This window comes from Agromyces sp. CCNWLW203 (genome assembly GCF_036576125.1).
In the GTDB taxonomy this organism is placed as follows: Bacteria; Actinomycetota; Actinomycetes; order Actinomycetales; family Microbacteriaceae; genus Agromyces.
Genome location: NZ_JAZHYX010000006.1, coordinates 1 through 57671 on the forward strand (window position 1 = coordinate 1; position 57671 = coordinate 57671).

General features: G+C 68.9%; 49 protein-coding genes, 1 tRNA gene, 1 other RNA gene and 1 pseudogene (1 of these 52 running past the window's edge). 27 read left to right on the plus strand and 25 right to left on the minus strand.

The features are described from left to right. Positions 1–1097 (plus strand): FGGY family carbohydrate kinase (locus VPH61_RS13930; protein WP_332064114.1); only part of this gene is annotated, 1097 nt, incomplete at its 5' end. Between the two features lie 52 nt (positions 1098–1149). On the opposite strand, the gene trpD is transcribed toward VPH61_RS13930, so the two are convergent. Beyond that, the gene (gene trpD / locus VPH61_RS13935) at positions 1150–2202 is read right to left on the minus strand and encodes an anthranilate phosphoribosyltransferase (RefSeq protein WP_332064115.1); all 1053 of its coding nucleotides are present in this window, start codon (positions 2200–2202) and stop codon (positions 1150–1152) included. Between the two features lie 135 nt (positions 2203–2337). Between trpD and ctaE the strand changes: the two genes are divergently transcribed. From ctaE to VPH61_RS13965, 6 genes are read left to right on the plus strand one after another with little or no spacing between them, the layout of a single operon-like run. Next, positions 2338–2970: an aa3-type cytochrome oxidase subunit III gene (gene ctaE / locus VPH61_RS13940; protein WP_332064116.1), complete on the plus strand. Its 633-nt coding sequence runs from the start codon at positions 2338–2340 to the stop codon at positions 2968–2970. Between the two features lie 49 nt (positions 2971–3019). Beyond that, entirely contained in the window at positions 3020–3814 is a 795-nt protein-coding gene (gene qcrC, locus VPH61_RS13945) for a cytochrome bc1 complex diheme cytochrome c subunit (RefSeq protein WP_332064117.1), read from the plus strand. Between the two features lie 39 nt (positions 3815–3853). Further along, complete coding sequence (gene qcrA / locus VPH61_RS13950; protein ID WP_332064118.1) at positions 3854–4930, plus strand: cytochrome bc1 complex Rieske iron-sulfur subunit; 1077 nt, start codon at positions 3854–3856, stop codon at positions 4928–4930. Further along, positions 4927–6534, plus strand: coding sequence for a cytochrome bc1 complex cytochrome b subunit (gene qcrB, locus VPH61_RS13955; RefSeq protein WP_332064119.1), 1608 nt, complete (start codon positions 4927–4929; stop codon positions 6532–6534). The genes qcrA and qcrB overlap by 4 nt, the downstream gene beginning before the upstream one ends. A gap of 32 nt (positions 6535–6566) precedes the next feature. Next, positions 6567–7454 (plus strand): methyltransferase domain-containing protein, encoded by an 888-nt coding sequence (locus VPH61_RS13960; protein WP_332064120.1) that lies wholly within the window; start codon positions 6567–6569, stop codon positions 7452–7454. 57 nt (positions 7455–7511) lie between these two features. Continuing rightward, entirely contained in the window at positions 7512–8201 is a 690-nt protein-coding gene (locus VPH61_RS13965; RefSeq protein WP_332064121.1) for a methyltransferase domain-containing protein, read from the plus strand. 68 nt (positions 8202–8269) lie between these two features. Here VPH61_RS13965 and VPH61_RS13970 read toward each other — a convergent pair whose 3' ends face one another. The 5 genes from VPH61_RS13970 to VPH61_RS13990 form a co-directional block, all read right to left on the minus strand. Then, positions 8270–8701 (minus strand): cytochrome c oxidase subunit 4, encoded by a 432-nt coding sequence (locus tag VPH61_RS13970; protein ID WP_332064122.1) that lies wholly within the window; start codon positions 8699–8701, stop codon positions 8270–8272. Then, the gene (ctaD, locus tag VPH61_RS13975) at positions 8701–10437 is read right to left on the minus strand and encodes an aa3-type cytochrome oxidase subunit I (RefSeq protein WP_332064123.1); all 1737 of its coding nucleotides are present in this window, start codon (positions 10435–10437) and stop codon (positions 8701–8703) included. The genes VPH61_RS13970 and ctaD overlap by 1 nt, the downstream gene beginning before the upstream one ends. Positions 10438–10443: 6 nt before the next feature. Beyond that, entirely contained in the window at positions 10444–11337 is an 894-nt protein-coding gene (gene ctaC / locus VPH61_RS13980) for an aa3-type cytochrome oxidase subunit II (protein ID WP_332064124.1), read from the minus strand. A 198-nt stretch (positions 11338–11535) separates the two neighbouring features. Further along, positions 11536–11886 (minus strand): iron-sulfur cluster insertion protein ErpA, encoded by a 351-nt coding sequence (erpA, locus tag VPH61_RS13985; protein WP_332064125.1) that lies wholly within the window; start codon positions 11884–11886, stop codon positions 11536–11538. Between the two features lie 79 nt (positions 11887–11965). Further along, positions 11966–13408, minus strand: coding sequence for a dipeptidase (locus VPH61_RS13990; protein ID WP_332064126.1), 1443 nt, complete (start codon positions 13406–13408; stop codon positions 11966–11968). A gap of 37 nt (positions 13409–13445) precedes the next feature. Here VPH61_RS13990 and VPH61_RS13995 point away from each other — a divergent pair, with 37 nt between their 5' ends. After that, positions 13446–14048 (plus strand): DUF3043 domain-containing protein, encoded by a 603-nt coding sequence (locus tag VPH61_RS13995; RefSeq protein ID WP_332064127.1) that lies wholly within the window; start codon positions 13446–13448, stop codon positions 14046–14048. Between the two features lie 63 nt (positions 14049–14111). Here the strand turns inward: VPH61_RS13995 and VPH61_RS14000 are convergent, their stop codons facing one another. After that, a complete protein-coding gene (locus tag VPH61_RS14000) occupies positions 14112–15260 on the minus strand; it encodes an alkaline phosphatase family protein (protein WP_332064128.1) in 1149 nt (382 codons plus the stop codon). A 74-nt stretch (positions 15261–15334) separates the two neighbouring features. On the opposite strand from VPH61_RS14000, the gene VPH61_RS14005 reads away from it, so the two are divergent. The 3 genes from VPH61_RS14005 (at position 15335) to VPH61_RS14015 (ending at position 20237) form a co-directional block, all read left to right on the plus strand. Then, positions 15335–17809 (plus strand): DNA gyrase/topoisomerase IV subunit A, encoded by a 2475-nt coding sequence (locus VPH61_RS14005; RefSeq protein WP_332064129.1) that lies wholly within the window; start codon positions 15335–15337, stop codon positions 17807–17809. Between the two features lie 102 nt (positions 17810–17911). Further along, complete coding sequence (locus VPH61_RS14010; RefSeq protein WP_332064130.1) at positions 17912–19246, plus strand: FAD-binding oxidoreductase; 1335 nt, start codon at positions 17912–17914, stop codon at positions 19244–19246. Positions 19247–19421: 175 nt separating this feature from the next. Then, positions 19422–20237, plus strand: a complete 816-nt coding sequence (locus tag VPH61_RS14015; protein WP_332064131.1) for a M57 family metalloprotease — start codon at positions 19422–19424, stop codon at positions 20235–20237. Positions 20238–20337: 100 nt separating this feature from the next. Here the strand turns inward: VPH61_RS14015 and VPH61_RS14020 are convergent, their stop codons facing one another. After that, positions 20338–22416 carry a DNA gyrase/topoisomerase IV subunit B gene (locus VPH61_RS14020; protein ID WP_332064132.1) on the minus strand — a complete coding sequence of 693 codons (2079 nt, stop codon included), beginning with the start codon at positions 22414–22416 and terminating at the stop codon, positions 20338–20340. A gap of 146 nt (positions 22417–22562) precedes the next feature. Here VPH61_RS14020 and VPH61_RS14025 point away from each other — a divergent pair, with 146 nt between their 5' ends. Further along, entirely contained in the window at positions 22563–22796 is a 234-nt protein-coding gene (locus VPH61_RS14025; protein ID WP_056008697.1) for a DUF7455 domain-containing protein, read from the plus strand. Positions 22797–22909: 113 nt separating this feature from the next. Here VPH61_RS14025 and VPH61_RS14030 read toward each other — a convergent pair whose 3' ends face one another. The 4 genes from VPH61_RS14030 to VPH61_RS14045 form a co-directional block, all read right to left on the minus strand. Further along, on the minus strand, positions 22910–23641 hold the full coding sequence (locus VPH61_RS14030) for a type 1 glutamine amidotransferase (protein ID WP_332064133.1): 732 nt from the start codon (positions 23639–23641) through the stop codon (positions 22910–22912). Continuing rightward, positions 23638–24894, minus strand: a complete 1257-nt coding sequence (locus tag VPH61_RS14035; protein WP_332064134.1) for a Mur ligase family protein — start codon at positions 24892–24894, stop codon at positions 23638–23640. The genes VPH61_RS14030 and VPH61_RS14035 overlap by 4 nt, the downstream gene beginning before the upstream one ends. Before the next feature lie 7 nt (positions 24895–24901). Continuing rightward, positions 24902–26182 carry an RNA polymerase sigma factor gene (locus tag VPH61_RS14040; protein WP_332064135.1) on the minus strand — a complete coding sequence of 427 codons (1281 nt, stop codon included), beginning with the start codon at positions 26180–26182 and terminating at the stop codon, positions 24902–24904. 283 nt (positions 26183–26465) lie between these two features. Beyond that, entirely contained in the window at positions 26466–27392 is a 927-nt protein-coding gene (locus VPH61_RS14045; RefSeq protein WP_332064136.1) for a proteasome assembly chaperone family protein, read from the minus strand. A gap of 87 nt (positions 27393–27479) precedes the next feature. Between VPH61_RS14045 and VPH61_RS14050 the strand changes: the two genes are divergently transcribed. The 3 genes from VPH61_RS14050 (at position 27480) to sucB (ending at position 32031) form a co-directional block, all read left to right on the plus strand. Further along, on the plus strand, positions 27480–28952 hold the full coding sequence (locus tag VPH61_RS14050; RefSeq protein ID WP_332064137.1) for a leucyl aminopeptidase: 1473 nt from the start codon (positions 27480–27482) through the stop codon (positions 28950–28952). Positions 28953–29050: 98 nt separating this feature from the next. After that, positions 29051–30424, plus strand: coding sequence for a dihydrolipoyl dehydrogenase (gene lpdA / locus VPH61_RS14055; protein WP_332064138.1), 1374 nt, complete (start codon positions 29051–29053; stop codon positions 30422–30424). 68 nt (positions 30425–30492) lie between these two features. Beyond that, complete coding sequence (sucB, locus tag VPH61_RS14060) at positions 30493–32031, plus strand: 2-oxoglutarate dehydrogenase, E2 component, dihydrolipoamide succinyltransferase (protein ID WP_332064139.1); 1539 nt, start codon at positions 30493–30495, stop codon at positions 32029–32031. Here sucB and VPH61_RS14065 read toward each other — a convergent pair. Then, the gene (locus VPH61_RS14065; protein WP_332064140.1) at positions 32028–33593 is read right to left on the minus strand and encodes a hypothetical protein; all 1566 of its coding nucleotides are present in this window, start codon (positions 33591–33593) and stop codon (positions 32028–32030) included. The genes sucB and VPH61_RS14065 overlap by 4 nt on opposite strands. A gap of 109 nt (positions 33594–33702) precedes the next feature. On the opposite strand from VPH61_RS14065, the gene lipB reads away from it, so the two are divergent. From lipB to VPH61_RS14080, 3 genes are all read left to right on the plus strand, one after another. Further along, on the plus strand, positions 33703–34338 hold the full coding sequence (gene lipB, locus VPH61_RS14070; RefSeq protein WP_332064141.1) for a lipoyl(octanoyl) transferase LipB: 636 nt from the start codon (positions 33703–33705) through the stop codon (positions 34336–34338). Then, the gene (gene lipA, locus VPH61_RS14075; protein ID WP_332064142.1) at positions 34335–35324 is read left to right on the plus strand and encodes a lipoyl synthase; all 990 of its coding nucleotides are present in this window, start codon (positions 34335–34337) and stop codon (positions 35322–35324) included. The genes lipB and lipA overlap by 4 nt, the downstream gene beginning before the upstream one ends. 71 nt (positions 35325–35395) lie before the next feature. Further along, positions 35396–36109, plus strand: a complete 714-nt coding sequence (locus VPH61_RS14080; RefSeq protein ID WP_332064143.1) for a DUF4191 domain-containing protein — start codon at positions 35396–35398, stop codon at positions 36107–36109. Positions 36110–36173: 64 nt separating this feature from the next. Here the strand turns inward: VPH61_RS14080 and VPH61_RS14085 are convergent, their stop codons facing one another. Beyond that, positions 36174–36608 carry an RDD family protein gene (locus VPH61_RS14085; protein ID WP_332064144.1) on the minus strand — a complete coding sequence of 145 codons (435 nt, stop codon included), beginning with the start codon at positions 36606–36608 and terminating at the stop codon, positions 36174–36176. Positions 36609–36745: 137 nt separating this feature from the next. On the opposite strand from VPH61_RS14085, the gene glnA reads away from it, so the two are divergent. After that, a complete protein-coding gene (gene glnA, locus VPH61_RS14090) occupies positions 36746–38170 on the plus strand; it encodes a type I glutamate--ammonia ligase (RefSeq protein ID WP_332064145.1) in 1425 nt (474 codons plus the stop codon). Positions 38171–38403: 233 nt separating this feature from the next. Here the strand turns inward: glnA and VPH61_RS14095 are convergent, their stop codons facing one another. Both VPH61_RS14095 and VPH61_RS14100 read right to left on the minus strand, forming a co-directional pair. Next, entirely contained in the window at positions 38404–41424 is a 3021-nt protein-coding gene (locus VPH61_RS14095; protein ID WP_332064146.1) for a bifunctional [glutamine synthetase] adenylyltransferase/[glutamine synthetase]-adenylyl-L-tyrosine phosphorylase, read from the minus strand. 8 nt (positions 41425–41432) lie between these two features. Then, positions 41433–42788, minus strand: coding sequence for a glutamine synthetase family protein (locus VPH61_RS14100; RefSeq protein ID WP_332064147.1), 1356 nt, complete (start codon positions 42786–42788; stop codon positions 41433–41435). Positions 42789–42899: 111 nt separating this feature from the next. Here VPH61_RS14100 and panB point away from each other — a divergent pair, with 111 nt between their 5' ends. Further along, complete coding sequence (gene panB / locus VPH61_RS14105) at positions 42900–43784, plus strand: 3-methyl-2-oxobutanoate hydroxymethyltransferase (protein WP_332064148.1); 885 nt, start codon at positions 42900–42902, stop codon at positions 43782–43784. Between the two features lie 40 nt (positions 43785–43824). On the opposite strand, the gene VPH61_RS14110 is transcribed toward panB, so the two are convergent. Next, positions 43825–44010 carry an SPOR domain-containing protein gene (locus VPH61_RS14110; protein WP_056008634.1) on the minus strand — a complete coding sequence of 62 codons (186 nt, stop codon included), beginning with the start codon at positions 44008–44010 and terminating at the stop codon, positions 43825–43827. Between the two features lie 11 nt (positions 44011–44021). Here VPH61_RS14110 and map point away from each other — a divergent pair, with 11 nt between their 5' ends. Together map and ppgK are read left to right on the plus strand one after the other, a co-directional pair. Beyond that, positions 44022–44888, plus strand: coding sequence for a type I methionyl aminopeptidase (gene map / locus VPH61_RS14115; protein ID WP_332064149.1), 867 nt, complete (start codon positions 44022–44024; stop codon positions 44886–44888). Positions 44889–44924: 36 nt separating this feature from the next. Then, the gene (ppgK, locus tag VPH61_RS14120; protein ID WP_332064150.1) at positions 44925–45677 is read left to right on the plus strand and encodes a polyphosphate--glucose phosphotransferase; all 753 of its coding nucleotides are present in this window, start codon (positions 44925–44927) and stop codon (positions 45675–45677) included. Between the two features lie 3 nt (positions 45678–45680). On the opposite strand, the gene rnpB is transcribed toward ppgK, so the two are convergent. The 6 genes and pseudogenes from rnpB to VPH61_RS14150 form a co-directional block, all read right to left on the minus strand. Then, positions 45681–46058: RNase P RNA component class A (rnpB, locus tag VPH61_RS14125), an RNA gene on the minus strand. 124 nt (positions 46059–46182) lie between these two features. Further along, positions 46183–46920, minus strand: coding sequence for a zinc ribbon domain-containing protein (locus VPH61_RS14130; protein WP_332064151.1), 738 nt, complete (start codon positions 46918–46920; stop codon positions 46183–46185). Positions 46921–46976: 56 nt separating this feature from the next. Next, the gene (locus VPH61_RS14135) at positions 46977–47795 is read right to left on the minus strand and encodes a Nif3-like dinuclear metal center hexameric protein (protein WP_332064152.1); all 819 of its coding nucleotides are present in this window, start codon (positions 47793–47795) and stop codon (positions 46977–46979) included. Positions 47796–47886: 91 nt separating this feature from the next. Further along, positions 47887–48474, minus strand: a pseudogene (gene ribA, locus VPH61_RS14140) (GTP cyclohydrolase II); the annotation flags it as partial. Positions 48475–48543: 69 nt separating this feature from the next. Beyond that, positions 48544–49671, minus strand: coding sequence for a transaldolase (gene tal / locus VPH61_RS14145; RefSeq protein ID WP_332064153.1), 1128 nt, complete (start codon positions 49669–49671; stop codon positions 48544–48546). Beyond that, positions 49668–50897: an NAD(P)/FAD-dependent oxidoreductase gene (locus VPH61_RS14150; RefSeq protein WP_332064154.1), complete on the minus strand. Its 1230-nt coding sequence runs from the start codon at positions 50895–50897 to the stop codon at positions 49668–49670. The genes tal and VPH61_RS14150 overlap by 4 nt, the downstream gene beginning before the upstream one ends. Positions 50898–51034: 137 nt before the next feature. On the opposite strand from VPH61_RS14150, the gene VPH61_RS14155 reads away from it, so the two are divergent. After that, positions 51035–51721 (plus strand): helix-turn-helix transcriptional regulator, encoded by a 687-nt coding sequence (locus VPH61_RS14155; RefSeq protein ID WP_332064155.1) that lies wholly within the window; start codon positions 51035–51037, stop codon positions 51719–51721. A gap of 24 nt (positions 51722–51745) precedes the next feature. Here VPH61_RS14155 and VPH61_RS14160 read toward each other — a convergent pair. After that, positions 51746–51818 (minus strand) — tRNA-Val (locus tag VPH61_RS14160). A gap of 54 nt (positions 51819–51872) precedes the next feature. Between VPH61_RS14160 and VPH61_RS14165 the strand changes: the two genes are divergently transcribed. Beyond that, positions 51873–52574, plus strand: coding sequence for a hypothetical protein (locus VPH61_RS14165; protein WP_332064156.1), 702 nt, complete (start codon positions 51873–51875; stop codon positions 52572–52574). A gap of 47 nt (positions 52575–52621) precedes the next feature. Here VPH61_RS14165 and VPH61_RS14170 read toward each other — a convergent pair whose 3' ends face one another. Then, positions 52622–53077 carry a peroxiredoxin gene (locus VPH61_RS14170; RefSeq protein WP_442879106.1) on the minus strand — a complete coding sequence of 152 codons (456 nt, stop codon included), beginning with the start codon at positions 53075–53077 and terminating at the stop codon, positions 52622–52624. 174 nt (positions 53078–53251) lie between these two features. Here VPH61_RS14170 and aceE point away from each other — a divergent pair, with 174 nt between their 5' ends. The 3 genes from aceE to VPH61_RS14185 form a co-directional block, all read left to right on the plus strand. Next, positions 53252–55978, plus strand: coding sequence for a pyruvate dehydrogenase (acetyl-transferring), homodimeric type (gene aceE, locus VPH61_RS14175; RefSeq protein ID WP_332064157.1), 2727 nt, complete (start codon positions 53252–53254; stop codon positions 55976–55978). Positions 55979–55989: 11 nt separating this feature from the next. Continuing rightward, entirely contained in the window at positions 55990–57204 is a 1215-nt protein-coding gene (locus tag VPH61_RS14180; RefSeq protein WP_332064158.1) for a PucR family transcriptional regulator, read from the plus strand. 91 nt (positions 57205–57295) lie between these two features. Then, positions 57296–57671, plus strand: the 5' end (the start) of a protein-coding gene (locus VPH61_RS14185) for an ACP S-malonyltransferase (RefSeq protein ID WP_332064159.1). The gene runs 545 nt beyond the window's last position; the window shows 376 of its 921 coding nt (coding positions 1–376); it begins with the start codon at positions 57296–57298; its stop codon lies off the right edge, out of view.

Here is a 57671-nt window from a genome sequence, read left to right on the forward strand (position 1 = left end):
TCGTGTGGATCCTCGAGAACGTCGAGGGTGCGCGCGCGAAGGCCGAGGCCGGCGACCTGCTGTTCGGCACGACCGACACCTGGGTGCTGTGGAACCTCACGGGCGGCCCCGACGGCGGCGTGCACGCGACGGATGTCACGAACGCCTCGCGCACCATGTTCATGGACCTCGAGACCCTCGCCTGGGACGACGACATCCTCGCCGCCTTCGGCGTGCCGAAGTCGATGCTGCCCGAGATCAAGAGCTCGTCCGAGGTCTACGGCACGGTCGAGCCGTCGAGCCTGCTGCGCGAGGTGCCGGTCGCCGGCATCCTCGGCGACCAGCAAGCAGCGACCTTCGGCCAGGCCGCGTTCGACACGGGCGAATCGAAGAACACCTACGGCACCGGCAACTTCCTCATCTTCAACACCGGCGAGGAGATCGTCCACTCCAAGAACGGCCTGCTCACCACGCTCGGCTACAAGCTCGGCGACCAGCCGCCGCACTACGCCCTCGAGGGCTCGATCGCCGTGACCGGTTCGCTCATCCAGTGGCTCCGCGACAACCTCGGCCTGTTCTCGAGCGCTCCCGAGGTCGAAGAACTCGCGAAGACCGTCGACGACAACGGCGGCGCGTACTTCGTGCCGGCGTTCTCGGGGCTCTTCGCCCCGTACTGGCGCCCCGACGCTCGCGGCGCGCTCGTCGGCCTCACCCGCTTCGTGAACAAGGGCCACATCGCCCGCGCCGCGCTCGAGGCGACGGCGTTCCAGACGCGCGAGGTGCTCGAGGCGGTCAACGCCGACTCGGGCGTCGACCTGACCGAGCTGAAGGTCGACGGCGGCATGATCGCCAATAACACGCTCATGCAATTCCAGGCCGACATCCTCGGGGTGCCGGTCGTGCGTCCGGTCGTGGCCGAGACCACCGCGCTCGGCGCCGCGTACGCGGCGGGTCTCGCGGTGGGCTTCTGGTCGAGCCTCGACGAACTCCGCGCCAACTGGCAGGAGGACTCGCGCTGGACCCCGTCGATGGACTCCGCTGAGCGCGACCGTCAGATCCGACTCTGGAAGAAGGCCGTCACGAAGACGTTCGACTGGGTCGACGACGACGTGAAGTGACGGATGCGGTGGTGGAGCCGTTCCGGTTCCACCACCGCGGTTCGTCCGCCGCTCAGGACCGCGTCGCGGCGATCCACTGCTCGAGCTTGCGTGCAGCCGCTCCGCTGTCGATCGCGGCTTCTGCGATCGCGATCTTCTCCGTGAACCGGTCGAGAATGGCGCGCTGGAACTGGCTCGGATCCTTTGCGAGCTCGAACGAGACGAGACCGGCCGCGGCGTTCAGCACGACGATGTCGCGCACGGGCCCCCGGGCGCCGGCGAGCACGTCGTGCACGACGGTCGCGTTGTGCCCGGCGTCGCCGCCGGCGAGCTGATCGATCGACGCTCGCGCGATGCCGAGGTCGCGCGGGTCGAGGTCGTGCTCCTTGACGGTACCGAGCGACACCTCCCAGACGTGGCTGTGGCCGGTCGTGGTGAGTTCGTCGAGCCCGTCGTCGCCACGGAACACCAGTGCGGTCGCTCCTCTGGTCTGGAACACGCCGACGATGAGCGGCACGCGGTCGAGCTGAGCGACACCGACAGCGGATGCCTCGGGGCGGGCCGGGTTGACGAGCGGTCCGAGGAAGTTGAAGACGGTCGGCACGCCGAGCTCGGCGCGCACACGGCCGGCGTGGCGGAACCCGGGGTGGAAGGCCGCCGCATAGGCGAAGGTGATGCCGGCCTCGCCGAGCACCTCGGCCACGCGCTCCGCGGGCAGCTCGAGGTCGAGACCGAGCGCGGCGAGCACATCGGAGGAGCCCGACGACGAACTCGCCGCTCGATTGCCGTGCTTGATCACCGGCACACCGGATGCCGCGGCCACGATGGAGGCCATCGTCGACACGTTGACGGTGCCGAACCGGTCGCCGCCGGTGCCGACGATGTCGAGCGCCATCGGGTCCACGGGAAGCGCCACGGCGTGGTCGAGGATCGCGTCGCGGAACCCGACGATCTCGTCGACGGTCTCCCCCTTCACGCGCAGCGCGATCAGGAATCCGGCCAACTGGGCCTCGCTCATCGAGCCCGTCATGACCTGCTCCATGCACCACGCGGCATCCGAAACACTGAGATCGGACCCCTCGAGGAGGGAATTCAAGATGTCTGGCCAGTTCTGTCCTGCGGGCATGCGTCGATCCTATCTGCGGGATTCACGGCGGATTCGCGGCCTTCGCACAGCCGAACTTAGGTTCCCCTTACCTGACGGGAGCGACACGGGCCCCCCGGATGACGAAAACTCACGCCTCGTTTCAGCCATAATGGGATGGTGACGAGCACCTCAATCACCTATCAGGCGAGCGCGCCCCTGATCAAACGACCCAACACCGTAGCGGTGGGAACGATCGTCTGGCTCGGCAGTGAAGTCATGTTCTTCGCGGGACTCTTCGCGATCTACTTCACGCTGCGGTCGACATCACCCGAGCAGTGGGCCTTCGAGGCCGACCGACTGAACGTGCCGTTCGCGGCCGTGAACACGCTGATCCTGGTGTTGTCATCGGTCACGTGCCAGTTCGGCGTCTTCGCGGCCGAGCGCCTGCAGCCCTACGCGACGGGCTGGAAGCCGACCCAGTGGGGCGTGACGGAGTGGTTCTTCCTCACGTACGCCATGGGCAGCGTCTTCGTCGCGGGCCAGGTCTGGGAGTACGCGACGCTCGTCTCCGAGGGCATCGCGCTCGACTCGAACGCCTACGGATCGGCCTTCTACCTGACGACGGGCTTCCACGCCCTGCACGTCACCGGCGGCCTCATCGCGTTCCTCTTCGTCATCGGCCGCGTCTTCGCCGTCAAGAACTTCGGTCACCGCGAGGCGACCAGCGCGATCGCCGTCTCGTACTACTGGCACTTCGTCGACGTGGTCTGGATCGGACTGTTCTTCGTCATCTACGTCCTCAAGTAAGTCGCATCAGGAGCGTCACCCCAGCATGACCGTGAACAGGAAGATACCCATGACTCGCCAGAAGCGACGCACCGGACGCCGGCACCCGCTCGCCACCGTCGCGCTCCTCGCGCTCGGCCTCGTCTTCACCGGTGGTGCATACGCCGCGCTGAGCACCGGCACCACCGCGCAGGCCGAAGTGGACCCGAGCTCGCAGCAGACGATCGAAGAGGGCAAGAAGCTCTTCCAGGCGAACTGCGCCACGTGCCACGGCCTTTCGGCCGAGGGCACCGGCGAGGGCCCCAGCCTGATCGGCGTCGGCGCGGCAGCCGTCGACTTCCAGGTCGGCACCGGTCGCATGCCGATGCAGATGCAGGGCCCCCAGGCACAAGAGAAGCCCGTGCAGTTCACCGACGAGCAGATCCAGCAGCTCGCCTACTACGTCGCGTCGCTCGGCCCCGGCCCCGACATCCCCAGCGACCACCTCGTCAACGGCGGCGGCGACGCCGCGAACGGCGCAGAGCTCTTCCGCATCAACTGCGCGATGTGCCACAACGTGGCCGGCGCCGGCGGTGCGCTCACCGAGGGCAAGTTCGCTCCCCCGCTGACCGACGTCTCGGGCGTGCACATCTACGAGGCCATGGTCACGGGCCCCCAGAACATGCCCGTCTTCAACGACCTCAACATCTCGCCCGAAGACAAGCGCGACGTCATCACGTACCTGAAGTACCTGCAGGACAACCGCTCGCCCGGTGGTTTCGAACTCGGCTCCCTCGGGCCGGTCGCAGAGGGCCTGTTCATCTGGATCTTCGGTCTCGGCGCGATCGTCGCGATCACCGTGTGGATCACGGCGAAGTCCAACTAGCGCACGCCCCGGCACAGAAGTAGCTGAAGAAGGAGAACCATGGCACAGGACGACCACAGCGGCGCAGAGCTCGCCGCTGCCGACTCGTCGCACGCCGCGCACGACATCGCCGTCTCGCCGGGTACCGCGGTCATCGCCGCCGACTCGTTCGAGAACCCCGGCTTCCCGCCGCACCGGCCCCGGGTCACCGACGAGAACCCCAAGCGCGAGAAGCGTGCTCAGCGCACCGTCTACACGCTGTTCTACCTGTCGATCCTCGGAAGCGTCTGGGCGATCGCTGCGTACATGCTGTTCCCGATCGAGTCCAACGACGTCGGCGCGGTGCGGCTGAACAACATGTTCTTCGGTCTCGGTGCAACCCTGGCGCTGCTCGCCATCGGCTTCGGCGTGGTGCACTGGGGCAAGGCGATCATGGCCGACGTCGAGCTCGTCGACGAGCGCCACCCCATCGGCGGCTCCCCCGAGACGCAGGCCGCCGCGGTCCAGGTCTTCGCCGACGCCGACCGCGAGTCGGGCTTCACACGCCGTGCCGCCATCCGCAACAGCCTCATCGGTGCGCTGCTCGTCTTCCCGCTGCCCGCGATCGTGCTCTTCCGAGGCTTCGCCCCGCAAGACCAGATGCCCGTCGAGCTGCTCAGCCACACGATGTGGAAGAAGGGCACCCGACTCGCGCTCGACCCGTCGGGCGTGCCCATCAAGGCCGCCGACGTCACGATCGGCAGTGCGTTCCACGTCATCCCCGAGGGTCTCCAAGACCTCGAGCACGGCAAGCTCGAAGAGAAGGCCAAGGCAGCCGTGCTGCTCATGCGTCTCGAGCCGGGCGACCTCAACCACGCACCGGGCCGCGAGAACTGGGCCTACGAGGGCATCGTCGCGTACTCGAAGATCTGCACGCACGTCGGATGCCCCGTCGCCCTGTACGAGCAGCACACGCACCACCTGCTGTGCCCGTGCCACCAGTCGCAGTTCGACGTCGCCAACGCGTGCGAGGTCATCTTCGGCCCGGCCGCTCGTCCCCTGCCTCAACTTGCGATCGACGTTGACGACGAGGGCTACCTCGTCGCGCAGCACGACTTCACCGAACCCGTCGGTCCGAGCTTCTGGGAGCGCAATTGACCACCGCACCGTCCGCAACCGCGCCGCAGAAGCGGTCGTTCACGTCAGCTGCGTCCGTGTACGTCAACGAGCGCACGAGCATCGCGGGATTCGTCAAGGAACTCGGCCGTAAGGCCTTCCCCGACCACTGGTCGTTCCTGCTCGGCGAGGTCGCGCTCTTCAGCTTCGTCGTCGTGCTCATCTCTGGCACCTTCCTGACGTTCTTCTTCCAGGCATCGATGGTCGAGGTGCACTACGACGGTTCGTACGTGCCCCTCAAGGGCGTCGAGATGTCGGTCGCCATGGCGTCGACGCTCGACATCTCCTTCGACATCCGCGGCGGCCTCTTCGTGCGCCAGATGCACCACTGGGCGGCGCTGCTCTTCGTCGCGGCCATCGGCCTGCACATGCTCCGCATCTTCTTCACCGGAGCGTTCCGCAAGCCCCGCGAGCTCAACTGGGTCATCGGCTTCACCCTCTTCATCCTCGCGATGGCCGAGGGCTTCACGGGCTACTCGCTCCCCGACGACCTGCTCTCGGGCAACGGCCTCCGCATCATCGACGGCATGGTCAAGGGCATCCCGCTGATCGGCACCTGGACCTCGTTCCTCCTGTTCGGCGGCGAGTTCCCGGGCACGCAGATCGTGGGTCGTCTCTACACGCTGCACATCCTGCTGCTCCCCGCGCTCGTCGTGGCGCTCGTGGCGCTGCACCTCGTGTTCGTCGTCGTGCACAAGCACACGCAGTACGCCGGCCCGGGCAAGAGCCAGCAGAACGCGGTCGGCCCGCCCATCCTCCCGATCTACGCGGCCAAGGCCGGCGGGTTCTTCTTCATCGTCTTCGGTGTGCTCGCGCTCATCGCCTCGATGTTCACGATCAACCCGATCTGGAACTACGGACCGTACGACCCCTCCCCCGTCTCCGCCGGAACCCAGCCCGACTGGTACATCGGCTTCGCAGACGGCGCCCTGCGACTGATCCCGCCGGGCTGGGAGTTCGTCTGGCTCGACCGCACGTGGTCCTTCAACATCCTCGTGCCGCTGATCGTGATCGGCATCTTCATCGTGACCGTGCTGATCTACCCGTTCATCGAAGCGTGGGTCACGGGCGACAAGCGAGAGCACCACATCGCCGACCGCCCCCGCAACTCCCCGACTCGCACGGCGATCGGTGCTGCAGGTGTCACGTTCTACGCCGGCCTCTGGGCGGCGGCGAGCTCCGACATCCTCGCGACGCACTTCTCGCTCACCATGGAGGGCGTCATCCACGCACTCCAGGCGGTCGTCATCATCGGCCCCTTCATCGCGTACTTCATCGCGAAGCGCGTCTGCATCGCGCTGCAGAAGAAGGACCGCGAGATCGTGCTGCACGGCTACGAGTCCGGACGCATCGTGAAGCTGCCAGGCGGCGAGTTCATCGAGGTCCACCAGCCCCTCGACGAGTACGACCGCTGGAGGCTCGTGAGCCAGGAGTCGTACGCGCCGCTCATGATCCGCCCGAACGCACGCGGCAAGATCACCGCCGGTCAGCACGTGCGTGCAGCGCTCTCGCGTTGGTTCTTCGAAGACCGCATCGCGCCGGTCACGAGGGGCGAACTCGAGTCCGGCCACGACACCCACCACTGACGATCCCGTCAGAGAGATTCGGGCACCGCGCCATGTCGATCGATTCGACCTGGCTGCGGTGCCCGAACTGCTTTCACGACCTCGAGCCGGTCACCGACCGAGTGCTGGGATGCGAGCTCGGGCACCGCTTCGACCTCTCGAAGCATCACAGTGCGACCCTGCTGCCGCCACGAGCGCCCCGCACCATCGGTGATGATCGGCAGATGCTCGAGGCCCGCGCTCGCCTGCTCGACTCCGGTGCCTACTCGCCGATCGCCGACGCCATCATCGAGTCCATGCGCAGCGCTCGATCGCCGTTCGACACCGCGGGCGATGGATCCACTGCGACAGCCTCTGCGGCCGGCGCGCCGAGGATCGTCGACCTCGGCTGCGGCACGGGCTACTACGCTCGAGCGCTCGCGAGCGCCGTGCCCGGTTCCGCCGTGCTGCTCGCCGATCGCTCCCCCGACGCCGTCAGAGCAGCCATGCGGGCCGTTCCCGGCTCGACGGGCGTCGTGCTCGACCTCTGGCGCCCGCTGCCGATCCGTGACGCGAGCGCCGACGTCGCGCTCAACGTCTTCGCTCCTCGCAACCCGGCGGAGTTCGCACGCATCGTGCGCCCCGGGGGCCTCCTCGTCGTCGTCGTGCCGACCGCGACGCATTTCATCGAGCTGCGACGCCTCGGCGCAGCGCTCGACGTTCCAGACGGCAAAGCCGAACTCGTGACCGCGCAGTTCACCGAGGTCGATTTCAAGGCGGCCGAGACGACGCGGGTCGAGTATCCCCTGGTCGCCGACACCGAGACCCGCGCGCTGCTGGTGGACATGGGCCCCACCGCGCATCATCGATCCGGCGCCGAGCGGGAGGCGGCATCCGATGCCCTCTCGGTGACGGTGTCGGTCGACGTCGTGACGTTCGTGCGCGCGACTCCGACTGCGTGATCGTCGAAGACCCGTCGGGGTCTCGCCATCGGACGGCAGCCGCACGAGAATGAAGGCATGGACGACTGCTGCGATCCGCACGTCCCGTGCGGATTCGACGATGTCTTCGGCGCCCGATTCGCCGCGAAGCTGGCGCGCCACTATCAGCGGCACGGCCTGACCGACTCCGAGCGCCGCGTCATCGACCTCATCTCGGCTCTCGGTGTCGAAGGCCGATCGATCATGGAGATCGGCGGCGGCATCGGAGCGATGCAGATCGAGCTCCTGGCTCGTGGTGCGGCATCGACCGTGAACCTGGAGCTCTCGGACTCCTACGAGCGCGACGCGGCGGACCTGATCCGCCTGCACGGCCTCGAATCCGCAGTGACCCGCATCGTCGGAATCGATCTGGCCGTGTCGGGCCATGACATCGCACCGACCGACTTCGTAGTCCTCCACCGCGTCGTGTGCTGCTATCCCGACTTCACGCACCTCCTGGGCGCCGCGGCCGCCCATGCGCGGCTCGCGGTCGTCTTCACCTACCCATCGCGATCGTGGGCTGCCCGCGCACTGGTTCGAGTGGAGAACGCGTGGATGGCGATGCGCGGCAGCCGGTACCGGGGCTTCATCCACTCGCCCGAGGCGATGATCGACGTGCTGAGACGATCGGGCATGGTCGTCAGCGATCACGACCGCGTCGGCAACTGGAACGTCGCCGTGGCGGTCAGGGAACCGGTCGGCAGCGCGGCCGCGAAGTCAACCGCATGACGTAGCGAAGCCGCGGGTACGGAAGAGCCCCGAGACGGAAACCGTCTCGGGGCTCTTCGCGTTGGAACTCAGCGGGCGAAGTTGCCGCGGTAGTACTCGTAGACCCAGCCGACGAGGGCGATCACGCCGAGTCCGACCGCGATGAACGAGATCCAGAACCCGACCGCGAGGCCGAGGAACATCAGCGCAGCGGCGCCGGCGAGCACGATCGGCCACCAGCTCCACGGGCTGAAGAACCCGAGCTCGGCGTCGCCGTCGTCGATGTTCGCGTCGAGACGGTCTTCCGGCAGCTCAGCGCCCTGCGCCTTGTGCACGCGCCCCAGGTAGAACGCGATGAACGCGCTCAGCACCGCCGTCAGCGTGATGGCGACGGAGCCGGCCCACTCGGGGTGGTTCAGGCCGTTCGAGGCGTTGTCGGCCCAGCTCCACCCGACGTAGACGCCGGCGACGAGGAGCAGGAAGACCGTCAGGATCCAGAAGAGGTTGACGTTGGCGCGCATTACTTGATCTCCTCCGTGGCGGCGTCATAGGTGGGCGCCTGCGGTGCATCCTTCGCCGGGCCGATGCCGACCGGGATGCCCGCCTCGGGGTGGTTGAGGTCGAAGGCAGGGCGCTCCGAACGGATGCGCGGGATCGACGTGAAGTTATGGCGCGGCGGCGGGCAGCTGGTCGCCCACTCGAGCGAACCTCCGTAGCCCCACGGGTCGTTGACGGTCACCTTGGGTGCACGACGGGCCGTGATGTACACGTTCAGGAAGAACGGGATCATCGAGACCGCCAGGATGCCGGCGCCGATCGTCGACAGCTGGTTCATCCAGGTGATGTTGTCTTCGGGCAGGTACGAGTAGTACCGGCGGGGCATCGCCACGACTCCGAGCCAGTGCTGGATCAGGAAGGTCGTGTGGAAGCCGATGAAGAGCAGCCAGAAGTGCCACTTGCCGAGCGTCTCGTTCAGCATCTTGCCGGTCCACTTCGGCCACCAGAAGTAGAAGCCGGCGAACATCGCGAAGACGACGGTGCCGAACACCACGTAGTGGAAGTGCGCGACGACGAAGTACGTGTCGGACACGTGGAAGTCGAGCGGCGGCGAGGCGAGGATCACGCCCGTGAGACCACCGAACACGAAGGTGATCAGGAAGCCGAGCGACCAGATCAGCGGCGTCTCGAACGTGATCGAGCCGCGCCACATCGTGCCGATCCAGTTGAAGATCTTCACACCCGTCGGCACTGCGATGAGCATCGTCATGAGGGCGAAGAACGGCAGCAGCACGGAGCCGGTGACGTACATGTGGTGCGCCCACACCGTGACCGAGAGCGCAGCGATCGCGATCGTCGCGTAGATCAGGGTCTTGTACCCGAAGATCGGCTTACGACTGAACACCGGGAAGATCTCGGAGACGATGCCGAAGAACGGCAGCGCGATGATGTAGACCTCGGGGTGCCCGAAGAACCAGAAGAGGTGCTGCCACAGGATGACGCCGCCGTTGGCGGGGTCGAACACGTGTGCGCCGAAGATGCGGTCGGCGGCGGCGGCGAGGATCGCGGCGGCGAGCACCGGGAAGGCCATGAGCACGAGGATCGACGTCACGAGGGTGTTCCACGTGAAGATCGGCATGCGGAACATGGTCATGCCGGGCGCGCGCATCGTGATGATCGTGGTGATGAAGTTCACCGCGCCGAGGATCGTTCCGAAGCCCGAGAGTCCGAGGCCGACCATCCAGAGGTTGCCGCCGACGCCTGGTGAGAACGTCGTCGACGCGAGCGGTTGATATGCGAACCAACCGAACGACGCGGCGCCCTGAGGCGTGAAGAAGCCGGCGACCGCGATCAGCGAACCGAAGTTGAAGAGCCAGTACGCGAACGCGTTCAGACGCGGGAACGCCACGTCGGGAGCACCGATCTGGAGCGGCATGAGCACGTTGGCGAAGCCCGCGAACAGCGGGGTCGCGAACATGAGCAGCATGATCGTGCCGTGCATCGTGAAGAGCTGGTTGTACTGCTCACGCGTCTGGATGATCTCGAGGCCCGGCTCGAAGAGCTGCGCCCGGATGATCAGCGCCATGACGCCGCCGATGCAGAAGTAGATGAACGCGGTGATCAGGTACATGTACCCGATGACCTTGTGGTCGGTGGACGTGATCCACTTGACGAGGATGTTGCCCTTGCGTTCGACCTTGGAAGCGCCGAACGGAAGCGTGCTCGCAGAGGGGCGAGCCGGTGCGGTCGTGGTGCTCATCGCGGCTTAGTGCTCCTCTTTCAATTCGGGCTCGCCCGTACCGGGCAGGTTCTGGTTGCGGTCGTACTCGTTCGACAGCTGGCCTTCCTGGCCGGCGTCGCGCAGCGACTCGATGTAGTCGTCGTACTCGCCCTGCGAGACGACCTCGACGTTGAAGAGCATGAGCGAGTGGTACTCACCGCAGAGCTCGGCGCACTTGCCGGCGTAGGTGCCTTCGCGCTCGGGCACGAACGACATGTAGTTGGTCTTGCCCGGGTACATGTCTTTCTTGTAGAGGAAGTCGACGACCCAGAACGAGTGGATGACGTCGCGCGACTCGAGCTCGATCTCGACGTTCGCACCGACGGGCAGGTACAGGGTCGGCAGTTCCTCCTGCACGAGCGAGCCCTTGGGGCCCTCTTCGGAGAGCTGGCCCTGGATGCCGGGCGAGTACACGTCTTCATTGACGTAGTTGAAGTCCCACGCCCACTGCTTGGCGATGACCTCGACCTTGACGTCGATGTCCTCTTCGGCGAAGCGCTGCTCGATCGCCGCCTGATCGCGTGCGGTGAAGGCGAAGAAGCCCAGCACGAGGATCAGCGGGATGATCGTGTAGAAGACCTCGATCGGCATGTTGTAGCGCAGCTGCACCGGGAGGCCGGTCTGGCCCTTGCGGCGACGGTAGGCGACGACGGCCCAGATCGTGAGGCCCCAGGTGATGACACCCACGATGAGCAGCACGATCCACGAGGTGACCCACAGGCCTGAGACGCGCTCGGTGTGGTTCGTCACCGGCGCCTCCCCCTCGACGAATCCGGGGAGGAATCCGTTCAGCTGGGCTTGCGTGCACCCTGCGAGGACGAGACTGAGCGACGCTGCGATCGGGATTGCAGCCCATCGGAGTCGGCGGTTGTTGCGCACCGGTGACCTTTCGGGAGACTCGAAGGCGCTTCACAGTGAAGCGCGGTGATCGGTGTCTAGCCTACTCCGACTCGACCCCCGGGGTGTGCACTCGGGGCCGGTGTCGGGCGCGTCGGATCACTGATTTCCGGCTCCACCGGCGAAAACACAGAAGGGAGGCCGCTCTCGCGGCCTCCCTTCGGAGCTGATCGGGTTGCGTCAGTGGAACGAGTCGCCGCAGGCGCAGCTGCCCTCTGCGTTCGGGTTGTCGATCGTGAAGCCCTGCTTCTGGATCGTGTCCTCGAAGTCGATCGACGCACCATCGAGGTACGGCACGCTCATCTTGTCGACGACGACCTCGACGCCCTCGAAGTCGACGACGGCGTCGCCGTCGAGCAGCCGCTCGTCGAAGTAGAGCTGGTAGATGAGGCCCGAGCAGCCGCCAGGCTGCACCGCCACGCGCAGGCGAAGGTCGTCGCGACCCTCCTGCTCGAGGAGGCTGCGCACCTTGTCGGCGGCGGGGTCGCTCAGCTTCACGCCGTGCGCGGTGTCGATGATCGTGTCGCTCATGTCTCTCCTCGGTGCGTCAGGGAACGCGGAACCTTCCTCCATGGTAACCGCAGGAACGCCGGTCACGCCCTGCACGCTCTCAGGAATCCCCGTCGCGTGCGTCGAGACGGGCGAGGAACAGTGCCTCGCTCAGCAGCGCGCGCTGGAACACGCCGAGGTGCAGCGACTCGTTCGGGCTGTGCGCGCGCGAGTCGGGGTCCTCGACACCCGTCACGAGGATCTGGGCGGCCGGGAACTCGGCGACGAGTTCGGCGATGAACGGGATGGACCCGCCGACGCCGATCTCGACGGGCTCCTTGCCCCATGCCTCGGCCATCGCCGCGTTCGACTCGGCGACGGCCCAGCCCGAGGTGTCGACGAGGAACGGGTTGCCGAGTTCCACGGCGTCGAATTCGAGCTTCGCACCGAACGGCGCGTGCGCCTCGAGGTGCGAGCGGATGGCGGCGAGGGCGTCGACGTCGCGCTGGCCCGGCGCGACGCGGGCGCTGACACGCACGGCGACGCTCGGCACGAGGGTGTTCGAGGCGTTGGCCACCGAGGGCGCGTCGAGGCCCGTGACCGTGATCGCCGGCTGCGCCCAGATGCGGGAGAGGATCTCGCCGCGCCCGATCGGCGAGACGCCGTCGAGCAGCCCGGTCTCGGCGCGGAGTTGGGCCTCGTCGTACGCCGGAGTTTCGAGGTCGGCGGACGTGAGTCCGGCGACCGCGACGGAGCCGTCGGCGTCGTGGAGCGTCGCGAGCAGGCGGATCGCGGCGAGCATGGCGTCGGGCACCGCTCCCCCGAACATGCCGGAGTGCGAGGCGTGCGCGAGCGTCGACACCCGCATGCGGAATGCCACGGCGCCGCGGAGCGCGACGGTCAGCGCCGGGGTCTCGAGGTCCCAGTTGCCGGAGTCGGCGACGACGATCGCGTCGGCCTCGAGCAGTTCGCGGTTCTCGTGCAGGAAGTTCGCGAACGAGAGCGAGCCCGACTCCTCTTCACCCTCGATGAAGAGCGCGATACCGAGATCGAAGTCGGTGCCGAGCACCTCGGTCAGCGCACGGATGGCACCGACGTGCGCCATGACGCCGGCCTTGTCGTCGGCGGCGCCGCGACCGTACAGGCGATCTCCGCGGAGCGTCGGCTCGAACGGCGCCGACTCCCAGTCGGAATCCTCACCGGGCGGCTGCACGTCGTGGTGCGCGTAGAGGAGGACGGTCGGTCGGCCGTTGCGTGCGGCACGGCGCGCCACGACGGCCGGCTTGCCGATCGCGGCATCCGCACCCTCGCCCTCGCCGATCGCGGCGCGACGGATCTCGACGAGATCGAAGACGCCGAGGCCGCGCACGAGCTCGGCGACGGCCTCGGCGCTCGCCTCGACGTGGGCCTCGTCGAAGGCCGCCCACGACACCGAGGGGATCTTCACGAGCCGCGTGAGATCGGCGATCGTGGCGGGGAATGCGGCTTCGACGGCGCTGCGCAGCGCGTCGCTCGTGGAGGTGGGGTCGGAAGTTCCGCCGGCGGCGGGATGAGACTCGGTCATGCCGGTAATCTTAAGGGGAACCGATTCGAGGAATCCCGTGGCCAAGAACCCGAACAACACCGAAGAACCGAGCGCCCAGACGCCGCAGCAGGCAGAGACGCTCGAAGAGACCCAGGCTCGCCTGAAGGCCGGCAAGGGTGCGCCCACGCCGAGCCGGGCGCAGCAGGAGGCGGCTCGAAAGCGACCGCTCGTGCCGAACGACCGCAAGGAGGCGGCGAAGCAGGCCCGTGCCAAGGCGGCGGAGTCGCGCGAGCGTGCGCGCGTGGGCATGGCCGTCGGCGACGAGCGCTACCTGCCCGCCCGCGACCGCGGTCCCCAGAAGAAGTACGTGCGCGACTACGTCGACGCGCGGTTCAGCATCGGCGAGATCCTGATCCCCGTGATGTTCGCCGTCATCCTGCTGACGTTCGTGCCGAGCGCCCAGGTGCAGTCGATCGGCATCCTCGCGCTCTGGGCCTTCTTCCTCGTCGCGGTCATCGACGTCGTCGTGCTGGGCTTCATCGTCACGAAGAAGCTCACCGCGAAGTTCGGCGCCGACAAGGTCGAGCGCGTGCGCTGGTACGCCGCGATGCGCGCGCTGCAGCTGCGGCCGCTCCGCCTGCCGAAGCCGCAGGTCAAGCGCGGTCGCTTCCCCGAGTGACGCGGCAGCACCACGAATGAAGTGATGGCTCGGGGCGGCTGCTCGTCCCGAGCCATCGCCGTCTCATCCGCGGGTGAAGACTCCCCCGCGGATGAGCGGCACTCGCGTCTCCTCGTCACTGAGCGACCCATGCTGTCCGATCATGGCCTCGGCCTGACGGTTCGGCTCCCTGCGGTCGTAGTAGGCGATGCCCGCACGCGCCGCGATGATGACGTCGCCGATGCGATCGCGCACCTCATCGGCGACCTCGCCGTAGAGCCCCGCCGCGATCGCCTCGTCGCGGCTCAGCACCCATGAGCGATGACCTTCTGCGGCGCGCCATCCGTCGATGAGATCAGCGCGAGCGGATGCCGCGAGCCCGGGTTCGAAGTACAGCGCCACGCATCGCGGCTCTCCTCCGACATGGCGCACCCCGACGAGCAGCTCGGGTCGGTCGTCGATGAAGACGTGTCGATGCGCCGGAACGTCGACCACGCCGTGGTCGGCCGTGACGAGCAGGCCGGCGCCACGCGGCATCCGTCGCTCGAATGCCGAGAGCTCTGCGTCGAGCGTCTCGAGCTGGCCGAGCCAGTTGCCCGACTCCCAGCCGTGCGCGTGCGCGGCCTGGTCGAGTTCGGGCACGTAGAGGTAGACGACGGCGGGCTCGCCCGTTGCGAGGATGCGATCGGCTTCGGCGAAGCGATCGGCGACGGATGCCGCGGCGCGGTACTCGGCGCCCCGGAGCACCGCGCGCGTGAAGCCCGACTCGGAGTACCGGGCCGCGCCGATCGCGTAGCTCGGGATTCCGGCCTCGCGCATCGTCTCGAAGAGCGTCGGCAGCCGCTGCCAGGTCTCGGGCGACATGCCAGCGTCCCATCCGCTCAGCTGGTTGACGAGGCGATCGTGAGCCGCGTCGAGCACGCGGTACCCCACGAGGCCGTGCTCGCCGGGCGGGCGGCCCGTCGCGAACGTCGCGATGGCAGCCGCCGTCGTCGACGGGAACACGGTGCGGAGCACGTCGCGCTTCGCCATGCGCGAGGCGAGGAACCTGGCATGCCCGGCTCGCGCCTGGAGGTTCGAGGCGCCGAGCCCGTCGACGAGCACGACGACGACCGCCGATGCCCGAGGCAGGCCCAGCTCGTTCGGGAGGCCCTGAACGGCCGACATCGAACTGCCGAGCACCCCGGCAAGGCGCGGGGCCGTGTCGGCCGGCACCGGTAGCATTGCAGACATCGCGCCCAGTCTGGCACAGGCCGGGCGCTCCCCTGTTTCCCGCGTGCATGCCACGCCCGCCCCAGAGACGACGGATGACCCGAGCAAAGAACCAGCCCGCCGAAGAACCGATCGTCGAGCGCATCCAAGACGTCGACGTCGCCAACGAGATGCAGGGCTCGTTCCTCGAGTACGCGTATTCCGTCATCTACTCTCGAGCCCTTCCCGACGCGCGCGACGGCCTGAAGCCCGTGCAGCGGCGCATCCTCTACCAGATGACCGAGATGGGGCTCCGGCCCGATCGCGGCCACGTGAAGTCGGCGCGCGTCGTCGGCGAGGTCATGGGAAAGCTGCACCCGCACGGCGACACCGCCATCTACGACACGCTCGTGCGCATGGCGCAGGCCTTCACGCTGCGCGTGCCGCTCATCGACGGCCACGGCAACTTCGGCTCCCTCGACGACGGCCCTGCGGCATCCCGCTACACCGAGGCACGTCTCGCCTCCCCCGCACTCGCGATGACCGAGGGACTCGGCGAGAACGTCGTCGACTTCGTTCCGAACTACGACAATCAGCTGACCCAGCCCGAGGTGCTGCCCGCCGCCTACCCGAACCTGCTCGTCAACGGCGCGAGCGGCATCGCGGTTGGCATGGCGACCAACATGGCGCCGCACAACCTCATCGAGGTCGTCGGCGCCGCCCGGCACCTCATCGCGCACCCGAACGCGACACTCGACGAGCTCATGGAGTACGTGCCGGGCCCCGACCTGCCGACGGGCGGCACGATCGTCGGCCTCTCGGGCATCAAAGACGCCTACGCCACAGGCCGGGGCAGCTTCAAGACGCGAGCCAAGGTCAGCGTCGAGTCGATCACCGCCCGCAAGACCGGGCTCGTCGTCACCGAGCTGCCCTACCTCGTCGGCCCCGAGAAGGTCATCGAGAAGATCAAAGACGGCGTCAACGCCAAGAAGATCAACGGCATCTCCGACGTCACCGACCTCACCGACCGCACGAACGGCCTGCGACTGGTCATCGGCATCAAGACGGGCTTCAGCCCCGAGGCCGTGCTCGAGCAGCTCTACCGCCTCACGCCGCTCGAAGACTCGTTCAACATCAACAACGTCGCGCTCGTCGACGGAGGCCCGCAGACACTCGGACTGCGGGAGCTGCTGCAGGTCTACGTCTCGCACCGCATCTCGGTGGTCACCCGGCGCACCGAGTACCGGCTCGCCCGACGTCGTGAACGACTGCACCTCGTCGACGGCCTGCTCATCGCGATCCTCGACATCGACGAGGTCATCCAGCTCATCCGCGGCAGCGACGACACCGCCGCCGCGCGCGCCCGCCTGATCGAGGTCTTCGACCTCAGCCAGGTGCAGGCCGAGTACATCCTCGAACTGCAGCTTCGTCGCCTCACGAAGTTCTCGCGCATCGAGCTCGAGGCCGAGCGCGACGAGCTGCGGGCCGAGATCGCCGAACTCGAGGCATTGCTCTCGAGCCGGCACCGCATCGAGGCCCTCGTCTCCGACGAGCTCGCCGAGATCGCCGAGCGCTTCGGAACCCCTCGTCGCACCCTGCTCACCGACGCCCGACCGAGTATCGCCGGTGCCGCCGCCAAGCGCGCCGCGGCGATCCTCGAGGTCGCCGACGTGCCGTGCCGCGTCTTCCTCTCGGCCACCGGCCGCATCGCGCGCGTCGACCTGCCGGTCGGCGACGAAGGTGCGCCCGTCATCAGCGTGCCCGCCCGTCGCAGCAAGCACGACGCGATCCGCTCGACGCTCGACACGACGAGCCGGGCCGAGATCGGCGCCGTCACGAGCCTCGGCCGACTCATCCGCTTCACGCCGGTCGACCTGCCGATGCTGCCGCCGACCTCGGTGCAGCTGGGCGCGGGCGTCAAGATCGGCGACTACCTCGCACTGCCCAACCGCGACGAGAAGGTGCTCGCCATCGTCTCACTCGACGCCGATCGGTCGATCGCGCTCGGCACGAAGCAGGGCGTCGTGAAGCGCGTCTCGACCGGCGCCTACCCGAACAAGCCCGAGTTCGAGGTGATCGGCCTGAAGGCGGGCGACGAGCTCGTCGGCGCCGTGCAGGGCGATGAGAGCGACGAACTCGTGTTCGTGGCCAGCGACGGGCAGTTGCTTCGGTTCCCGGCGGCTTCCGTGCGCCCGCAAGGCTGCCCGGCGGGCGGCATGGCGGGCATCAACCTGGGCGGCGGCGCGCACGTCGTTCACTTCACGAGCATCGCCGTCGACGACGTGCCCGAGGCGGTCGTCGTCACGATCGCGACGACGACCGACACGCTGCTCGGCACCGACCCCGGCAGCGCCAAGGTCAGCGACTTCGCGGAGTTCCCGGCCAAGGGCCGGGCGACCGGCGGTGTGCGCGCGCAGCGCTTCCTGAAGGGCGAAGACGCACTGCATCTCGCCTGGGTCGGTCGGTCGCCCGCGCTGGCCGTCGGGCCCGACGGCACGGCTCGCACGCTGCCCGACGGCGGCGCCAAGCGCGACGCCTCGGGTCAGCCGCTCGAGGCCGTGGTCGGCGCGATCGGCACGCGAATCGGCTGAATCTTTCTTGACGCGGGCACGTTCGGAGGGCATATTCGGGCGTGGCCGGGGTCGGTGACCCACCACGCACGCGCGGCCCGGCCCCGACGAACGGAGCGCTCGATGTCGACGAAGCTGCAGGCGCTGGTCAATGGTCGGGTGCTCGAACGCGGCGATGAGGGCTACGACGCTGCGCGGTCGGTCTGGAACGCGATGGTCGACCGGCGACCGAGATTCATCGTGCAATGCAGGGCTACGTCCGATGTCATCGCCGCGGTGCGGTTCGCCACCGAGCACGCTCTCGAGATCGGCGTCCGCTGCGGCGGTCATGGCATCGTCGGTCACGCGGTGCCCGACGACGGCCTCATGATCGACCTTCGTCCGATGCACGACGTGCACGTCGACGCGGAACGCCGGAGAGCGCACGTGCAGGGCGGTGCGCTGCTCGGCGCACTCGACCTGGCCGCTCAGTCGCACGGGCTGGCGACGACCGCTGGAAACGTGTCGCACACCGGTGTCGGCGGCCTGACGCTCGGCGGCGGCATGGGCTGGCTCGCCCGGCAGCACGGACTCGCCTGCGACAACGTGGTCGCGTTCGAGGTGGTCACGGCGGCAGGCGAGGTACTGCGCGCGAGTGCCGAGTCCCACCCCGATCTGTACTGGGCGCTGCGCGGTGGCGGCGGAAACTTCGGAGTCGTCACCGAGTTCGAGTTCGCGCTGCACTCCGAACCGGGCAACGCCATCTCGGCCGAGCTGCACTATCCCCCGCACGGCGCACGTGATGCGATGCGGCGGTGGCGGGATCTCGCCCCGGATGCACCGCGTCAGGCGACCATGACCGCGATCCTCGGGGAGACCGTGTCGCTGGGGCTGGTGTGGGTCGGGAATCCGGAGCGGGGAGCTGGGTACATCGACGACATGGCAGCCGCGCTCTCCGCCGTCTCGGAGCCGATTGCTCGGGACATCGCGCCGCTCTCGTACCTCGATCTGCAGACTCGCGACGACGACATCGAGGGGCACGCGTGGCGTCGGTACTGGAAGGGCCACTACTTCGCAGAACTGGGTGACGACGCCATCGACGCCGTGCTCGCCCGCGACGGCGACGGACCGCTGAACGCGGAGATCCAGGCCTACGGCGGAGCGATCGCAGACGTCGGCGACGCCGAGACCGCGTTCTCGCATCGGGAGACCGCGTTCGAGTTCGTCGCCGCGACGAAGTGGACCGATCCGGCGGACGACGATCAGCGCGTCGCGGCGGCTCGCGCGTACGCGGCGCCACTCGCTCCGTTCGCGAGCGGCGCGTACGTCAACGCCCTGACCGACGAGGGCGACGCCGGCCTCACTCGCGCGTACACCGAACACAAGCTCGCCCGCCTGATCGCGGTGAAGGACGCCTACGACCCCGCGAACGTCTTCCACCTGAATCAGAACATCAGGCCGACCGTCAGTCGCGCCTGACGCGAGGGAACCTCCTGGAATCCTTGACACGCGGAAATCGCGCAGGATACTTTTGTGCCCACTTCGGGGGACAAGCAAAGACGCCCGTCCACAGGCAACGACGCCCGTTCCACGGAACCGAAGGCGCTCGCCGACCAGGCGAACGAAATCGCTCATTTCAGAAGGAGCACACTGCATGCGCATCACGAGAACACTCGCGCTCGCCGCCACCGCGGCTGCCGCGCTCGCTGTCGGCACGGCAATCCCGGCCGCCGGCGCAACCCCGATCGATGACTCCGACGTTCCCTCCTACCAGGAGTTCGCAGCATCGACCTACCGAGACGTCGACGGCAGCTACATCGTCAACGGAGACGAGGTGATCTCAGACCAGGGCGACCTTCGCAAGTTCTACGACCTGCTCGCCGGGCCCGAGACGCCGACCGATGGCCTCATCGTCAACACGGTCAACGGCGCCGACGACAAGTGGTCGGCTTCGCAGGTCGGCAATCTCACGTATTGCGTGAGCACCAAGTTCGGCACGCGCCACGCCGACGTGGTCAACGCGATGGCGAGCGGTGCGGCCCTCTGGGAGTCCGCATCGTCGAAGATCGACTTCGTGCACGTGAGCAGCGCCGACGGCCAGTGCACGACGCGCAACAAGTCCGTACTGTTCTCGGTCGAGCCGGTGCAGACCTCGCAGTACATCGCCCGGGCGTTCTTCCCGAGCTCGCCCGACCGTCAGCAGAACGTGCTCATCGACGACTCGATCTGGAGCTCGGGATCCTGGACGCCGACGAACATCCTCGGTCACGAGCTCGGCCACACGCTCGGTTTCCGGCACGAGCACACGCGCCCCGAATCGGGCACGTGCTTCGAAGACGTCAACTGGCGGCCGCTGACGCCCTACGACTCGGCGTCGATCATGCACTACCCGCAGTGCAACGGTTCGTCCGATGACCTCTCGATGACGAGCTCCGACCGCACGGGGGCCGTGGCGCTCTACGGCAACTGAGGCACCGCTCGCTCAGAGCACCGAAGAAATCCGCTGGGCCCGGTCGTACACGACCGGGCCCAGCGGCACGTCGTCGATCGAAGACCGGCGGGCGGCGACCTCAGGCGTCGATGCGGTCGCGCTCGAGCGTGTCGGAACTCTCGATGATGAACTCCTTGCGCGGCGCGACATCCGTGCCCATGAGCAGTTCGAAGACCCGACCGGCGTTCTCGGCGTCACCGATGCCCACGCGCCGCAACGTGCGGTGACGGCGGTCCATCGTCGTGGTGGCGAGCTGATCGGCATCCATCTCGCCGAGCCCCTTGTACCGCTGGATCGGGTCTTGATACCGCTTCTTCTGGCGGTCGAGCGTCGCGAGCACACCCTTGAGCTCGGCCTCGGAGTACGTGTAGATCGTCTCGTTCGGCTTCGAGCCCGGGTTCATCACGACGACCCGGTGCAGCGGCGGCACGGCGGCGAAGACCCGACCGTTCTCGATCATCGGCCGCATGTACCGGAAGAAGAGCGTGAGCAGCAGCGTGCGGATGTGCGCGCCGTCGACGTCGGCGTCGGCCATGAGGATGACCTTGCCGTAGCGCGCGGCCTCGAGGTCGAAGCTGCGCCCCGAGCCGGCACCGATCACCTGGATGATCGAGGCGCACTCGGCGTTCGCGAGCATGTCGGCCACGCTCGCCTTCTGCACGTTGAGGATCTTGCCGCGAATCGGCAGCAGGGCCTGGTGCTCGCTGTCGCGAGCGAGCTTCGCCGTGCCGAGCGCCGAGTCGCCCTCGACGATGAACAGCTCGCTGTGCGCGACGTCGTTCGAGCGGCAGTCGACGAGCTTCGCCGGCAGCGACGAGCTCTCGAGTGCGTTCTTGCGGCGCTGCGTCTCTTTGTGCGCACGGGCCGAGATGCGCGACTTCATCTCGGCGACGACCTTGTCGAGCAGCAGTGCCGACTGGTTCTTGTCGTCGCGCTTCGTGGAGGAGAAGCGCGCGCCGAGCTCTTTCGTCAGCACGCTCGAGACGATGGCACGCGCGGCGGGAGTGCCGAGCACCTCTTTCGTCTGGCCCTCGAACTGCGGTTCGGGCAGGCGCACCGTGACGACCGCGGTGAGGCCCGCGAGCACGTCGTCCTTCTCCAGCTTGTCGTTGCCGGCCTTCAGGCGACGAGCGTTCAGCTCGACCTGCTGGCGCAGGAACTTCAGGAGCCCCTGGTCGAAGCCCGCCTGGTGCGTGCCGCCCTTCGGCGTCGCGATGATGTTCACGAACGAGCGGATGACGGTGTCGTACCCGGTGCCCCAGCGCAACGCGATGTCGACCACGCACTCGCGCTTCAGCTCGGTCGGCACCATCGCGCCGCCGTCGGTGAGCACGGGAACGGTCTCGGTGAAGTGGCCGGTGCCCGTGAGGCGCCACACGTCGGTGAGCGCCGCATCGGTCGCCAGGTGCTCGACGAACTCCGAGATGCCTCCGTCGAACTGGAACGAGGTCGTGTGCGGCGCCTCGCCGCGCTCATCGGTGACGTCGATCGCGAGTCCGGGAACGAGGAACGCCGTCTGCCGCGCGCGGCCGAGGAGCTCTTCGGTCTGGAACTCGGCGCCCTTCGTGAAGATCTGGCGATCGGCCCAGTAGCGGATACGCGTGCCGGTGACGCCCTTCTTCACCTTGCCGACCACGCGCAGCTCGCTGCGCTGCTCGAACGGCGTGAACGGCGCGTCGGGCGACGGGGCACCGGAGTCGGCGAAGTTGCCGGGCTCGCCACGGTGGAACGACATGGCCCAGGTCTTGCCGTCGCGGTCGACCTCGACGTCGAGGCGCTCGGAGAGCGCATTGACGACGGATGCGCCGACGCCGTGCAACCCGCCGGAGGCGGCGTAGGAGCCCGAGCCGAACTTGCCGCCGGCGTGCAATTTCGTGAACACGACCTCGACGCCCGAAAGCCCCGTCTTCGGCTCGATGTCCACCGGGATGCCGCGGGCGCGGTCGCGCACCTCGACGCTACCGTCGGGGTGCAGGGTCACGCCGATCTCGTTGCCGTGGCCCGCGAGCGACTCGTCGACCGAGTTGTCGATGATCTCCCAGAGGCAGTGCATGAGGCCGCGGGAGTCGGTCGAGCCGATGTACATGCCGGGTCGCTTGCGCACGGCCTCGAGGCCCTCGAGCACGGAGAGATGGCGGGCGGAATAGTCGGAGCTCACGTCGAACAAGCCTACTGAGCCCCACCGTCACATCCGTTCAGCCACTACGCGCTGAGCGAAATGCCCGGCCCAACGGAAGGAACCGGCCCGCACTCGTGTTTTCATTGATGAACGGAACACCACGCATGAGCGACGAAGGAGGAGCCATGACCCAATACACCGAGACCACCGGTGCGGTCGATGAACTCGAGACCCCTTACGAGCTCACCGCGCTCGATCGATGCGATGCCTGCGGCGCGCAGGCGTACATCCGCGTCGTCGTCGCGAGCGGCGAACTGCTGTTCTGCGCCCACCACGGCCGCAAGCACCAGGAGAAGCTCTCGCAGATCGCGCACAGCTGGCACGACGAGTCGAGCAAGCTGCTCGCTGACCGCAGCTGACCCACCGACTTCACGAACGAACGCCCCGGCTCGTCCGGGGCGTTCGTCGTTTCGGCTCCACGAAGGCGTCAGGCGCAGGACGCCTCAGCGCCTTGAACGGTTCACGACGATCTTCAGGACTCGGAGACGCCCCCGGCCGCGAGCTGCGCAGCTCGAGCGGTCGACGCGTAGGCGTCGACGGCCCGTGACCGCTCCCCCGCGACATACTCGAGCCCGGCACGCGAGGCCATCGTCTCGAGCAGCCGGTCGGCGAACACCGGATTCTTCGCGAGCACTGGCCCGTGCAGGTGGGTGCCGTACACCTCGCCCATGACGGCGCCCTCCTGGCCGGAGTCGCGACCGTTGCCGTGCCCGGCACGGAGGCGACCGAGCGGCGACGCTTCGGCGCCGACGTAGTCGCGCGCGTGGTTCTCGAAGCCGACGAGCAGGCCGAAGCGCGGGCTCTTGACGACGACATCGCCGGTCACCCGCCCCGCACGCGGCACCGAGCGACCCGGCAGGATGCCGAGGCCCTCGACACTGCGACCGCTCGCGAGCTCGATGCCCCAGCTCAGCAGTTCCCAGCCGGTGCCGATCGAGAGGATCGGAACGCCCTCGGTGCCCCAGCGGCGGAACTCGTCGTGCATCGTGAGCAGCAGTTCGCGGCTCTCGTCGAGCGATGAGTCGCTGCCGGAGCCGAGCACGATCGCGTCGACGCGGGGCGGCAGCTGCGCCGCCGTCTCGACCTCGACGACCTCGGCCTCGAGCCCGGCCCACCGCGCCCGCGTCGCGAGCACGCGGGCGTTCTCGGCGTCGCCGTTCGTGTTCTGGAGTCGGGGAAGCAGCGAGACGATCGAGAGGGTCATTCTGCTCCAGCGAGTCCGAGGTGGGCGCGAGTGCGGCGCATGGCGTCGGCCGTGAAGACGATCGTCTTGACGCCTGATGCGGGCGCCGGCATTGCGAGGAAGTCGTCGACTGCGGTGCCGAGGTCCGGCTCGACACGGTCGATCTCGACACCGTCGTAGGCGAGCATGAGCGCCGCCTCGGCCGACTTCGAACCCGACACGATCGAGACCCGGCCGAGCGAACCGGCATCCGACGGCCAGAAATAGGAGGGGTCGCGCACGTCGGAACCGATCGCGAACAGGATCTGCTCGGTGCCCGGTGCGATGCTGTCGACGTTCAGCTGGTAGCTCGCGGGATTCTGCACGAGCACGAACTCGACGTCGTGACCGCGCACGGTCGTGCGCTCGCCCCGGCCGAAGACCGCGGGGATCGCGCTCAGCGCGTCAGCAGCGGTCGCGCTCGAGAAGCGCTCGCCGAGCACGGCCTTCGCCGTGGCGTAGGCCGCGGCGGCATCGACGGCGTAGTGCACGCCCCGAGCCGGCAGACCGATCGACACGGATGCCCCGGCGTCGTCGAGCACCGCAGCGGCGCCGTCGACCGCCTCGACGAGCACGTCGGTGCCGCTCTCGAGGCGGGTCTCGCTCGTCTGCGTGTACCCGAGTCCGCGCGGCGACGCCGCGAGCACGGAATCGGTGACGCCGAAGCGGTGCACCGCGACCTCGGGCCGGACTCGGTCGGCGAGCCGCTCGAGGTACGCGTCATCGGCGTTCACGACGATCGACTCGCCGGCGCGCGCCGCGATGCGCGCGAGCATCGAGGCGACCATCTCGGAGTCGTGGAATCGGTCGATCTGGTCGACCATGACGTTCGTGAGGCAGACGACTCGCGCATCGACGCCCTGCATGACGAGCGCGCCATGACCCTCGTCCATCTCGAGCACCGCGACGTCGCCGGGCACGCGCCCGCGCCAGTCGGCCTGTTCGAGCAGCGCGGAGGTGAGGCCTTGGCTGATGTTCGCCGTCGACGGGTTGGTGAAGACGTCGACGCCGTGGGCGCGGAGGATCGCGACGAGCATCTTGGTCGTCGTCGACTTGCCGCTCGAACCCGAGACGACGACGAGGCCCTGGGGGAACCCCGAGAGCGTGCGCTTCAGGTAGTTCGGGGCGATGCGGTTGACGACGAGGCCGGGAACAGCCGATCCGCCGCCGGGCTTGCGCAGCCGGGCGGCGAATCGGGTGAGCCTGCCGACGAGGATCGCCGGCGCGTAGCGCACTGGCGGCCTACTCGAGGTAGTCGCGGAGCGACTGCGAGCGCGAGGGGTGACGCAGCTTCGCCATCGTCTTGGACTCGATCTGGCGGATGCGCTCGCGCGTGACGCCGAAGGTGTCGCCGATCTGGTCGAGCGTCTTCGGCATGCCGTCGCCGAGACCGAAGCGCATGCGGATGACGCCCGCCTCGCGCTCGCTCAGCGAGTCGAGGAGCGACTCGAGCTGCTTCTGCAGCATCGTGAAGCCGACCGCGTCGGCCGGGACGACCGCCTCGGTGTCTTCGATCAGGTCGCCGAACTCGCTGTCGCCGTCTTCACCGAGGGGCGTGTGCAGCGAGATGGGCTCGCGACCGTACTTCTGCACCTCGATGACCTTCTCGGGGGTCATGTCGAGTTCGCGGCTGAGCTCTTCGGGCGTGGGTTCGCGGCCCAGGTCTTGCAGCATCTGGCGCTGCACGCGGGCGAGCTTGTTGATGACCTCCACCATGTGCACGGGGATGCGGATGGTGCGCGCCTGGTCGGCCATGGCGCGGGTGATCGCCTGGCGGATCCACCACGTCGCGTACGTCGAGAACTTGAAGCCCTTGGTGTAGTCGAACTTCTCGACCGCACGGATGAGGCCCAGGTTGCCCTCTTGAATGAGGTCGAGGAACTGCATGCCGCGACCCGTGTAGCGCTTGGCGAGCGAGACCACGAGGCGGAGGTTCGCGCCGAGCAGGTGGCTCTTGGCGCGCTGTCCGTCTTTCGCGACCCACTGCAGCTCACGACCGAGCTGCGAGCGCTTCTCGGCGTCGGTCATGTGCGACAGCTTCTCTTCGGCGAACAGGCCTGCCTCGATGCGCATCGCGAGCTCGACCTCTTCGGCCGCGTTCAGGAGCGCGACCTTGCCGATCTGCTTCAGGTAGTCCTTGACGGGGTCGGCCGTCGCACCCGTGATGGCGCTCGAGTAGACCGGCACCTCGTCTTCGTCGTCGACCGCGCGCAGCACGAGCGCACCCGTGGGGTGCGGCTCGACCGCGACGGCCTTCGTGTCGTCGTCGCCGTCATCGGTGGCCGAGTCATCGGCGACCTCGATGTCGACGACCTCTTCGCCCTCGTCGTCGTCGCTCTTGGCCTTCGCCTTGCCGCGGGGCTTGGTCGCGGTCTTCGCGGTCGTTGCGCGCGGCGTCTTCGCCGCGGGGGTGGCCGCGGCCTTCGCCGTCGTCTTCGCGGCGGTCGACTTCGCGGCGGTCGCGCGCTTCGCAGCGGGCTTCTCCGCCTCGCTCGCGGCCGTCGTCGCTTTCGTCGTTGCCATTCGTTGAACCTCTCCTACCGTCGTGCCCGCTGGTCCTCACGGATTCGGCTCATGCACTCGGTCCGGTCGTTTCGGACGCATCGATTCGACGCACCGTTTTTGGACACTATGAGGACCCATGTCAAGTCCGCTGCATCGGCGTGGTCTTTCACCACGCCAGCGGGCCAGAACGGGTCCTGCCTCCATTATACAGACGTCTGCACCGCAAACCGCCTGATCTGGGGCCCGACCCGCCCTCTCATTGATACAACAGCCCCGCGGAGGCGGGCATTCCCCGCCGTGCTCAGCGCCCGCGCGGCGTGTCGTCGTCGTTCGCGCGGCGGAACGCGAGGAATTTCTCGAGCTCGGCGGCGATCTCATCGGCCGACGGGAGCTCGCCGTCTTCGTCGGTCAGTGGAGACCGGAGGGTGGTGCCCTCCATGTAGGAGTCGTGTCGCTGCTCGAGCGTGCCCACGAGCTTGCCGAGCTCGGTGTTCTCCGACACCTGCTCGTCGATGCGGGCGATGAAGTCGCGCCCCTGTTCGCGCAGCGCATCTGTCGGGAAGATGCGGCCGGTCGCCGCGCTGATCGCCTCGAGCGCGGTGATCGCCGCAGACGGGTACTCGGCGTCGGAGAGGTAGTGCGGGATCAGGAGCACGAACCCGGTCGTCGGGTGGTCGAGCTCTTGGAGCCGGAACTCGACGAGGTGCAGCACGTTGGCGGGCACCTGCGTCGTCGGACGCCAGATCGACATCGCCTCGATGAGCTCGGAGCGGTTGCCGCTCACCGTCACTCCGACGGGCCGCGTGTGCGGCACCGGCATGGGAATGGAGTTGATCCACGTGGTCGACGAGACCTCGAACTGCTCGATCAGGCCGACGACGGCCGAGCTGAAGCGCTGCCACTGGTAGTCGGGTTCGAACCCGGTGAGCAGCAGGAACTGCTGCCCCAGCTCGTCGACCGCGAGGTCGAGGCTCAGCCGCGGGGGCGTGTAGTCGGTGAGGTGGTCGCCCTCGAAGAGGATGATCGGGCGGCGAGCACGGTAGTCGAGCAGTTCGTCGGCCTCGAATGACGCCACGACGGTGCTGTCGAGGGTCGACAGCAGGTACTCGGTGGTCTGCGCGACCGCCCCGCCAGCGTCGGCGTAGCCGGTGAGACCCGCGACCAGCGGAAGCCCGGCGGGAACGATCACGTCGGGGTTCAGCTCGTACAGGGAGCGGGGGTCTCGCATGCTTCCAGCCTACTGAGGCCTGCTGCGCCCTCCCCCGGATGGCGGTCGTCCACGTGATGCCGAGAGCGAACACGTACGATCGACCGCATGGCTGTTCCCACCCTCTCCGTGACCGACTCCCCCGCTTCCGGCTCCGACGCCGACGTCGTACTGCTCGCCGCCCGAAAGGGTGCCGACGGCCCAGAACTCCTGGCCGGGCCCGGCTTCGAATGGGTGGCCCCCGTGCTCGAGACGCTCGACGTCAGCGGCGCGGCCGAAGAACTCATCCGAGTCCCCGGCGCTGGCGGTGGCCCGCGCGTCGTCGCGGTGGTCGGCATCGGCGAGCGAGCGGATGCCGCGAGCCTCCGCCTCGCCGCAGGTGCCGCACTCCGCCAGCTGAAGGGCGAGCTCGCGGTGGCGATCGCGATCCCGACCGAGGACGCCGACACCGCCTCCGCGCTCCTCGAGGGCGCCGGTCTCGGCGCCTATGGCTACGACGGCTTCAAGTCGGAGACGCGACCACGGCCGACGAGCATCGCGCTGCACTCGACGTTCGACGGCGCGGCAGTCGGCGTCGACCGGGTCCGCGCGGTCGTCACGGCCGTCGCGACCACGAAGGACCTCGTCAACATGCCGCCGGCCGACCTCTCCCCCGCACGACTCGCCGAGATCGCCGTCGAGACGGCCTCCGCAGCGGGCATCGGCGCGAAGGTCTGGGACGAGCAGGCCCTCGCGGCCGACGGGTTCGGAGGCATCCTCGCCGTCGGTCAGGGCTCGAGTCGCGGACCGAGGCTCGTACGCCTCGACTACCGGCCCGACGCGGCATCCGCTCATCTCGCCCTGGTCGGCAAGGGCATCACCTACGACTCGGGCGGAATCTCGCTGAAGCCGATGACTTCGCTCGTCGGCATGAAGACCGACATGGCCGGCGCCGCGACGGTGCTCTCGGCGATGGTGGCGCTCGCCGAGCTCCAGGTGCCGATCCGGGTCACCGGGTGGCTCTGCATCGCCGAGAACCTGCCGTCGTCGACCGCGGTGCGCCCGAACGACGTGCTGCGGATCCGCGGCGGCAAGACCGTCGAGGTCATCAACACCGACGCAGAGGGTCGGCTCGTGCTCGCCGACGGCCTCGTCGCCGCGAGCGAGGAGCAGCCCGACGCGATCGTCGACGTCGCGACCCTCACCGGTGCGCAGGTGGTCGCCCTCGGGCACCGCATCGCGGGACTCATGGGCGACGAGGATCTCGTCGGGCAGGTGCGAGCCGCCGCCGACTCGGTCGACGAGTCGACCTGGCCGATGCCGCTGCCCCGCGACCTCATGCCGTACCTGAAGTCGGACGTCGCCGACCTCGCGAACACCAAGCTCGGCATGACGGTGCCCGGCATGCTCCTCGCGGGCGTCTTCCTGCAGGAGTTCGTCGGCCTGCGCGAGGGCACCGAAACGCGCATCCCGTGGGCGCACATCGACATCGCAGGGCCCTCGAACAACACGGCGGCCGGCTACGGCTTCACCGGATCGGGCGCCACGGGCATCGCCGTTCGCACGCTCGTGCGTCTGGGCGAGCAGCTCGCCGCAGAGTAGTAAGGTCATATGGGCGAGAACCTCGCCCATACACCCTGCCCCGGCAACGAACCGGGGGCAGTCCGTGTCGCAGATCTGGTGCGCAAGGGAGAGAGCGTTTGTCCGAGCAGAACTTTGACATTGTCGTCCTGGGCGGAGGCAGCGCCGGTTACGCCGCTGCGATCCGTGCCGTCGAACTCGGCATGACCGCCGTGGTGATCGAGAAGGACAAGCTCGGCGGTACGTGTCTGCACCGCGGCTGCATCCCCACGAAGGCACTGCTGCACTCGGCAGAGGTCGCCGAGGTCGCACGCGAGTCCGCGAAGTACGGCGTCAAGGCCTCGTTCGAGGGCGTCGACATCGCCGGCGTCTCCGCCTACCGCGAGGGCATCGTGGCGAGCAAGTGGAAGGGCCTGCAGGGCCTGCTGAAGGCGCGCGGCATCCCCGTGGTCGCCGGTGAGGGTCGCCTCGCCGGGGCGAACACCGTCGCCGTCGGCGATGACACCTACGTCGGCAAGAACGTCGTGCTCGCCACCGGCTCGTACTCGCGTTCGCTCCCCGGCCTCGAGATCGGCGGCCGCGTCATCACGAGCGAGCAGGCGCTCGAGCTCGACTTCATCCCCAAGAAGGTCGCCGTGCTCGGCGGTGGCGTCATCGGCGTCGAGTTCGCGAGCGTCTGGAACTCCTTCGGCGCCGAGGTCACCATCATCGAAGCGCTGCCCCACCTCGTTCCCAACGAGGAGGAGACGATCTCGAAGCAGCTCGAGCGCGCGTTCCGCAAGCGCGGCATCGAGTACTCGCTCGGCGTGCGCTTCCAGAGCGTGACCCAGAACGACGACGGCGTCGTCGTGACGCTCGAGAACGGCACCACCTACGAGGCCGAACTGCTCCTCGTCGCCGTCGGCCGCGGCCCCGTCACGCAGAACCTCGGCTACGAAGAGGCCGGCATCACGATCGACCGCGGCTTCGTCATCACGAACGACCGCCTCGAGACCAGCGTCCCGGGCGTCTACGCCGCCGGCGACATCGTTCCCGGACTCCAGCTCGCGCACCGCAGCTACCAGCAGGGCATCTTCATCGCCGAGGAGATCGCGGGCCTCGCCCCGATCGTCGTCGAAGACGTGAACATCCCGAAGATCACCTACTGCGAGCCCGAGGTCGCCTCCGTCGGCTACACCGAGGCCAAGGCCGCCGAGAAGTTCGGCGCCGACCAGGTGTCGTCGTTCGAGTACAACCTCGCCGGCAACGGCAAGAGCTCGATCCTCGGCACGTCGGGCTCGATCAAGGTCGTTCGCGTGAACGAGGGCCCCATCGTCGGCGTCCACATGATCGGCGGCCGCGTCGGCGAACTCATCGCCGAGGCGCAGCTCGCCGTCAACTGGGAGGCGTACCCCGAAGACATCGCTCCGTTCATCCACGCCCACCCGACCCAGGGCGAGGCATTCGGCGAAGCGGTGCTGAAGCTGGCCGGCAAGCCGCTCCACGCCATTTGAACCGGTCGATCCCATCCACGACTGCAATAAGCTAGAAAGCGTTCCCACGCTGTGAAGGAGACAAGCGCATGAGCGAATCCGTCAGCCTCCCGGCACTCGGAGAGAGTGTCACTGAGGGCACGGTCACCCGCTGGCTGAAGAATGTCGGCGACCGTGTCGAGGTCGACGAGCCGCTGCTCGAGGTCTCGACCGACAAGGTCGACACCGAGATCCCGTCGCCCGTCGCAGGTGTCATCGAGGCGATCCTCGTCCAGGAGGACGAGACCGTCGAGGTCGGCACCGCGCTCGTGACGATCGGGGACGGTTCGGGTGCAGCAGCAGCTGCACCGGCCGAACCCGAGGCCGCAGCGCCCGCGGCGGAGGCTGCTCCGGCAGCGCCCGCCGAGCCCGCGGCCCCGGCAGCCCCCGCGGCACCGGCAGCCGAGCCCGTCGCTCAGGCACCAGCAGCTCCGGCGGCTCCGGTGGCCGAGCCCGTGACTCAGGCACCTGCTGCGCCTGCAGCTCCGGTCGCCGAGCCCGCCGCTCAGGCACCCGCTGCTCCGCAGGCCCCCGCCGCTCCGGCCGCAGAGCCCGTCGCCCAGGCGCCGGCAGCACCTGCTGCTCCCGCTGCTCCGGCTGCGGAACCCGCCGCCCCGGCACCAGCAGCTCCGGCGGCCGCTCCGGCAGCACCTGCCGCTCCCGCGGCACCGACCGGAGGCTCGCACGCGGGCGCCGCCGGCTACGTCACGCCGATCGTCCGCAAGCTCGCGAACGAGCAGGGCGTCGACCTCTCCAGCGTCACGGGCACCGGCGTCGGCGGTCGCATCCGCAAGCAGGACGTCATCTCGGCGAACGTCGCGCCCGCGGCATCCGCTGAGGCAGCGCCTGCGCGTCAGGAACTCGAGATCTCGCCGTTGCGCGGCACCACGGTGCCGATGACGCGCCTGCGCAAGGTCGTCGCGGAGCGCGCCGTCGTCTCGATGACGTCGACCGCTCAGCTCACGACGGTCGTCGAGGTCGACGTGACCCGCGTTGCGCGCCTGCGCGACAAGGTGAAGGGCGACTTCCTCGCGAAGACCGGCAACAAGCTCTCGTTCCTGCCGTTCTTCGCGATGGCGGCGGCCGAGGCGCTTCGCGCGTACCCGATCATCAACTCGACCGTCGACGGCGACAGCATCGTCTACCCGGCACAAGAGAACATGAGCATCGCGGTCGACACCGAGCGCGGCCTCCTCACCCCGGTGATCCGCGACTCGGCCGAGCTCGACATCGCCGGCCTCGCCGCGCAGATCGCCGACCTCGCCGAGCGCACGCGCAACAACCAGCTGAAGCCCGATGAGCTGTCGGGGGGCACCTTCACCCTGACGAACACCGGCTCGCGCGGTGCGCTGTTCGACACGCCGGTCGTGTTCCTGCCCCAGTCGGCGATCCTCGGCACCGGCACCGTCGTGAAGCGCCCCGTGGTCGTCTCGACCGACGGCGCCGATGCGATCGCCGTGCGCTCGATGGTCTACCTGGCGCTCTCGTACGACCACCGCATCATCGACGGCGCCGACGCCGCCCGCTTCCTCACCGCCGTCAAGCAGCGGCTCGAAGAGGGCGCGTTCGAGGGCGACCTCGGCCTTTAGCCGAAGCACTCTCGAAGTCGCCAACCGGCCTCGCCCCTCATCACGAGGAGCGAGGCCGGTTCTCGTTCGCCGGTCGCGTAGGGAACGGTGACGAGCACCGCCGACCCCATGTCGGCTGCCACGGCGATGCCGTCAGTGGCGAACGCCGGCGGGCCGTCTCCACCGTCACGAGCGACGGCCATCGCGGCGACATCGTCGGATTCGGCGGCCGAGCCCGGCTGCACCACCGTCTCGAGGCAGGACAGGTCGAGCTCGTCGAAGCATGCGGCGCGCCGGTCGAGCAGCTCCTGCACGGCGGCCACGACATCGTCGCCCGTGGTCGGATCGTCCGGCGGGGCGGTCGTCGCGACCGGCTCCGCATCGGGGGTCACGGCTTCGCCAGTCGCTGGTGCCGGCGCGACGGCGGGGCCCGTGGCACTCGAGGACACGGCGTCACTCGTCTCGGGCGGCACGAGCGTCAGCAGCAGCACGAGCGCGCCACCACCCATCAGTGCGCCGACGATCAGGGCTGGCCGCCGCCGGCGCATCGCCGCCGCCAGCCTGTTCCGAACACCGAGCGGCGTGCCGGTCGAGGGTGGCAGCTCTGCACGGTCGCCGGCAGAACCTGTGCCTGCCAGGAAGGCGGGCCACTGCGCGAGGTCGAGCATCGTGCGGATCGCACCGCGCGCGGGCGCCTCGGAAGCGCCACCGGGCTCGTCGCGCCCGATCGTGGCACCGGCTTCGAGCGGGGCCGTCACTCGCGACGGGAGACGGCCCGCCCGAGGTGCCGCGACGTCCACTCCGCGGATCGGCGCGGGATCGGCCGCTCCGAACAGTGCGCGTTCGAGCTCCGCCTCGCACGGCGTGAACGGCCTGGTCGCCAGCCGCGACTGCACGAGTTCGACCACGGCGGCGAACCGCTCCGGATGCTCCGTCGCAGCGGTCACCTCGGCGACCAGGTCCGCGAGGGCGAGGTGGCCTGCTCGAAGCAGCGGAGTGCGCTCATGAGGCGCCGCGGGCAGCCGTTCGAGCCCGCCGAGGCCGATGAGGCGCGGGCGCCCATCACCGTCGAGCAGCACGTCGCCGGGCGACAACCGCGTGTGCACGAACCCTCGGCGGGCGAGATCGCCGACCGCGACCGTGATCGGCGCGAGGATCGTAACCGCCTCGCCGGCCGAGATGCGACGCTCGCCGATGACGCGCGAGATCGGCGCGCCCGCCAGGCGTTCGACCGCAAGCGCGCAGCGCCCGTCGTCGAGGGTCGCGACGTCGAAGAGCGCAGGCAGCGAGCCCGAGGCATCCGTCGACATCGCCTCGATCTCGAGGGCGATCGCCTCCCCGCTCGCTGAGGCGTCGTAGACCCGTACGACGACGAGCGGGGCGGGTTCGTCGTCGGTGCGGTCGACGGCGGCGAGGAAGACGTCGGCGCGCTCCCCCGACGCGATGCGCCGGAGCAGCCGATACCCCGCGAGGGTCGTCTCCGCGGGTTTGCGGCCCGCGGGCAGTGCGTCGTCGCGGCCGGGCACTGCGTCGCCGTCGTCGCCGGCGCCGCGACGCGCGCCTCGTCTGGTGGATCGAACCATGCCTCCGAGCCTCGTCGCCGACGCCCGCCGCCGACGCCCGAGACGCGTGTCTGTGGAGCATCGCCCGACCGCGACGACTGTCGAGGAGGAGTGACCTAAGCTGAATCCCATGCTCGACATCGTCGTCACGGGGCTAAGCGCCAACTCCGTGCCGTACATCGAGGGTCTCGACCTTCAGCGCGCCGTCCATCGCGCGGTTGTCGGGGGCGAACGCCCCGACACCGTACTCCTCCTGGAGCACCCCTCCGTCTACACCGCGGGCAAGCGCACAGCGCCCGACGAGCGGCCGACCGACGGGACTCCCGTCATCGACGTCGACCGCGGCGGAAAGATCACCTGGCACGGACCCGGCCAACTCGTCGGATATCCGATCCTGCGTCTGCCGGAACCGATCGACGTCGTCGGATACGTCCGACGGCTCGAGGGCATCCTCATTGACGTGCTCGCCGACATCGGCCTCGAATCACGTCGCGTCGACGGCAGGTCCGGCGTATGGGTCGGGCCTCCCGGCCATGAGAACAAGATCGCCGCCATCGGCATCAGGGTCGAGAGCGGCGTCACCATGCACGGCTTCGCCCTCAACGCGAGCAACGAACTCGACGCGTACGACCGGATCGTCGCGTGCGGCATCCGCGACGCGGGAGTGACCACGATCAGCCGGGAGCTCGGTCGCACCGTGACCCCGGCCGATCTCATCGAACCCATCTCCGCGCGATTCCGCGCCGAGGCGGCGATCGCCGCGTGAGCACCGCACCAGAGGGGCGCAAGATGCTGCGCCTCGAGATCCGCAACGCCCAGACGCCGATCGAACGCAAGCCCGAGTGGATCAAGACGCGCGCGAAGATGGGACCCGAGTACCGGGCGCTGCAGTCGCTCGTGAAGAGCGAAGACCTGCACACCGTGTGCCAGGAAGCCGGATGCCCCAACATCTACGAGTGCTGGGAGGACCGCGAGGCGACCTTCCTCATCGGCGGCTCGCAGTGCACCCGGCGCTGCGACTTCTGCCAGATCGACACCGGCAAGCCCGCCGATTTCGACGCCGACGAACCGCGTCGCGTCGGCGAGTCGGTGGTGAGCATGCAATTGCGCTACTCGACCGTCACGGGCGTCGCCCGCGACGACCTGGCCGACGGCGGCGCGTGGCTGTACGCCGAGACGATCCGCGAGATCCATCGCCAGTCCCCCGGCACCGGAGTGGAGATCCTCGTCCCCGACTTCAACGGAGTGCCCAAACCGCTGCAGCAGGTCTTCGACGCCGAGCCCGAGGTGTTCGCGCACAACGTCGAGACGGTGCCGCGCATCTTCAAGCGCATCCGCCCGGCGTTCCGCTACGAGCGGTCGCTCGACGTGATCACGCAGGGACGTGCTGCCGGCCTCATCACGAAGTCCAACCTCATCCTCGGCATGGGCGAGGAGCGGGCGGAGGTGTCGCAGGCGCTCCAAGACCTGCACGACGCCGGAACCGACATCATCACGGTCACGCAGTACCTGCGGCCGAGCCCCCGGCACCTACCGGTCGCGCGGTGGGTGCGCCCCGAGGAGTTCATCGAGATCAAGGAGGAGGCCGAGGCGATCGGCTTCCTCGGCGTGCTCGCGGGGCCGCTCGTGCGTTCCTCCTACCGAGCAGGCCGCCTCTGGGCGCAGTCGATGCAGGCGAAGGGCCGGCAACTGCCAGCCGAGCTCTCGCATCTCGCCGACGCATCGCTCGGCTTCGCGCAGGCGGTCGGCTAGCGGCATCCCCGTCTCGGACCGCGTGCAGATCGCGGTCCGAGACGGCCCTCCGCGCCGGTATCCTTGAGAACATGGCACGCACCAAGGACGCATCGAAGGCTCAGAAGGAGCCCGGCCGCATGAAGCAGATGTGGCAGGTCTTCCAGATGACCCGCCGCTACGATTCCACCGCGCAGTGGCTGATGCTCCTCGGTTTCCTCGCCCCGGTGGTCGTGAGCCTCGGTCTGGCGCTCTGGCTGAGCGAGGGCAACGGCTTCACGATCGCCCTCTGGGTCGTCGCGGGCGTGCTCGCGGGTCTCCTGATCGCGCTCGTGATCCTCGGCCGCCGTGCCGAGCGCGCCGCGTACTCGCAGATCGAGGGCCAGCCCGGCGCCGTCGGTGCCGTGCTCCGCAGCGGACTCCGCGGCGGCTGGGTCGGCAACGAGATGCCCGTCGCCGTGAACGGAAAGACGCAGGACGCCGTCTACCGCGCCGTCGGGCGCGGCGGCGTCGCGCTCATCAGCGAAGGCCCCGTCTCGCGCACGAAGCGCATGCTCGACGACGAGCAGCGCAAGGTCACCCGCATCCTGCCGAACGTGCCGGTCACCCTGCTCTCCGTCGGCGACGACGAGGGCTCGATCGCGCTCCACCGGCTCCCGGGGGCACTGCGCAAGACGAAGAAGGCGCTCACCAAGCCCGAGGTGCTCGCGGTCTCCAACCGCCTCAACTCGCTCCAGACCTCCCTGCCGATTCCGAAGGGCATCGACCCGATGAAGGCGCGGCCCCAGCGCGGCAAGATGCGCTGACCCAGCATTGAACGAACGAGCGCGGCATCCGATTCATCCGGATGCCGCGTTCTCGTGTTTCGCCTCAGTAGCGGATGAGCACCGTGCCGGCGACCTTGTCGTGGAAGCCGCGCTGGTCGGAGTCCCAGACGAGGGCCGGCACCACGATCAGGAGCAGTGCCGTACGCACGACCGGGCGCCAGGCACCCACCCAGCCGCCGGCGAGCGGAATCACCCGCATGCCGAGCAGACGGTGCCCGAGGCTGCCGCCGATCGTCGGGATGAACACGATCTGCAGCAGCGCGAAGACGAGCGGCGTCACCCAGGTGTACGCCACCGACTCGTACGGCGTGAAGAGCAGCGAGATGAGCATCGCACTCGCCCAGTCGATGAGGAGTGCGGCGAGACGCCGACCGGCTCGTGCGACGGAGCCGCGCCCCTCGCTCGGCAGCCCGAGCCGCTCCCCGGGCCACCGGCTCGGCTCGAGGTCTCCGAAGGTCTGGGGTTTCGCGTCAGGCACCGAATGAGTCTACCGAGTGGCGCTGGGCGTAACATGGCCGAAACATTCCGGTCACGGCAGGGAAACGGCACCCGGCTAGCGTCACTACCGGCTCTGAAAGTCCGTCCGGTTCTAGTCCTCTTGGAGACTGCGCAAACATGTTCAGCGATTCGTCCGAAGTTCTCAAGTTCATCAAGGAGACGGATGTCAAGTTCCTCGACATCCGCTTCACCGATCTTCCGGGCGTGCAGCAGCACTTCAACATCCCGGCCTCCACTGTCGATGAAGAGTTCTTCACCGTCGGCCAGCTCTTCGACGGCTCCTCGATCCGCGGCTTCGCGAACATCCACGAGTCCGACATGCAGCTCATCCCCGACGTGACGACGGCGTACGTCGACCAGTTCCGTGCCGAGCGCACGCTCGTCATGGTCTTCGACATCTACAACCCGCGCAACGGCGAGATCTACTCGAAGGACCCGCGTCAGGTCGCCAAGAAGGCCGAGAAGTACCTCGCCTCGACCGGCATCGCCGACACCGCGTTCTTCGCTCCAGAGGCCGAGTTCTACATCTTCGACGACGTGCGCTACGAGATCAACCAGTACTCCAGCTTCTACTCGGTCGACTCCGAAGAGGGCGCGTGGAACAGCGGCCGCAAGGAAGAGGGCGGCAACCTCGGCAACAAGACCCCCTACAAGGGCGGCTATTTCCCGGTCAGCCCCGTCGACAAGACTGCAGACCTGCGCGACGACATCACCCTCAAGCTCATCGAGGCCGGCTTCGTGCTCGAGCGTTCCCACCACGAGGTGGGCACCGGCGGCCAGCAGGAGATCAACTACCGCTTCGACACGATGGTGCACGCGGCCGACGACATCCTGAAGTTCAAGTACATCGTCAAGAACACGGCCGACCAGTGGGGCAAGAGCGCAACGTTCATGCCGAAGCCGCTCTTCGGCGACAACGGCTCGGGCATGCACACCCACCAGTCGCTCTGGAGCGAGGGCAAGCCCCTCTTCTACGACGAGGCCGGCTACGGCGGGCTCTCCGACCTCGCGCGCTGGTACATCGGCGGCCTGCTGAAGCACGCTCCCGCCGTGCTCGCATTCACCAACCCGACGGTGAACTCCTACCACCGCCTCGTTCCCGGCTTCGAGGCTCCCGTCAACCTCGTGTACTCGGCGGGCAACCGTTCGGCATCGATCCGCATCCCGATCACGGGCACGAACCCCAAGGCCAAGCGCATCGAGTTCCGCGCGCCGGATGCCTCGGGCAACCCGTACCTCGCGTTCGCCGCGCAGCTCATGGCGGGCCTCGACGGCATCAAGAACCGCATCGAGCCGCACGAGCCGGTCGACAAGGACCTCTACGAGCTTCCCCCCGAGGAGGCCAAGGCCATCCCCCAGGTTCCCGGCTCCCTCGGCGAGGCGCTCGACGCGCTCGAGGCCGACCACGACTTCCTCCTCGAGGGCGGCGTGTTCACCAAGGAGCTCATCGAGACGTGGATCGACTACAAGCGCGAGAAGGAGCTGAAGCCGCTGGCTCAGCGTCCCCACCCGTTCGAGTTCGAGCTCTACTACGGCGTCTGATCCTGCAGCCCCCTCTGCAGTCCCCAAGATCCGAGAGCTGCATCCCCCCGCAGCCCGAGGATCCGACCCGGATGGGCCCGCACCGCTTCGGCGGGGCGGGCCCATTCGCCGTTCGAGCGACACCCGAGCTGGTTGAGGAGCGCTCGACGAAGGCGTGCCGGTCTCGAAACCTGCCTGCACGACGCGTGAGTTTCGAGACGGCGCTGGCGCGCCGCCTCAACCCACGGCTGACCTCAGCCGATCGACGGCTCGCGACGTGGCTCGACCCCGTAGAAACCGCGATCGAAGACGGCGCGCGCGCGTCGCGTGACGTGCAGGTAGTCCTGCTCGAGCTGGGTCGCCGAGCCCGGCGGATAGCCCATGATGCGGGCGACGCCCTCGAGCTGCGATCGCTCGACAGGCAGCACGTCGGTCGTGCGATCGAGCCAGAGGGTGAGCGCCGATCGGGCACGTGAGGCGAAGATCCAGGCCGCGCGGAGCGTCTCGGCATCGGATGCCTCGACGAGTCCGTGCCCCACCGCTGCTGCCAGAGCATCGAGCGTCGAGGTTGTGCGCAGCGCCGGCACGGCGGCAGCGTGCTGCAGCTGGATGAGTTGCACGAACCATTCGACGTCGGAGAGCGAACCGCGACCGAGCTTCAGGTGTCGATTCGGGTCGGCGCCCTGCGGTAGGCGCTCGTTCTCGACGCGGGCCTTGATGCGTTTCACCTCGCGCACGTCGCGCTCGCTGATCGCCTCGGGGTAGCGCACGGTGTCGGCGAGTTCGGTGAACTCCTCGATGAGCGCGCGATCGCCCGCCACCCCGCGGGCACGCAACAGAGCTTGCGCCTCCCAGGTGAGGGACCACCTCGCGTAGTACGCGCGGTAGGCGTCGAGCGAGCGGGCGACGACGCCGTTGCGGCCCTCGGGTCGCAGGTCGGCGTCGAGGTCGAACGGCAGGCGCGCGTCTTCGGTCAGACGCACGAGTTCTGCCACGATGCGGAGCGCCCGCGAATGCGCGGCGTCGGGCGCGGCATCCGTCGCCCGGTAGACGTAGATGATGTCGGCATCGGAACCGATGCCGAGCTCGCGGCCGCCGAAGCGGCCCATGCCGATCACCGCGAACTCGATGCCGTCGGGCTCGCCGCCGCGGATCGCGGCGACGAGCGCGGCGATGTGATTCTCGGTGACGTCGCTGAGCGCGTGGCCGAGTTCTTCGACGGTGCAGACATCGAGAATTCCGGACAGCGCGAGCCGAAGCACTTCACGGCGACGGATGGCGCGGAAGATCTTGGCCGCCACGTCGGGCTCTTCATGACGTCGCAGCACCGCCCGGGTCTCGTCTTCGAGCGCCGCGATCGATCGGGGCCGCAGCTCGTCGAGGTCTTCGAGCCACGCGACCGACTCGGGGCTGCGCTCCAGTAGTTCGGCGGCGAAGCGGGAACCCGAGAGCACGCGCGTCAGGCGCAGCGCCGCATCGGACGAATCGCGAAGCAGGCGCAGGTACCAGTGCGTCGTGCCGAGCGTGTCGCTGAGCCGCCGGAACGAGAGCAGCCCGAAGTCGGGGTCGGTGCCGTCGGCGAACCACGAGATGAGCACCGGCATGAGGTTGCGCTGGATCTGCGCGCGCCGCGAGACCCCCGTGGTGAGCGCCGCGATGTGAGCGAGGGCGCCGCGCGGGTCACGGAATCCGATCGCCGCGAGGCGAGCTTCTGCCTGCGCGCTCGTGAGCCCGAGACCGGAGGCCGGAAGCGCCGCCACGGCCGCCAGCAACGGGCGGTAGAAGAGTCGCTCGTGCAACCCGCGCACGCGCTGGCGAGTGGCCAGCCACACCGCAATGAGCTCATCGGCCGTGCGCCCCAGGCCCGAGGCCCGGGCGAGCACGCGGAGCCGGTGCTCGTCACGCGGCATCAGGTGCGTGCGGCGCAGCCGGTCGAGCTGCACGCGATGCTCGAGCACGCGGAGCACCCGGTAGTCGCGCGCGAACTCGGCCGCCTCCTCGCGTCCGACGTAGCCGAGTTCGGCGAGTGCCGCGAGCGCCGGTAGCGTTCCGCGCTGGTGAATGCCGTCGTCGGACGCTCCGTGCACGAGCTGCAGCAGCTGCACGGTGAATTCGATGTCGCGGATGCCGCCGGGCCCGAGCTTGATCTGCACGTCGACCTCATCGGCCGGGATGTGCTGGGTGACCCGCTCGCGCATGCCCTGCACGGACTCGACGAAGCCCTCCCGGCTCGAACTCGACCACACCTTCGGCGCGACGCCGTCGATGTAGCGGCCCCCGAGTTCGAGGTCGCCTGCGAGCGGGCGGGCCTTCAGCAGGGCCTGGAACTCCCAGCTCTTCGCCCAGCGGTCGTAATACTGCAGGTGCGAATCGAGCGTGCGCACGAGCGCACCGTCTTTGCCCTCGGGGCGGAGATTCGGATCGACCTCCCAGAGCGGCGGCTCGATACCGGGCTCTCCGATGATGCGCATCGTCAGCATGGCGAGCCGGGTCGCGATCTCGAGCGCCCGCGGCGTGGAGACGATCTCTTCATCGGCGGACTCGGCGACGTAGATCACGTCGACGTCGCTGACGTAGTTGAGTTCGCGCGCCCCGGCCTTGCCCATGCCGATGATCGCGAGCCTCGTGGCGTCGACCTCGGCGGCGGGGTACCGCCCGGGTGCTGCCGGCTGCCCCTCGGCTCGGCTGACTGCGCGACACGCAGCCTCGAGCGCCGCGTCGAGCGTGGCGCCGGCGAGATCGGCGAGACCGGCCGCGACGACATCGACCACGTCGACCGCGTCGGCACGGGTGAGGTCGTATACCGCGACATCCGCAAGGAGCCTGCGGTACCGGACGCGGATCGCCCGCGCCGCAGCTTCGGCGAGGTCGGCCGGCGCCGCGGCCGCGACCTCGTCGAGCGCCGCGAGCAGCGAGGCGCGCGCCTCGGCGACGCTCGGCGGGGCGACCGGCACCTGCGCGAACATCGCGAGCTCCGACGGATGCCGCAGCAGGAAATCGGCGAGACCGCGCGACGCCCCGACGAGCCGCACCAGGCGCGCCGCCGCGTTCTCGTGGTCGAGCACACCGGCCAGCTCGGTCGGCGCCTGCTCGTGAAGTCGCGTGACGACCGCGAGCGCCTCGTCGGGGTCGGCGGCCTGGCCGAAGACCTCGAGCAGCGCGTCGGGATCGACGCCGGTGCCGGCCGCCAGCGATTCGAGCGCCGCCGCGGCGCCGCTCAGATCGGCGAAGCCCGCACGTGCGACTCTTCCGAGCGTGGGGGCCTGACGAGACATCCGCTGCGTCAGAGGATCTCGAGGTTGCGCTGCAGCTCGAAGGGAGTGACCTCCGAGCGGTAGTCGCGCCACTCCGCCCGCTTGTTCGCGAGGACGTAGTTGAAGACCTGCTCGCCGAGCGTCTCGGCGACGAGCTCCGACTCCTCCATGAGCTGCACCGCGTGGTCGAGGCTCGCCGGCAGCGGGTCGTAACCGAGTGCGCGTCGCTCACGATCGGTCAGCGCCCACACATCGTCTTCGGCCTCGGGCGGAAGGTCGTAGCCCTCTTCGATGCCCTTCATGCCCGCTGCGAGCAGCAGCGAGAACGCGAGGTACGGGTTCGCCGCGGAGTCGATCGCGCGGTACTCGACGCGAGCGCTCTGCCCCTTGCCGGGCTTGTACAACGGCACGCGCACGAGCGCGGAACGGTTGTTGTGACCCCAGCAGACGAAGCTGGGCGCCTCGGCGAGCTTGTCGGGCCCGACGCCGCCCCAGAGGCGCTTGTACGAGTTCACGAACTGGTTCGTGACCGCGGTGATCTCGGGAGCGTGGGTCAGGAGCCCTGCGATGAACTGCCGGCCGACCTTCGAGAGCTGGTACTGCGCGCCCGCCTCGTAGAAGGCGTTGGCATCGCCCTCGAACAGCGACATGTGCGTGTGCATGCCGCTGCCGGGCTGGCCGGCGAAGGGCTTCGGCATGAACGTCGCGTAGACGCCCTGCTCGATCGCGACCTCTTTGATGACGGTGCGGAACGTCATGATGTTGTCGGCGGTGGTCAGCGCGTCGGCATACCGCAGGTCGATCTCGTTCTGACCGGGGCCCGCCTCGTGGTGGCTGAACTCGACCGAGATGCCGAGGTCTTCGAGCATGCGCACCGAGCGACGACGGAAGTCGTGGGCGGTGCCGCCGGGAACGTTGTCGAAGTAGCCGGCGGAATCGACGGGTTCGGGACCGCCCGGGCCGTACTTCGACGACTTCAGCAGGTAGAACTCGATCTCGGGGTGCGTGTAGAACGTGAAGCCCAGATCGGCCGCACGCGCGAGCGTGCGCTTCAGCACGTTGCGCGGGTCGGAGACCGCGGGCTCGCCGTCGGGCGTCGTGATGTCGCAGAACATGCGCGCGGTGGGGTCGATGTCCCCGCGCCACGGCAGCGTCTGGAAGGTCGTCGGATCGGGATACGCGAGCAGGTCGGACTCGAAGGTGCGACTGAGCCCCTCGATCGCCGAGCCGTCGAAGCCGATGCCCTCGGTGAACGCACCCTCGACCTCGGCCGGTGCGATCGCCACCGACTTCAGGGTTCCGACCACGTCGGTGAACCAGAGCCTGACGAACTTGACCCCTCGCTCCTCGATCGTGCGAAGAACGAAGTCGCGCTGCTTATCCATCCACACCCTCTCTCGCACTCCCAGCGTACTGGCTCGCGGTGCCGCCTCGCGCGCGCCCGCGAGGCAGCATCGCGCGGCGGTGACGGATGTCGCATATGCCAGACTTGCCCCATGTCAGGCGAGCTCCAGAACATTGCATCCGACACGTCGGCGGGCACCGAGCAGAACCCCTACGGCGGTGCCGCAGCGAGCGGCGGGCCGAAGCGCGTGCGCACCCGGCATTTCCAGAACGCGAAGCGCGACGGCATCAAGATCACGGGGCTGACGAGCTACGACCAGCTCACGGCGCGCATCTTCGACGAGGCCGGTATCGACTTCCTGCTCGTGGGCGACTCGGCGGGCAACAACATCTTCGGCTACGAGACCACGCTGCCCGTCACGGTCGACGAGCTGATCCCCCTCACCCGTGCCGTCGCCGGTGCCGTCAAGCGCGCATTCGTGGTGGCGGACATGCCGTTCGGGTCGTACGAGAACGGCCCTGAAGACGCGCTGCACACCGCCGTGCGGTTCATGAAGGAGACCGGGGCGCACGCCGTGAAACTCGAGGGCGGAGAGCGCAGCCACAAGCAGATCCGCCGCATCGTTGGTGCCGGCATCCCGGTGATGGCGCACATCGGCTATACGCCGCAGAGCGAGCACGGTCTCGGTGGCCACGTCATCCAGGGGCGCGGCGAAGGCGTCAAGCGCCTGCTCGCCGACGCCAAGGCCGTGCAGGAGGCCGGCGCGTTCGCCGTCGTGCTCGAGATGGTGCCCGCGGATGCCGCGCGGCAGGTCACCGAACTCCTCGACATCCCGACGATCAGCGTGGGGGCCGGCCCCCACACCGACGGGCAACTGCTCGTCTGGACCGACTGGGCGGGTCTCACGGTCGGTCGTGTGCCGAAGTTCGTGAAGCAGTACGCCGATCTCGCGGGCATTCTGAGCGCCGCCGCGAAGGAGTGGCGCACCGACGTCGAAGCCGGCGTGTACCCGAACGCCGAGCACTCGTACGAGTAGCGCGGGCGGCTCGGGTCTCGACAGGCTCGACCAGCAATACTCAGTCTTCTGCGGCCTCTTCTTCGGCCCACTTGGCGCTGTTCGCGCGCAGGATCTCGAGCGCCCGCTCCGCCTCGGCGCGGGTCTCGAAGGGCCCGACCCGATCGACCGACGGCGACACGAATCCCTGCTCCACCTCACCGGTGTTCAGGTTGTACCAGAACATGTGCTCGACATCCTCGGCCATAGGCTGATCTTATGCCCAAGGACGCCTCAGGCCACCTGATCCCCGGACGCCTGTCGCCGCTGCGCGCGGTGCCCGCCTCGATCCCGCGACCCGAGTACGTCGGCAAGCGTGCACCGGCCCCCTACACGGGCGGCGATCGGTACACGCCCGAAGAGGTCGAGCTGATCCGCGCGGCCGGGCGTGTCGCGGCCGGAGCCATCGAGGCGGCTTCCGCCGCGATCCGGCCCGGCGTCACGACCGACGAACTCGACCGCATCGCGCACGACTTCGTCGTCGCACACGGCGCCTACCCGTCGACGCTCGGCTACCGGGGCTTCCCGAAGTCGTCGTGCACCTCGGTCAACGAGGTCATCTGCCACGGCATCCCCGACGACACGGTGCTCGCCGACGGAGACCTCGTGAACATCGACGTCACGGCGTACCTCGACGGATACCACGGCGACCTCAACCACACCTTCCTCGTCGGCGAGGCGAGCGAAGCGGCCGCCCTGCTCGTCGAGCGCACGCGAGAAGCGCTGCGCCGCGGCATCCGTGCCGTCGCGCCAGGTCGCCAGGTCAACGTCATCGGCCGCGCGATCGAGGCCTACGCGAAGCGCTTCGGCTACGGCGTCGTACGCGACTACACCGGTCACGGGGTGGGGCGCGCGTTCCACTCAGGGCTGATCATCCCCCACTACGACGCCCCCGAGTTCGACACCGTGATGGAGACCGGCATGGTCTTCACGATCGAGCCGATGCTCACGCTCGGCGGCGGCATCGAGTGGGATGTCTGGGCCGACGACTGGACGATCGTGACGCGCGATCGCTCGCTCACGGCCCAGTTCGAGCACACGCTCGTCGTCACCGAACGCGGCGCCGAGATCCTGACCCTTCCCTGACCGGCACCCGAGTGGGCCCGCGATAGTGTGGCCGCTATGGCGACACAGCACGCGATCGGGATCGACATCGGCGGCACGGGAATCAAAGGTGCGGTCGTCGACCTCGGCACGGGAGAGCTCCTGTCGGATCGGCGCAAGGTCGCGACGCCCGAGGGCGGCCGCCCCACCGATATCCTGACCGCGACCGCCGAACTGCTCGACGGCCTCTCCGACGAGTTCGGCGACTCGCTCCCCCTCGGCGTCTGCTTCCCGGCGATCGTCAAGCACGGTCGCACCCTCTCTGCAGCCAACATCTCGAAGGAGTGGATCGGCCTGCCCGCCGAGGAGCTCTTCGAGGAGACCTTCGGCCGCGAGATCCACTTCATCAACGACGCGGATGCCGCCGGCTACGCCGAAGCTCGGTACGGCGCTGCGGTCGACGCCGACGGTCTCGTCATCCTCACGACGCTCGGCACCGGCATCGGCTCCGCGTTCCTCTACGACGGCGTGCTCGTGCCCAACACCGAGCTCGGGCACATCGAGCTCGACGGACGCGAGGCCGAGAAGAACGCGGCGTACTCGGCGATGGAGCGGGAATCACTCGACTGGCAGGAGTGGGCGAGCCGCCTGCAGCGGTTCTACGCGCACGTCGAGTTCATCTTCTCCCCCGACCTCTTCGTGGTCGGCGGCGGCGTGTCGAAGCATCACGCGCAGTTCCTGCCGCTGCTCGACCTGAAGACGCCGATCGTGCCCGCGGTGCACCGCAACAACGCGGGCATCCTCGGCGCGGCGTCGCTCGCGGTGCATTAGGGGCGAATGGGCCGGCTGATACGCCGGGTTCTGTTCACCGGGCGCTTTCGCGACACCGGCTGGACGGCCATCTCTCTCGGGACTACGTTGCCGCAGCCCTCCAGCGGTCTACCCGGGAACGGGACGGGCAGCCCCATCGTTCCCTGTCTGACCTTGCTCCGGACGAGGTTTACCGAGCCGACCGCGTCACCGCGGTCGCTGGTGGGCTCTTACCCCACCGTTTCACCCTTACCCGGTGCTTGCGCACCGGGCGGTCTGCTTTCTGTGGCACTGTCTCGCGGGTTGCCCCGGGTGGGAGTTACCCACCGTCCTGCCCTGTGGAGCCCGGACGTTCCTCGGCGCACGATCGAAACCGTACGACGCGACCGTCTTGCCGACCCACTCGCCCTTCCATTCTACAGTCGGCGCGGGAGCGGGAACGCCGGAGGCCGAAGCCCAGCGGCGTCGCGGCATCCGTTCGCCGTGCGCCGGTCGCCGTTCGCCGACCCTCGGTTCGGCCCGGGTGTCAGAGCCCCGACTCGTCGGTGCGCACCAGGATGCGGTCGCACTCGGGGCACTGGACGACCTCGTCGGGCGCTGCCCGACGCACGGACTCGAGGTCGGAGCCCGTGAGCGTGATGCCGCAACCACCGCAGGTGCGCGCGCGCAGGAGTGCCGCGCCGACTCCCCCGCCGCGCACGCGTCGCTGCTCGTAGAAGGCGAGCAACGCCTCGGCGACGCCCTCGGCGACGACGGCGCGGTCGCGTTCGGTCTGTTCGCGCTGGACACCGAGATCGCCCGCCGCCTCGTCGCGCTCTGCCTCGAGCGCTGCGACCTCGGTGATGATCGCCTCGCGCTGCAGGTCGATGCTCGAGACGGCGACGTCGGCCTCCTCGACGCGCTCCATGACGACGAGCTCCTGCTCTTCGAGGTCGTTCAGGCGGCGCCGGAGCGAGACCAGCTCGGCCTCGAGGGCCGCGACGTCCTTCACCGATGAGGTGTGCTGCAGTCGCTCGCTGTCGCGCGCGATGCGCGCTTCGACGATCGCGACATCGGACTCGAGGCGCTTGAGCTCGACGCGTGCGTCTTCGAGGGTGCCGAGCGCCTCGGCGCGCGTGCCGCGCACGGCCTGGTCGCGGGCGGCGAACTCGGCGAGCCGTTCAGCCTGCGGCAGCGAGCCGAGCTTGTGCGCGAGCTGCGCGAGGCGGGTGTCGAGCGACTGCAGTCGCAACAGCTGTTCTTGTTCGGCGGGGCTGGCCTTCACGTGGTGCTCCTCGTGGAATCGGGTCGTCGGTGAGGACGGTGGTCGGGGGATGCAGTTCACTGCACGATCTGGAAGTCCCAGGGATCGGTGCGGAGTTCGGAGACGACGACGGCGAGCTCGGGGTGCGCGGCTCGCAATTGCGCGGCCGCGACGTCGAGCCAGAGCCATTCGCTCGCCCAGTGCGAGACGTCGAGCAGTGCCGGGCCACCCGTGAGCTTCGCCTGTTCGCGCGCCTCGGAGGTCGGGTGGTGCCGGAGGTCGGCGGTGATGTAGGCGTCGGCGCGGCGCACCGCCGGGTCGCCCAGCAGCGAATCACCTGCACCACCGCAGACTGCCACCGTCTCGACGGGATCGTCGTATCCACCGGCCACGCGAACGCCCGTCGCCGTCGCGGGAAGGATGTCGGCGAGCACTCGTGCGAGGCGGCCGACGGTGGTCGGCTGCGGCAGGCGACCGATGCGGCCGAGCCCGAGCGACGGGTCGGCCGAGGGCTGGATCGGGGTCGTCTCGACGAGGCTGAGCCGATCGGCCAGCACTGCCGACGTGCCGGCCGCGACGACATCGGCGTTCGTGTGGGCGGTCACGAGCGCGCAGTCGGCACGGATCAATCGCGCGATCAGGGAGCCCTTGTACCGGTCTTCGGCGACCGAGGTCACTCCGCGCAGGAGCAGCGGGTGGTGGGCGATGACGAGATCGGCGCGCTCGGCGATCGCCTCGTCGACCGTCTCTGCGACGGCGTCGACGGTGAAGAGCACTCGCTGCACCGAGGCCGCAGGATCGCCCGTCACGAGCCCTGACGAGTCCCACGACTCCGCTCCCGCGATCGGCCAGAGACGTTCGATCGTCGTCAGGAGGTCGGCGAGGGTGGCGGTCACCCGCTCAGCCTACCTTCGGCACGCAGGCGTGCGCCGCGTGCATCGCGTGCGCGGCGCGGGGCGGTGTGACCGCGATGATCGCCAGCCGCGATCAGGCGTCGGACGGAAACAGGTGACCCATGCGGTCGCGCTTCGCCCGCAGGTACGCGAGGTTGGCGGGAGCGGCACCCGTCACGAGCGGCACGCGCTCGACGACCTCGATGCCGTGACTCGTCAGCTGGAGGATCTTGTCGGGATTGTTCGTGAGCAGCCGCACCGAGTGGAGGCCGAGGTCCTCGAGGATCGCCGCGGCGGCCATGTACTCGCGATCGTCGCCGGGCAGGCCGAGCGCGAGGTTCGCATCGAGCGTGTCGAGCCCCGACTGCTGCAGGCGATAGGCCTTCAGCTTCGCGATGAGCCCGATGCCACGCCCCTCGTGCCCTCGGAGATAGACGACGACACCGCCGCCCGCGATGCGTTCGAGCGCGGCGTCGAGCTGCGGCCCGCATTCGCACTTCTCTGAGGAGAAGACCTCACCCGTCAGGCACTCGGAGTGCACGCGTACGAGCGCCCCTTCGGTCACCGGTGCGAGCGAGACGATCGCGAGGTGCTCGTCACCCGTCACCCGATCGCGGTAGGCGCGGAACCTGAACGGTCCGTGAGCGGTCGGGATCTCGGTCTCGACCTCGAAGGCGACTCGATCGGCGAGGCTGGAATTCGTCTCCACGAGACCCGGCGCGCGACCGACCTCCGTCTGCTGCGGCATCCGTCATCGCCTTCCGGTTCGTGCGTGCTCGAGCGCGCTCGCGACGGTCGCGACGAGTTCGTCGCCCGAGGCCTGGAACTTCTCGACGCCCTCGCGCTCGAGTGTCGCGGTGACGTCGTCGTACGAGATGCCGAGCGCCGCGAGACCCGCGACCGCCGCGCGCGCCTCGTCGAAGGTGCCCGTCACCGTGTCGCCGCGAATGCGACCGTGATCGAACACCGCCTCGAGGGTCTGCTCGGGCATCGTGTTCACGACGCCGGGTGCCACCAGTTCCTCGACGTACCCGGTGTCGGGCAACGACGGGTCCTTCACCCCGGTCGAGGCCCAGAGCGGGCGCTGCACGTTCGCGCCGAGCGCGACGAGTCGCTGCGCCCGGTCGCTCGAGAACTCCTGCGTGAAGATCTCGTAGGCGAGCCTGGCGTTGGCGATGCCGGCGCGGCTCCTGAGCCGGCGCGCGGCATCCGTGCCGATCACGTCGAGGCGCCGGTCGACCTCAGTGTCGACGCGCGACACGAAGAACGAGGCGACCGAGCGGATGCCGCGAAGCTCGAGGGCCGACTCATGCGCACGCTCGAGCCCCGTGAGGTAGGCATCGACCACCGCTCGATAGCGCTCGAGGCTGAAGATCAGGGTGACGTTGACACTGATGCCCAGCGCGATCGCGGCCGTGATGGCGGCGACCCCCTCGACAGTCGCGGGGATCTTCACGAACACGTTGGGGCGAGCGATGTGCTCCGCGAGCGATCGTGCCTCGACGAGCGTCGCGAGCGTGTCGTGCGCGGCATCGGCGCCGACCTCGATCGAGACCCAGCCGTCGACGCCGCCGCTCGCGTCGAACACCGGGCGCAGGATGTCGGCCGCCTTCGCCACATCGTCGGTGGTGAGTTCGAAGACGACATCGCTCGCCGACCGGCTGCCCTCGGCGAGGCGAGCGATCTGCTCGTCGTAGGCGTCGCCCGTGCCGACCGCGGCCGCGAAGATCGTCGGGTTCGTGGTCACGCCCACGACGTCGCGCTCGGTGATGAGACGCTGCAGGTCGCCGCTGAGGATGCGCTGACGCGAGAGGTCGTCGAGCCAGATGCTGACCCCCGCGGCCGCGAGCAAGGCGGTCGGGGACGCCGCGTGGTTCACAGCTCCTCCAACGGGACTCGTTCATCGGCGAGGCGCGCCGGGTCGACTCGATTGCCGCGCCGGATGACGCCTTGCACCGCCTCGTTGACGTCCCACACGTTGACGTTCATGCCGGCGACCACTCGGCCGTCGGCGACCCAGAAGGAGATGAACTCGCGCGCTTTCCGATCGCCGCGGTACACGACCTCGGCGCCGACCGTCAGCGGGCCGAATCCCGAGTACTCCATGCCCAGGTCGTACTGGTCGGTGTAGAAGTACGGGATGTCGTCGTACGAGACGTCCCGTCCGAGCATCGACCGGGCGGCGGCAGCACCGCCGTGGAGCGCGTTCGCCCAGTGCTCGCTTCGCAGTCGCAGGTCGACGAGCGGATGGAACGCCTCGGCGATGTCGCCCGCCGCGTAGACGTTCGCCACGTCGGTGCGGAGCGCGGCATCGGTGAGCACGCCCGAGCCGATCGCGGCGCCGGCGCTGCGGGCCAGGTCGAGGTTCGGAATCGCACCGACGCCCACCAGCACGAGGTCGGCCGCGAAGAGCTCGCCGGTGTCGAGGCGCACCCCGGTGGCGCGGCCGTCGGAGCCCGTGATCTCGGTGACGACGACGGAGGTGCGCAGCTCCACACCGTGCTCGACGTGCATCTCGGCGAACACGGTACCCAGCTCGTCGCCGAGCGCGTTCGCAAGCGGCACCGGGTCGCGCTCGAGGATCGTCACCTCGTTGCCGAGCGTGCGTGCCGTCGCGGCGACCTCCATGCCGATCCAGCCCGATCCGATCAGCACGAGCCTCCGGTCGCCGTTCGCGAGCTCACGGTGCAGCGCCTCGGAGTCGTCGAGCGTGCGGAGTGTGCGCACGCCCTGCAGCTCGGCGCCGGGAATCGTGAGTCGCCGGGCGGTCGAGCCGGTTGCGAGCAGCAGTGCGTCGTAGCCGATCGACGCACCGGAATCGAGCCTCACACGCTGGGCGCCCGCATCGAGCTCGGTGACCGTCGTGGCGAGCCTGAGGTCGATCTCCCGCTCGCGGTACCACTCGGGCGACTCCACGAACACCGAGCTCCGCTCGGCGGTGCCCGCGAGGAAGTCCTTCGACAGGGGCGGGCGGATGTACGGGTGATGCCCCTCGGCGGCGATCAGGTGCACGTCGCCGGCGAAGCCCTCGTCTCGGAGCGTCTTCGCCGCGGTGGCGCCGGCGAGTCCCCCGCCGACGATGACGATACTCGACGTCTCGGTCACGATCATCCGCCTCTCGAAGCGCCTCGAGCGCACCTCATGTTCCCGACTGTACGAGCCTCGAATTCTTAAGTCAACGATGTCTGTTTTAGATTCTCGTCTTTCATCAAGAACCGCCGTTTTAGAGTTATGCTGACCGCATGGACGACTCCGCCCGACACGACGACCTCGCGGCCGTCGCCTCGATCGCAGACCCGCAGCGGCGGGCACTGCTCGAGTTCGTGGCACGCCACCCCGAGTCGGTCAGTCGCGACGAGGCCGCCGGAGCGCTCGGCATGGCACGCGGAACCGCGGCGTTCCACCTCGACCGGCTCGTCGAGGCGGGCCTGCTCGTCACGGAGTTCCGACGACGCAACGGCCGGTCCGGCCCCGGCGCGGGTCGCCCGGCGAAGCTCTACCGGGCGATTCCCGGCGAGATCACGGTGTCGGTGCCGGAGCGGCACTACGACCTCGCAGCCGAGGTGCTGAGTCGCGCGGTCGAGGAGTCCGACCGCACGGGCGCTCCCATCGGAGCGACCCTCGAACGCGTCGCGACCGACCTCGGCCGGGCACTCGGATCCGCATCCGACTCGATGACCGAGGTGCTGCAGCGGCTCGGCTACGAACCCGTCGACGACGGCGACGACGGACTGCTCCTCACGAACTGCCCGTTCCACCGGGTCGCGCAGAACCACACCGCGACGATCTGCGGGGCGAACCGGGCCCTGCTGCAGGGCGCCGCAGACGGGGTCGACCAGGAGGCTCGAGCGGTCGTGCTCGAACCGCGTGCCGGCCACTGCTGCGTGCGGCTCGTGGCTGCCGATCCGGCGCCGCAGACGCGCACGTGAAGTGCGACGATGAGGATGGGACGGTGGGCCCTGCCGGGCTCGAACCGACGACATCCACGGTGTAAACGTGGCGCTCTACCAACTGAGCTAAAGGCCCGCGACCGCGCGCGGCGCACGCCAATGCTATCGCGCGCTGCCTAGACTCACGGCCATGGAGCCGATGCTGCAGCATCCGAGTCGGAGCACGCCGACGGAGCATCGATGGCCCTCCGTCGTCGCGCTCGTCGTCGCGCTGGGCCTCTATGCCGCCCTGCCGAACGAGTTCCTCGGCCCGCAGCGCTTCATCGTCGTCGTCTTCGGCGCTGCGCTCCTCGTGCCGCTCATCGTGACGAATCCGCACCGGCTGACGCGACGGTCGACGTTCACGAAATGGGTGTCGATCTCCCTCGCCGGCGGTCTCGTCGTCGCGAACCAGATCACGCTCGTGCTCCTGCTCGTCGCCCTCGCCGGTGGCGATGCCGATGACGCGCACGGACTCCTCCTCGCTGCGCTGCAGATCTGGGTCGCGAACGTCATCGGGTTCACGCTGCTGTACTGGGAGCTCGACCGCGGCGGCCCCGTGATGCGCACGATGGAAGCACGCGCCGACCTGCCGCCGGCGGACTTCCGCTTCCCGCAGGACGAGGACGACGACGCCGTCACCGAGGTCGCGGCGCGCTCATCAGCGGTGCGCGACTGGATGCCGCGATTCGTCGACTACTTCTACACGGCCCTGTCGAACTCGATGGCGTTCAGCGCGACCGACGCGATGCCGTTGTCGCCCCGATTCAAGCTCCTGATGGCACTGCAGGCGTTCGGCGGGTTCCTGATCCTCGCGCTCGTGATCGCGCGCTCGGTCAACATCCTCGGCTGAGCTCCGCGCGGCTGCACGGGACGGGCGAGCGGATGCCGCGGCTCCCGTCAGAGCGACGCGAGCGCCGCCCGGTACTGCTCGAGCGACCGCGCCTCGCCGCGGGGGGTCGCGAAGCTCGCGGCGACGAGCCCCTCGGCGTCGATCAGGAACGTCGCGCGTTCGGCGAGGCCGTTGCTCGCATCGAACGCGCCGAAGGCGTCGGCGACCGCGCCGTGCGGCCAGAAGTCGGCGAGGAGCGGGAAGTCGAATCCCTCGCGCTCGGCCCAGGCGCGCAGGGTGTGCTTCGAGTCGACGGAGATCGCGTGCAGCGCGACATCCGGGCCCTGGAACATGGTGATGTTGTCGCGCAGCTCGCAGAGTTCGCCGTGGCAGATGCCCGAGAAGGCCAGGGGGAAGAAGACGAGCGCGACCGCCCGGCCGCGGAGCTCGGCGAGTCGCACGGGCTGACCGAACTGGTTCACGAGCGTGAAGTCGGGCGCGGCGGCGCCGGGAGCGAGGATCACGGGACGGCTTCCTTCCGGGGGACGTTCGGTCGAACCGGGGCCTCAGCCTAGCCCCCACCTCGCGGGCTTAGAATCACTAGGATGGCGTGGTGCCACCCGGCCGCGAACCGGCCCATTCGGCGTGCGCACATCCCACACCCCGCAGGCACGATCTGCTGAAGAGAGAGGTCGAGTGTGACTGTCAACGACCAGGATCCCTACTCGGTCGAGGCGATGGACGCCGATCCGGAAGAGACTTCCGAATGGGCCGAATCCCTTGATGCACTTGTCGCCGAGAAGGGACACCAGCGCGCGCGAGAGATCATGCTCAGCCTGCTGAAGCGCTCGAAGGAGCTGCACCTCGGCGTGCCGATGGTTCCGACCACCGACTACCTGAACACGATCGCCCCCGAGAACGAGCCCGAGTTCCCCGGCGACGAGGAGATCGAGCGCCGCTACCGGGCGTGGATCCGCTGGAACGCAGCGGTGCTCGTGCACCGTGCGCAGCGCCCCGGCATCTCGGTCGGCGGCCACATCTCGACGTACGCGTCGTCCGCCGCGCTCTACGAGGTCGGCTTCAACCACTTCTTCCGCGGTCAGGATCACCCCGGCGGCGGCGACCAGATCTTCGTGCAGGGCCACGCCTCCCCCGGCACCTACGCCCGCGCGTTCCTCGAGGGGCGGCTGTCGGCCGACCAGCTCGACGGCTTCCGTCAAGAGAAGTCGCACGCGCCCAACGGCCTCTCGTCGTACCCGCACCCGCGCCTCATGCCCGAGTTCTGGCAGTTCCCGACCGTGTCGATGGGTCTCGGGCCGATCAACGCGATCTACCAGGCGCAGACCAACAAGTACCTGACGAACCGCGGCATCAAGGATGCGAGCGACCAGCAGGTCTGGGCGTTCCTCGGCGACGGTGAGATGGACGAGGTCGAGAGCCGCGGTCAGCTCCAGGTCGCTGCGAACGAGGGCCTCGACAACCTGAACTTCGTGATCAACTGCAACCTGCAGCGCCTCGACGGTCCGGTGCGCGGCAACGGCAAGATCATCCAGGAGCTCGAGAGCTTCTTCCGCGGTGCCGGCTGGAACGTCATCAAGGTCGTCTGGGGCCGCGAGTGGGACGACCTGCTCGCCCGCGACCACGACGGCGCGCTCCGCAATCTCATGAACGTCACCCCCGACGGCGACTACCAGACCTACAAGGCAGAGTCGGGCGCCTACGTGCGCGAGAACTTCTTCGGCCGCGACCCGCGCGCCCTCGAGCTCGTCTCGCACCTCTCCGACGACGAGGTGTGGGGCCTGAAGCGAGGCGGGCACGACTACCGCAAGGTCTACGCCGCGTTCAAGGCCGCGAGCGAGCACAAGGGCCAGCCGACGGTCATCCTGGCGAAGACGATCAAGGGCTACGGCCTGGGTCCGGCCTTCGAGGGGCGCAACGCGACCCACCAGATGAAGAAGATGACCCTCGACAACCTCAAGACGTTCCGCGACCAGATGCGCATCCCCATCACGGACGCGCAGCTCGAGGAGAACCCCTACCTGCCGCCGTACTACACGCCCGGCGATCAGGACGAGGCGATCCAGTACCTGCACGAGCGTCGTCGCGAACTCGGCGGCTACCTGCCCGAGCGCCGTTCGAACCACACCGCGATCTCGCTGCCCGACGACTCGGCCTACGCGATCGCGAAGAAGGGCTCGGGCACGCAGGAGATCGCCACGACCATGGCGTTCGTGCGCCTCCTGAAAGACCTCATCCGCTCGAAGGACTTCGGCCACCGCATCGTGCCGATCATCCCCGACGAGGCCCGCACCTTCGGCATCGACGCGTTCTTCCCGACCGCGAAGATCTACAACCCGAACGGTCAGCACTACACCTCGGTCGACCGCGAACTGCTGCTCGCCTACAAGGAGAGCCCGCAGGGCCAGATCATCCACGTCGGCATCAACGAGGCCGGCGCCATGGCGTCGTTCACGAACGTCGGCACGTCGTACTCGACGCAGGGCGAGCCGCTCATTCCGGTCTACGTCTTCTACTCGATGTTCGGCTTCCAGCGCACCGGTGACGCCATGTGGGCTGCCGGCGACCAGATGGCCCGCGGGTTCATCATCGGCGCCACGGCTGGCCGCACGACCCTCACGGGCGAAGGCCTTCAGCACGCCGATGGCCACTCGCCGCTGCTCGCGTCGACGAACCCGGCCGTCGTCTCGTACGACCCGGCGTACGGTTACGAGATCGGGCACATCATGCGCTCGGGCCTCGAGCGCATGTACGGCGGCTCGCACGCCGACCCGAACGTCATGTACTACCTGACGGTCTACAACGAGCCGCTCGTGCAGCCGGTCGAGCCCGAGGGCGTCGACGTCGACGGCATCGTCCGCGGCATCCACCGCCTGAACGCGTCGGGCGCCGCCGGACCCAAGGCCCAGCTCCTCGCCTCGGGCGTCGCCGTGCCGTGGATCCTCGAGGCGCAGCAGCTCCTCGCCGAGGACTGGGGCGTCTCGGCCGACGTCTGGTCGGTCACGAGCTGGTCGGAGCTGCGCCGCGACGGCCTCGCCGCCGACGACCACAACTTCCTGAACCCCGACGCCGAGCGCCAGGTGCCCTACCTGACGCAGAAGCTCACCGGGGCGAACGGCCCGTTCGTGGCGGTCTCCGACTTCATGCACGCGGTCCCCGACCAGATCCGCGCCTACGTGCCCGGTGACTACGCGACGCTCGGTGCCGACGACTTCGGGTTCTCCGACACGCGCCCCGCCGCACGTCGCTTCTTCAAGATCGACGGTCCGTCGGTCGTCGTCCGCACGCTCGAACTCCTCGCAGACCGCGGTGAGGTCGACCGTTCACTCCCCGCCCAGGCGATCGAGAAGTACCGCCTGCACGACGTGAACGCCGGCACCACCGGATCGGCCGGCGGCGAGAGCTAGCAGGCGACGAGGTGGCGACGAGGCCCAAGACGAAGGCGGAGACGCTCGCATGGTTGCGAACCATTGCGGGCGAACTCGCGACGGCGACGCTCAAGCGTCTCGAGGACACGTTGCCGTGGTACGGCGACATGCCACCGAGCCGTCGCTCCGCCGTGGGTCTCGTCGCCCAAGCCGGCATCTCCTCGTTCGTCGCCTGGTTCGACGACCCCAGATCCACCCCGTGGATCGCGGCCGACGTCTTCGGGGCAGCCCCGCGTGAGCTGCTCCGCTCGGTGAGTCTGCAGCAGACGCTGCAGCTCATCAGGGTGACGGTCGAGGTCGTCGAAGACCGGGTGAAAGACGGCGGCGAGCCGCTCCGCGAGGCGATCCTGCTCTACTCGCGCGAGATCGCCTTCGCGGCGGCCGACGTCTACGCCCGTGCCGCCGAGGCGCGTGGCCTCTGGGACGCACGACTCGAAGCCCTCGTCGTCGACTCGATCCTCTCGGGTGAGGCCGACGACGAGCTGCCGAGCCGCATCGCGGCGCTCGGCTGGCACGGTCACGGCGAGGTGTCGGTGCTCGTCGGCACCGCGCCGAAGCAGCTCGACGTCGACCACGTGCGGCGGGCGGCCCGTCACATGCACGCCGATGTCCTGATCGGCGTGCAGGGCAACCGGCTCGTGCTCGTGATCGGTCGCGCAGATCCCCTCGCCCGCGAGGCCGAAGAGGCGATCGGCACGGCTCCGGCGCTCACCTTCATGGAGATCGCCGCCCAGCTCGAGCCGCACTTCGGCTCGGGGCACCTCGTGCTCGGCCATGCGGTACCGAACCTCGTCGACGCCTCGAAGAGCGCGAAGGCTGCGCTCGCGGGCTTCGCGGTCGCCCGCTCCTGGCGCCACGCGCCCCGACCGGTGCACGCCGACGACCTGCTGCCCGAGCGTGCGCTCGCGGGCGACCCGCTCGCGAGGGCGACGCTCGTGCACCGCATCTACCGCCCCCTGCAGGCGCACTCGACCGAACTCCTCACGACGCTCTGGAGCTACCTCGACAACGGGCGTTCGCTCGAGGCGACGGCTCGTGAGCTCTTCGTGCACCCGAACACCGTGCGCTACCGCCTGAAGCGCGTCTCCGACGTGATCGGTTGGGACGCGACGGGTGCACGCGAGGCGCTCATCCTGCAGTCGGCGCTCATCATCGGCTCGATGAGCGATCACGAACTGGCACCGCGCCGCCGCCCGACCAACTGAACCCGCTTCTGTACCGTTCGTACAAGGCTTCTGCCGAGAGCTTGTCGCGTGTGCACACCCGAGCCCGCCCGGCGGTTGGCAGACTGGGGTGGTGATCGTCGTCGTCTGCCCTGGACAGGGCTCTCAGACCCCCGGATTCCTCGCTCCCTGGCTGGCCGAGTCGGCCTGTGCCGAGCGGCTGTCGGCGCTGTCCGATGCCGCGGGGCTCGATCTCGCGCACTTCGGCACCGAGGCCGACGCCGACACGATCCGCGACACCGCGGTGGCCCAGCCGTTGATCGTCGCGGCCGGCATCCTGACCCTGGGCTCGCTCCTGGCCGACGGCCGTGCAGCACGCATCGGCGGCATCGCGGGTCACTCGGTCGGCGAGATCACCGCGGCCGCCGGCTCCGGCGTGCTCAGCGAGACCGATGCGATCCGCTTCGTCGCCGAACGCGGCCGGGCGATGGCGGATGCCGCTGCGCTCG

Bases quoted from the DNA above. Each gene is read 5' to 3' on its own strand.
- VPH61_RS14080 (WP_332064143.1), top strand. From the start codon at position 35,396: ATGGCACGCACCAAGGACGCATCGAAGGCTCAGAAGGAGCCCGGCCGC.
- VPH61_RS14040 (WP_332064135.1), bottom strand. From the start codon at position 26,182: ATGGCAACGACGAAAGCGACGACGGCCGCGAGCGAGGCGGAGAAGCCC.
- map (WP_332064149.1), top strand. From the start codon at position 44,022: ATGCCCAAGGACGCCTCAGGCCACCTGATCCCCGGACGCCTGTCGCCG.
- trpD (WP_332064115.1), bottom strand. From the start codon at position 2,202: ATGCCCGCAGGACAGAACTGGCCAGACATCTTGAATTCCCTCCTCGAG.
- qcrA (WP_332064118.1), top strand. From the start codon at position 3,854: ATGGCACAGGACGACCACAGCGGCGCAGAGCTCGCCGCTGCCGACTCG.
- VPH61_RS13970 (WP_332064122.1), bottom strand. From the start codon at position 8,701: ATGCGCGCCAACGTCAACCTCTTCTGGATCCTGACGGTCTTCCTGCTC.
- VPH61_RS14025 (WP_056008697.1), top strand. From the start codon at position 22,563: ATGACCCAATACACCGAGACCACCGGTGCGGTCGATGAACTCGAGACC.
- VPH61_RS14030 (WP_332064133.1), bottom strand. From the start codon at position 23,641: ATGACCCTCTCGATCGTCTCGCTGCTTCCCCGACTCCAGAACACGAAC.
- VPH61_RS14110 (WP_056008634.1), bottom strand. From the start codon at position 44,010: ATGGCCGAGGATGTCGAGCACATGTTCTGGTACAACCTGAACACCGGT.
- qcrC (WP_332064117.1), top strand. From the start codon at position 3,020: ATGACTCGCCAGAAGCGACGCACCGGACGCCGGCACCCGCTCGCCACC.
- sucB (WP_332064139.1), top strand. From the start codon at position 30,493: ATGAGCGAATCCGTCAGCCTCCCGGCACTCGGAGAGAGTGTCACTGAG.
- VPH61_RS14165 (WP_332064156.1), top strand. From the start codon at position 51,873: ATGGAGCCGATGCTGCAGCATCCGAGTCGGAGCACGCCGACGGAGCAT.
- VPH61_RS13990 (WP_332064126.1), bottom strand. From the start codon at position 13,408: ATGACCGAGTCTCATCCCGCCGCCGGCGGAACTTCCGACCCCACCTCC.
- VPH61_RS14015 (WP_332064131.1), top strand. From the start codon at position 19,422: ATGCGCATCACGAGAACACTCGCGCTCGCCGCCACCGCGGCTGCCGCG.
- VPH61_RS13960 (WP_332064120.1), top strand. From the start codon at position 6,567: ATGTCGATCGATTCGACCTGGCTGCGGTGCCCGAACTGCTTTCACGAC.
- ppgK (WP_332064150.1), top strand. From the start codon at position 44,925: ATGGCGACACAGCACGCGATCGGGATCGACATCGGCGGCACGGGAATC.
- VPH61_RS14010 (WP_332064130.1), top strand. From the start codon at position 17,912: ATGTCGACGAAGCTGCAGGCGCTGGTCAATGGTCGGGTGCTCGAACGC.
- VPH61_RS14095 (WP_332064146.1), bottom strand. From the start codon at position 41,424: ATGTCTCGTCAGGCCCCCACGCTCGGAAGAGTCGCACGTGCGGGCTTC.
- VPH61_RS14155 (WP_332064155.1), top strand. From the start codon at position 51,035: ATGGACGACTCCGCCCGACACGACGACCTCGCGGCCGTCGCCTCGATC.
- VPH61_RS13965 (WP_332064121.1), top strand. From the start codon at position 7,512: ATGGACGACTGCTGCGATCCGCACGTCCCGTGCGGATTCGACGATGTC.
- ctaE (WP_332064116.1), top strand. From the start codon at position 2,338: ATGGTGACGAGCACCTCAATCACCTATCAGGCGAGCGCGCCCCTGATC.
- ctaD (WP_332064123.1), bottom strand. From the start codon at position 10,437: ATGAGCACCACGACCGCACCGGCTCGCCCCTCTGCGAGCACGCTTCCG.
- lipB (WP_332064141.1), top strand. From the start codon at position 33,703: ATGCTCGACATCGTCGTCACGGGGCTAAGCGCCAACTCCGTGCCGTAC.
- VPH61_RS14000 (WP_332064128.1), bottom strand. From the start codon at position 15,260: ATGTCTGCAATGCTACCGGTGCCGGCCGACACGGCCCCGCGCCTTGCC.
- VPH61_RS14065 (WP_332064140.1), bottom strand. From the start codon at position 33,593: ATGGTTCGATCCACCAGACGAGGCGCGCGTCGCGGCGCCGGCGACGAC.
- VPH61_RS14045 (WP_332064136.1), bottom strand. From the start codon at position 27,392: ATGCGAGACCCCCGCTCCCTGTACGAGCTGAACCCCGACGTGATCGTT.
- VPH61_RS14005 (WP_332064129.1), top strand. From the start codon at position 15,335: ATGACCCGAGCAAAGAACCAGCCCGCCGAAGAACCGATCGTCGAGCGC.
- erpA (WP_332064125.1), bottom strand. From the start codon at position 11,886: ATGAGCGACACGATCATCGACACCGCGCACGGCGTGAAGCTGAGCGAC.
- glnA (WP_332064145.1), top strand. From the start codon at position 36,746: ATGTTCAGCGATTCGTCCGAAGTTCTCAAGTTCATCAAGGAGACGGAT.
- panB (WP_332064148.1), top strand. From the start codon at position 42,900: ATGTCAGGCGAGCTCCAGAACATTGCATCCGACACGTCGGCGGGCACC.
- VPH61_RS14100 (WP_332064147.1), bottom strand. From the start codon at position 42,788: ATGGATAAGCAGCGCGACTTCGTTCTTCGCACGATCGAGGAGCGAGGG.
- VPH61_RS14050 (WP_332064137.1), top strand. From the start codon at position 27,480: ATGGCTGTTCCCACCCTCTCCGTGACCGACTCCCCCGCTTCCGGCTCC.